The following is a 57,076-nucleotide window of genomic DNA, read 5'->3' on the forward strand; positions in this document are numbered from 1 at the left end:
GATCCTGCCCGAGCTTGAGAGCAAGCTGTAAATGCTTCTGGCATCCACGTATTGGTCGGAACAACCCGTAGCGGGGGTCTTTCGCCATGGCCGGAAAAAAGTTCCCGACATTTCCGGCATTTCCGCCATCCCTGGCGGTCAGATGGCGAAAGTAGCGCCCATGGATGGGTTCACAGCGCCCCCGCGTAGGGTTGTTCCGACCATGCCATTGTAGTGTGACATCTTCTTGAAAGGCTCAGTGGAGCCTTTTGCAGTATTGCCTCACAATAACAACCAGCGAGCTTCCCATGCTAACGCGTCTAACCGCTTCATTAAACCTGCCGGTGATCGGTTCACCCATGTTTATCGTCTCCGGGCCAGAACTGGTGATTGCCCAGTGCCAAGCGGGCATTCTGGGTGCTTTCCCCGCGCTCAACGCCCGACCTGCTGACGTATTACGTGAGTGGTTACAGCAGATCACTCAAACCCTGGCCGACTATGACGCGCAGCACCCCGAACAACCCTCAGCGCCCTTTGCGGTGAACCAAATTGTGCACCCCACCAATGATCGTCTAGAGCACGATGTCGCGTTATGCGCCGAGTTCAAGGTGCCGCTGGTCATCACTAGTCTGCACGCGCCTAATCAAGTGGTGGAAAAGGTGCATGCCTATGGCGGGCTGGTGTTTCACGATGTGACCACGTTGAGGCACGCCAAGAAAGCGATCGATGCGGGAGTTGATGGGCTGATACTGGTCTGCCACGGCGCGGGCGGCCATGCCGGGCGGTTAAACCCCTTTGCGTTTGTGGCGGAGGTGCGCCGCTTTTACAATGGCCCGTTAGTGCTGGCGGGGGCGATTAGCAAAGGTGAACAGATCGTTGCCGCCCAGGCGCTAGGCGTGGACTTGGTGTATATGGGCACGCGCTTTATCGCCACCCAAGAGGCAAACGCTCAAGCGGCCTATAAACTGATGGTGCTGGACGCAGCGGCAGGCGACATTGTCTATACCAACCTGTTTACCGGCGTGCACGGTAACTATCTGCGGCAAAGTATCGAGCAGGCGGGATTGGATCCTGATGCGCTGCCTGAAGGTGATAAAACCGCTATGCGTTATGGCTCAGGGGGGAGCAGTAAGGCAAAAGCGTGGCGGGATATCTGGGGCGCGGGGCAGGGCGTAGGCGCTATTGCCTCTATGCACAGCGTGGCCGAAGAAGTGGCCACGCTGCGCCAGGATTACCAGAAAGCGTTAGATCATTTACGGCGGCTTTGACGAAACGCCGCCACCCGGGTGTGAAAATCTTCCGACGCCTTGCACTGATCTTGAAGCTCGCCCTCTAATTGCATCGTGTCATTTAGCTGGCGTTGGGCAGCTTCCCGTAAGGCGCGTTTGGTAGCGCTTAACGCCTGGGACGATTGACTCACCAGTGCTTGCGCCAACGACCAAGCTTCGTCTAGCACTTGGTTATCTTCGACGACGCGGTTAGCCAATCCGAGTTCGACGCAGCGCTCACCCGAAATGGGGGTTGCCAAGGCGGCCATTTCAAACGCCTGAGCATGCCCAAGCTGGCGCACCAGATGCCAGCAGGCACCGCCGTCAGGGATGAGCCCAATATTGATAAAGGCAAGCTTCAGGTAGGCGGAGTGGCCCATCACCACCATATCGCTGGCGAGCACATAGGAAACACCGATGCCCGCAGCCGCACCGCTAACCGCTGCAATCACCGGCTTATTCATGGCCATTAGGCTACGCAGGGCAGGCAGAAAGAGCGTTTCCAGCCGTTCGCTCGCAGGCTGAGACGTTGCCTTCTCAAACTCTGCCAGGTCAGCGCCGGCGCAAAATGCACTACCTTCACCGCGTAGAATCACACAGCGAACTTGCTCATTGTCCGCCACCGCCGCCAGCGCTTCATTGAGTGCCAGAGCGGTGGCTTCATTCAGAGCGTTGCGTACTTCTGGACGTGCAATGGCGACTTCGACGATACCGTTTTCAATAGCGCTGACAGTCACTAACTTGCCGACGTAATCTGACATGTATCGCTCCCTAATTAACTTTTCTGGCAACGTTCTCAGGCAACCTTTAACAGCTCGCTGACCGTTTCGAGATGGTAGTCGCTGTCGCCCAGGTAGTGATCGAACATCACCAGATGCTTGGCGTAGTTAGCGACATAGCACTCTTCGGTCATACCCATCGCCCCATGCAGCTGGATCGCCTGTTCGGCAATAAAGCGAGCTGATTCACCACAGTAGGCTTTGGCCGCGGCAATTTTGTAATCCCGTTCGCTTGCAGGGAGCGCGAGACTAGTGGCGGCTAAAATCGCCATGGAGCGGGACTGCTCCAGGTGCAAGTGCATATCCACCATACGGTGTTGCAGGGCCTGGAAGGTCGAAAGCGGTGCGCCAAACTGCTTGCGCTCTTTTAAATATGCGAGCGTTTGGTCGCAGGCCTCCTCCATTGCGCCGATGGCTTGGGCGCAGAGCGCTGCCCGGCCAACGGCCAGTACCTCCGCTAGTACATCGCTAATATCTTCACTCAGGCAGTTAGTTAATGGCAGCGTGACGCTGTCCAGGGTCAGATCACCGGCGGGTTGGTCGTCGATAGTGCGGTAGAGGTGCGTAGATGTGCCCGGTGCATCAGCGGGCACAATAAATAGCCCTAGCTTGCCGTTAGCTAATTGAGCGCTGACCAGCGTAGCCGCAGCGGACTCCAGGTTCAGTACCACGTCTTTTCTACCGGTTAACTGCCATTGGCCGCCTTGCTGGGTAGCCTGGGTAGATACCGTAAAGGCGTCGTAGCGGGCGCCAATCTCCTGCCAGGCAAGCGCCAATTGATGCTCACCTTCAAGCAGTGGGGCTAGCCACCGGGTTTGCTGTTCGCTGTTGGCGGTAAGAGCTATCAGTTGGCCGGGCAGCACTAGGCCAGCCAGATAGGGCTCGGGCACTAAGCCTCGTCCCAATGCCTGCATAATAATCATCAGGTCGGTGCCATCGCCGCCTAGTCCGCCAACCTCTTCGCTGAAGGGCATATGCAGCAGCCCCAGCTCGGCAAAGGTGCGCCATAGTGCAGAAGAGCCGTTTGGAGCAGCGGCCAGCATAGTGCGGCGCTGCTCGGGAGAAATCTGGTCGGCCACCAAGCGGGTGAGCGTCTCTTCGAGCATGCGCTGCTCGTCGGTTAAAGCAAAATCCACGGTGACCTCACATATTTAGAATGGTTTTGGCGACGATACTTTTTTGTATTTCATTGGCGCCGCCATAAATCGATAGCTTGCGACGATTGAAGTACTGAGCGCTGGCGGAAGCGTTTTGGGCGCGTTCCTCATCCAGGCTGTCGTCGCCATGCAGGAAGTCGGGGAAGAACGGCAACGCAGCAGGGCCCAGGGCGCGCCGGGTAAGCTCGCTTAGCTCTTGGCGAAGCTCCGAGCCGCGTACTTTTAGCAGCGAGCTTTCTGCGCCGGGTACACCGCCATCTCGGGCAGCGGCAATCACGCGCAGGTTAGTCACTTCCAGCGCCATAAGTTCGAGTTCCGCTTTCACCACCCGCTGACGGAAGCTGGGTAGCTCCAGCAGCGGTTTACCGCGATGTTGAATCCGACTCGCCAGGGACTTCAAGTGGCGCAGCGCCTGCTTGGCGTGACCAAGTCCGGCAATCCCGGTACGCTCATGGGTGAGCAGAAACTTAGCGCATGTCCAGCCCTGGCCCTCTTCACCGACCCGGTTCTCTACGGGTACGCGCACGTTATCTAAAAAGATTTCGTTAACTTCGTGGGCACCATCAAGGGTAATAATTGGCCGTACGGTGATACCCGGTGTCTGCATATCAATCAACAGAAAGCTGATGCCCGCCTGCTTCTTGGCGTCTGGGTCGGTGCGTACCAGGCAGAACAGCATGTTGGCGTGCTGACCCAGGGTAGTCCAGGTTTTCTGACCATTGACGATATAGTGGTCGCCATCGCGAACGGCGCGGGTATTTAGACCCGCTAAATCAGACCCAGCGCCGGGCTCTGAGTAGCCTTGGCACCACCAATCCTGATTGCTCAAAATGCGCGGCAGATAGAGCTGTTGCTGCTCGACACTGCCGAATTTCATGATGACGGGAGCCACCATGTTAACGCCGAAGGGTACGACTGTAGGTGCATGGGCAGCAGCACACTCTTCGTCGAAAATATGCCGCTGTACCGGCCCCCAGCCTGGGCCGCCGAACTCTTTTGGCCAGTTAGACGCCAACCAACCCTGTTCGCTAAGAATATTCTGCCAGCGCAGGTAGTCATCAGCGCGCAGGTGGCGGCCCAAGCGCACGCGCTGGCTGATATCGCTGGGCAGTGCATCGGCTAGAAAGCGGCGTACCTGTTCGCGAAATGCCTGCTCTTCGGGGCTAAAGGTGAGGTTCATGGGCTATACATCCTTAGCAACAGTTGAGAGCGTGGCCTGGCGGTGTGGCCCTCCTAGGTGACGCGGGTAGCCAAACGCTTCCACCGCGAGTAAATCGATGTCACTTTCCCGGTAGCAGAAGCTCTGTTCCGCTATATTGATACTTGCCTGTTCAAGCGCTGACTGCTTTTCACTGGCTGAAGCTTGCTGAATCGCAGCATGCATCGAGCGAAGTATGCTTTTTTGCTGGCTGACCACGATGTTTAGCCGCAACGCTTTAAGCGTGAGTGCGACTCGCTGCTGAGTAAGTGGCTCTGCGCTTACATTGACTAGCTCACCTATTTGGCCATTTTCAGCAATGATCAGGCTTAGTGCCGTATCGCTGTCGATGCCAATTTCTTCCAGTGCGACAACAGGGTAATTCGCGAGGGAATCCTGAGTAGCATTTGGCGCCAGTAGGCAAAGTTCGGGGGCCTCGTGGGACGCGCTGGTTAAGCTTATGCCTGCCTTTTGCGCCGCCTTCTGCAGACGTTCAAAGAGCGGATGCTCACCGACCAGCGCCACGTGTTTAAAAGCACTGGTTTTCTCAATATCGGGCACCAGATGGGGGCTGCGTGCGGCAAAAAACAGATGAATAAGCCCGGCGCGCTGGGGGGAGTCCATACAGGCTAGAAACAGTTCTCTCTCGCGGCGTAATCCAGCCTCAAGTGATTCGGCTTCCACGCAGGCCTGAATCGCTTCGACAATGCGAAACGGCGAGAACAGTTCGGAAGACTGTTGGTTAAGATGTTCCAACGTCTTAGTGATGGCTTGGGGGTTCGCCGTCGGGGCAGGAAGTTGGCCGGTGATGCGGGGCGTTTGGGCGCCTGCCAGCACTTCCTGGGCGGCGGCTAAACCCGCTTCAAGAGGCGTTTGGGCATTGCTGATAGCATCGATAATCCCCGCCTCAAGCGCTTCTTCAGCCTCCACAAAGCGACCGCTGGTAATCATCTCTAACGCGCGCTCAACGCCCACTAAGCGTGGTAAACGCTGGGTGCCACCGGCGCCAGGCAGTAGGCCAAGCTTTACCTCTGGTAGCCCTACGCGGGTTCCTGCCAGCGCGATTCGGTAGTGGCAACCGAGTGCTACTTCCAAACCGCCGCCCAGGGCCGTGCCGTGCAGGGCGGCGATCAGCGGTTTGGGGCAGGCTTCCAGGTGGGTAATCACATCGGGCAGGAGGGGAGCTTGGGGCGGCTTGCCAAACTCACGAATATCCGCCCCGGCAATAAACGTGCGGCCATCGGCCAGCACGACCAGCGCTTTAGCATCGGCGTCGGCAATACCCTCTTTGAGCGCGTTGACTAAGCCGCTGCGCACGGCCTGACCCAGGGCATTAACCGGCGGGTTAGCAATTTGGATAACGCCTATATCACCGTGGCGCTGGTAGTGAACGGACATAATTAGGTTCTCGTATTTCGCATGATAGTGAATTGAAAATAACCTTGGCGTTACACCTATTAAGCAGCAGAGGCGCTTTGCGTACGCCGATGGTGGCGCTGGCTTAAGCGCGCCATCAACACGCCGGGCACTAGTGCAGCAAGCGCAAGGCCGATCAGTTCCCACTGGCTAAGGGGGATCATTCCACCGCCAGGCAGTGCCAGTAATAGTCCCGCAACCAGTACCAGGGCGCGAATAATGATCTCCTGCAGCGCGCCATAGCCCAGTCGCCCAACGCCCATCAAGTAGCCTTGCATGGCGGAGGCAAACAGAATGATGCCGAGCACGGCCTGGATAAACACGGCCACGATCACCAGCGGTGCGCCCTGCATAATCAACGCCGGATTAAGCACAAAGAGGAAGGGGATAAAGTAGATTACGCTACCCAGGCGCATGGCCTGGAGGCCCGTTTCCATGGGTCGGGCACCGGCCACGGTGGCGGCGGCAAAGGCACCGAGTGCGACCGGCGGAGTAATAAAACTCAGCATGCCCCAGTAAAGGATGAACATATGCACCGCCATGGGATCCAGCCCTCCGCCTTGAATCAGCGCGGGGGCTAGCGCAACGGCGAGGAAAATATAGGCGGCAGTCACGGTCATGCCAATGCCGAGCACGAAACTGGTCACGGCGCCCATAATCAGCAGCAACGGCACGCTGCCTCCGGCAATATTGATAAAGTCGTTAGCAATGGTGCCAGAAAGGCCGGTCATCGAAAGCGCACCGACTAGCATGCCCACGCCGGCCAAAATAGCGATCAGCTCGGCAAACAGCTTGGCGGCAGACGACAGCGTATCGGCCACGTCTTTCCAGCCCCAGCGGTTATGCTTGGAAAGCTGGTTCAGCACTAACAGCAGCGCGGTAGCGTAAAAAGGCGCTACGGCTTCGCGCTGCATAATCAGCAGCATCCAGACTAATAACGCGAAGACAAAAATAAAATACCAACCCTCTTTGAGGGTTTGCCAAAGCGAAGGCAATTCAACGGCGGGTAGGCCTTTAATGTCGTGGCGCGCCGCGTAGGCATCAATCTGAATAAACAGACCCAGGAAATACAGAATCGAAGGAATCACGGCGGCCAGCGCCACAGCGGAGTAGGGAATGTCCAAAAACATCGCCATGACAAAAGCGGTGGCACCCATAACAGGGGGCATCAATACACCGCCGGTTGAGGCGCAGGCTTCTACACCGCCCGCAAAGGAGCGGCTCATACCGATACGACGCATGGCGGGAATCGATAGCACGCCGGTGGTCAATACATTACTGATCACGCTGCCGCTCATGGAGCCCATCAGGCCACTGGAGAAAATCGACACCTTAGCAGGGCCGCCGCGTACATGACCCAGCAGCGCAAAGGCCAGATTAATAAAAAACTTACCGCCGCCGCTTTTCTGCAGCACGACACCAAAGACCAAAAAGCCGATCACCAGGCCCGCGAACGCCTGCAGCGGCACCCCCATGATGCTTTCGGTACTCATGGTGTGGTACATGGCGGTTTGTTCAAGGGTGGAAGGAAACGCCTGGATAGGGCCGGGGACGATATCGGCCACCAGCGGATAGAGCGAGAATACCCCGGCAATAATCGCAATGGGTAAACCACCCGCCCGGCGTGCTGCTTCGATAATCAGCAGCCAGTAGGCGTAGCTGGCATAAATGGCGATTTCGGGTGCAGAAAAGGCCCAGCCGCGCTCCAAAATGGGCACTGCGTTGTAAACAAAATAGCCGCCAACGATAAGCGTGATGACGCTCAGCGTGTAGTCATACCAGGGAATGGGCTGCTCTTGTTGGCGACTGCGCATGGGCCAAAGCAAAAACACCAGCGGTAGCAGCAGCGCCACAACGGCGTAGTAGAACTGCGTCTCCAGACCCGTAACGAAAGTCAGTAAGCCAACGTTAAACAGATAATCCAGGGTCATCGCCATCAAAATGACGGTGACTGTGGCGGGAATCCAGCGCAGTGCAGTAGGAAGCTGACGAATTTGGCTGATCTTTTCTTTAACCTGCTGATTATTGGCAGGCGAGGTATCTGTGGTCATGGGGGGGTATCCGTCAATCAGCAGGGGGCGGCAATTGCCGCCCCGTGGCGTATCACTCGAAGATCGGTTCGAAACCGGCATCGCTAAGCGCGGTGGCACGGGCTTCCATCCAGTCGGCAGTAAATGCCTCGTCATCACTGGGCGCGTCTTGCATAAAGCTTTCCCAGGCGGTTAAAAGCACGTTCTGGCGTTCAACGAGCTTGTCCTGATGGGCCTGCATTTCATCGGTCCATACATCGATCTCTTTGTAGTACTCCACGACCGCATCGTGGAACGGCACTACCCACTGAAGGTCTTGCTGCTCCAAGGCGTAGCCAAGAGCCCCTGGGGCGTTATCTTTATAGTCGTCGAAATTTTCCTGCATGGCCTTGATCAGACCATAAGCCACGTTGTCATCCAGGTCTTGGTTGGCGACCACGATAGGGTAAGGGTAGCTAGCGCTGGGCACCGGATTTTCGGCGCTGATGCCGCCTGCCCCGGAAGTGACTTCGTGAGGGCGGAAGTAGGGCGCCACCGCAGCCATACGCTCCCAGCCGGCTTCGTCGTTGGGGTCTAGCACTGGCCAGCTAATGCCGCGAGGGCTACTGGCCAACTGCTGGGCGGGCGGGGTGACCGTTGTGGTAAAGGAGGCATCCACATCGCCAGCGATAATGCCGTCGAACGAGCGGCCGTAGCCGGGGTAATCAACCCGCTCTACGTCATCCCAGGTTAAACCGCCAAAGGCGAGGTACGCCTCTGTGCCTTTATTGAGCGCATCGTCGCCACGGATATAGGCGATGCGTTTGCCCGCCAAGTCAGCGGGCGTTTCAACATCCAGGTCGCCCGCGACCGCAAGGGAGAGACCAAAAGAGGCGGTGGAAGTGGTAATCACGCGCAGCGGCTGAGGGCCCCAGTCACGGTCGGCAAACATCATCACACCTTCCGCTCCGTAGTAGCTGGCGATCCCACAGGCGCAAAGGTCAACGCGCCCCTGCTTGAGCGGCGTCATGCGTGATACATCGTTATCACCCGGCAGAATACGTACAGACGAATCGTATTTGTTCTGCAGCATATTGCCGATGGCGACGGCTTGGGCATACCCACTTGAGTTGGTGCCATAAGCCGTCCAGGCCATGGTGCCGGGCAGTTCAATTTCACTAGCGTGGCTGACTGCTGCGCCGAGTAACGATAGAGGTAAGGCGGCAACAAGTAGGCGGTGAGCGAAGGGGCGCATTGGGATGCTCCTTTATTGTGGTTGTAGTGACGTTGATGGTTATGGCTGGTTGCTATTTAACTTAGAGTGTTTTGCTATGCGGTATTGTATTTTGCTAAATGGTCGAGTGATAGTAGAGAAGCCGCTGGGTGGCTGTCAATGCCGTTGTTAGCAGCGGCGTCCGTTAGTAAACAACCGGCATAAAAAAACCAGGCAATTGCCTGGTTTTCAGAGTAATGGTGAGTGCTATCCAGCTACGAGAATTCTCGCCAAGCGGCGTAGGTGCTTAGAAATACCCGTCCGGTAAGCGCCTCTAGGAAGTCACTTTTCTTCAACTGATCCATCACCGGGCCTTTTACCTCGGATAAATGCAGTTTTACATCGGAGTCTTTTAAGCGCGCATTAATAGCATCCAGGCTCTCTAGGGCCGAGGCATCGATCAGGTTGACCGCCGAACAGATCAGCACAACGTGCTCAAGCTCGGGTTGGCTCGCCACCAGGTTATAAACGGTGTCCTCCAAATAGCGTGCATTGGCAAAGTAGAGGCTCTCATCGATGCGCAAGAGGGCAACGGTATTGACCGTTTCGACATCGTGGCGGGTAGTGTTTCTAAAATGTTCGGTACCGGGCACACGACCTACCAAGGCGCTATGGGGGCGGCTGGTGCGGTACAAAAATAGCGCAATAGAAAGTGTCACACCGCTAATGATGCCGGCTTCAACGCCTTCGCATAGCGTGAGTAGAATTGTCACCGCCATGGCGGCAAAGTCGCTGCGGGAGTAGCGCCAGGTTTGGCGCAGCATGGGGATGTCTACCAGTGTCAAAATTGAGACGGTGATTGTTGCGGCCAGGGTCGCGATGGGCAGATAGTAGAGCCAACCGGTAAACGACATGGTGACCAGCGCAATACCTAGCGCCGCAAAGGCACCGGCGGCAGGTGTTTGCGCACCCGCATCGTAGTTAATAACGGTGCGGGACAGACCACCGGTTACCGGCATACCACTGGAAAACCCGGCGGCTAAATTGCTGGCGCCCAGGCCCACTAGTTCCTGATTGGGAGAGATGCGCTGGCGCCGTTTAGCGGCCAACATCTGGCCCATGGAGACCGACTCCACAAAGCCGACCAGGCTAATCAGCAGCGCTGGGATTAGCAGCGCCCGCCATAGCGAGTAGTCCGCCCAAGGAAAGCTTAACGAGGGTAAACCACCGGGAATTTGCCCTACCACGGAGACGCCTTTATCGGCCAACTGCCAATGCCAGGTCACCAGGGTGGTAATCACGACCGCAAAGACTGGCCCCGCTTTGGCGATCAAGTCCGCCAGAGTGCGTGGCAGACCCAGCGTGAGCAGGGCGGCTTTACCGTGGCGCCGCATGGCAATCAAAAACAGCAGGGTTCCACTGCCAATCAGTAGGGTGGGTAAGTTAAAGGTGGTTAAGTTTGGTACCAGGGTGATAAGACGTTCCACCAGGGTAAAGCCACTGCTCTCAACCCCCAGTAGGCTGCCAAGCTGGCTGGCCGCAATCAAAATACCCGACGCCGTTAAGAAGCCGGAGATAACCGGGTGGCTTAAAAAGTTGCTGAAAAAGCCCATTTTCAGCAGCCCCATCACGACCAGCATGCCACCGGAAAGCAGTGACAGGATCAGCGCTGCCTGTAAGTAGGTCTCCGTACCCGCGGCTGCTACTGAGGAGAGCGCAGCACCGGTCATCAGCGCGATGATTGCCACCGGCCCGACCGCGAGGGTTTTACTGGTGCCAAACAGGGTATAGATCAGTTGAGGCAGGATACTGGCGTAGAGCCCCACTACCGCGGGTAGCCCGGCTAGCAGCGCATAGGCCAGCGATTGGGGAATGACCATCACGGTGACGATCAAGCCCGCCAAAAGGTCTGCCCCCAATAGGCGTTTATGGTAGTGGGGGAGCCATGTCAGGATCGGCAAGTAGCGCTTTAGCATGGGGTCCTGGTGTTGTAGAAGTGGCAGAACCAAGAGAGTAAGGGATATTCCATTTCATTGCAGTGCTTATATTCATTTTTACTGCGGTAACCCAATGATGACCAAGCGCTTATAGGATTTGTGTCTTCTCCAAAAGTGCTACTTCCTTCCCCCAAAGTGCTACTTCTTTCATAAGCGTTACACGCTAAGCTTAGTCGCAAAGGGGGTTGAACCCCTCAGAAGTAGTATTTTCGATACTCAATAACATCAATAAAAGAGTACAGCTCATGCGCTTACTGCGATTGTGTGTTCCGGTGCTGTTTGTAGTGCTGTCGATAGGGCTTGCCATACAAGGAGGGCTCTGGCGTTATCTGGCACTTCTATTCGCCGCGCTAGGCGGTGGCGCTATGCTACTCAGCGTACTGGAAGGCGTCTACCGAGCCGACCAACGTCGCCTGGAACAGCATCGGCTTGGCTTTAAGCCACTGCGTGATTACCGTTCGCTTCGCGCCATGGCCTACAGGTTAATGAACCGCGCTAGCAGCACAGCGATTGCCTCGGCAGAAGTGTCGCACTATGCCGATCTGATGGATCAGCGCCTCTCAAAGCAAGAAACCATGGCTCGTGAAGCTTCATCGAGCATGACGGCCATTAATGCAGCCATTATGCAGGTGAGTGCCAGCGCCAGCCAAGTGGCGGCGCTGGCAGAGAGCGCCCGGGAGGCCAGTCATCACAACCATGATGAACTGGACGATATTATTCAGGACATGAGCGATGTTGCCGACCGCTCAAACCAAGCGCTGGAAATGCTGACCGCGCTGAACGATAAAATTGAGCGTGTACGTAACGTTACTTCCATGATTGAGGATATCGCCGAACAAACCCATCTGCTGTCGCTCAATGCGTCAATTGAAGCGGCCCGAGCGGGTGAACACGGGCGAGGGTTTGCAGTCGTCGCCGGCGAAGTGCGCAACCTGGCACTCAAGACCTCTACCGCAACGCAAAGTGTCGATGAGCTGGTTAAGGATATGCATCAGAGCGGCCAGTCGGTCGTCGCCACTATGGGCCAGTTAATGACCCGTATCAGCAAGCGCTCCAAGGGGCTACAAGTGGTCGGCAACAGTCTGGGTACGATGACTCAAGAATTCGACCAAGTGCAGAGCGAAATTACCCGGGTTGCCGATGCGATGGAGAACACACGCCAGCATAGCCAAACCGTGGCGGACAGCCTGAGCCAGTTGGAAGATGATGTCGATGAAGGCAATCGTAATATGCATGATTTGGCCGAGCAGGCCCGGGCATTGATGGAGGCTGCCGAAGGGGTCGATGGTGAACTGGCTCAACAGCATCTGGAGGGTCGCCACCAGCAGGTATTCCACGCTGCACGATTAACCGCCAATAAATTGGGCAAGTTGCTGGAAAAAGCGATAGCCAGCGGGGAGCTTTCAGATACCCACCTGTTCCAGCCCCAGTATGAACAGATTCCGGGTACGCAGCCGCCACAGTATACAACCGGCTTTGATAGTTTCACCGACAGGTATCTACCTGATCTGCAGGAGCCTTTGCTCACTCAGCTAGGTTTGAGCTACGCCATTGCCTGTGACCGTAAAGGCTATGTGCCTACCCATAACAAGGCAGTTAGCCTCGCGCCAACCGGTGATTACGCCCACGATCTAAAATTCTGCCGCAACAAACGCATTTTCGATGACTCAACTGGCAGCCGCTGTGGTGCTCATGAAAAGCCGTTACTGCTGCAAACCTACAAGCGCGACACCGGCGAGATCATGCACGACCTCTCGGTACCGGTGTATGTCCAGGGTAAGCACTGGGGCGGTTTCCGAGTTGGCTACCAGCCTGAGCGTGATATAGCGGCTCCCCCTGCGTTGCAGTCAGAGACCGCTCCAGTGCCACCGCTTGCACTAACTAGCCGCAGCGTAGCGCGGGCGTGACTGCCACGCCGACCAGGAGTAGAGCGCGAGCCCGATCCAAATAAGCACAAACGTTGCCAACTGAATAAGGCCCAGGGGCTCGCCGAACACGGTTAAGGCAATCAGAAACTGAATGCTGGGGTTGATGTACATCAAAAAGCCCAGGGTTGCCAAACGCAACCGGCGTGCCGCGCCGGCAAAGGCCATTAACGGCAGCGCGGTCAAAGCCCCACTGGCGATCAGCAGGCCAGTCGATGACGTATCTTGAAGAAAATGCGAGCTGCCGTTCCAGCTTAACCAGGTCAAGGCGATCAGGGCGAGGGGGAATAGCAACAGGGTTTCCACAAACAGTCCCGATAATCCGTCCAGTGGCACCTGCTTACGAAACAGGCCGTAACTGCCGAAGCTTAACGCCAGTAGTAGACTAAGCCAGGGCAGTTCACCCAGCATCACAAATTGCGTGGCAATGGCCACGCTGGCCAAGCCCAAGGCGACCAGCTGCAGCTTGGCCATCACTTCCCGAAGTACCAGCATGCCTAGCGCGACGTTCACTAATGGCGTTAAGAAGTAGCCCAGGCTCGCCTGCAATACCTGCTTCGACTCCACTGCATAAATATAGATACCCCAGTTAAACGCAATCAATAGCGCACAGGCCAACACCCGACCAAGCCGCTTGGGTTCCCCCAATGCGGTGACAACGGGCGGCCAGCGGCGCAGAAGGGTAATCAAGCCGACCAGAAATAGACACGCCCAAATGATACGGTGAATCAATATTTCAAAGGCGGGAATGCCGTCAAACAGGGCAAAAAATAGCGGAAAGCAGCCCCACATGGTGTAGGCGGTTAGCCCATACATAACGCCTTTGACGGCATCTGGGTCGCGTGTTGGAGTAGGAAGCATAGCAGCCTCATTATTTAAAGATGCTAATCTAGCATAAACGTTGTCTTGAGACTGACGAATTGGAGGTGTTAAGTGAGTCAACTTAGGAACACGCTAGTGCAGTGTGATCTGCGCTGGGAAGATCCCCAGGCCAACCACGCTCATCTTGAGAAGTTGCTGGGCGAGCTGGATAGCCGCGACACGGATCTTATTGTATTGCCTGAGATGTTTGCCACTGGCTTTACCATGAATTCCCGCGAAATGGCCCAGCCGATGGCGGAAAGTCAAAGCGTTGCCTGGCTACAGGCCCAGGCGAAGGCGCGCAACTGCGTGATGACCGGCAGCGTGGCGATCGAAGAGGACGGTGAGTTTTATAACCGCTTGATTTGGGCAACGCCGGAGGGGGTGTTAACCCACTACGATAAGCGTCACCTATTCCGTATGGCCGGTGAGCATGAGCGCTACGGTATGGGCAGTGAGCGTAAAGTGGTAGAGCTCAATGGCTTTAAGCTGCTGCTGAGCGTTTGCTACGACCTGCGTTTTCCGGTGTGGATGCGTCAGCAACCAGCAGAAGGGGAGCATTTCGAGTATGATGCGCTGCTGTGTATCGCCAACTGGCCAGCACCGCGTCGTCATCCATGGCGTACGCTGCTACAAGCCCGTGCGGTAGAGAACTTAAGCTATGTGATTGGCGTTAATCGCGTTGGAGAAGATGCCAAAGGGCTTGCCTATAGTGGCGATTCCCTGTTGGTGGACTTCAAAGGCGAACCGCTCATTGATCAACCTGCCCATACCCCGTTTATAGAGACGGGCACGCTGGATAAAACTGCCCTTGATGCTTTTCGTGAAAAATTTCCTGCCTGGCAAGATGCCGACCACTTTCAACTGCTGCCAGGAGTGGGTTAATGATGCGCCTTGATCGCTTTTTGAGTGAAACCACGCCATTAACCCGTAGCCTGGCTAAGCGGGCACTCAAAAATGGTGAGGTAACCCTCAACGGCGAGCCGATCAAGCAGTCGGCGACCCAGATCGATACCGATAACGATGTGGTGGTGCTCAACGGCGAGCGGTTGGCGCTGGTTGGCTTGCGCTACATTATGCTGCACAAGCCCGTCGACGTTGAATGCAATGCCCGCCGCGGACTCTATCAGCGCGCGATAGATCTGATAGATCTGCCCAAAGCCGATCGGTTACAGCCGGTAGGGCGGTTGGATGTGGATACCACTGGACTGCTGCTATTAACCGATGATGGCCAGTGGTCGCACCGTGTCACGTCACCGCGCCATCGCTGCGCCAAGGTGTATATCGCCGAGCTAGCGGAACCGATGGAAGGTGCGACGGCGGAGTGGGCGATTGGTCAAGTCGCCGATGGCCTGATGCTGGATGTAGAGGAGACCCCGACACAGCCCGCAACACTCAGGCTGCTTTCGCCCACCCAGGCAGAACTCACCATTACCGAAGGGCGCTATCACCAAGTGAAGCGTATGTTTGCCGCCTTGGGTAATCACGTGAACTCACTGCACCGCAGCTCTATCGGTGATTTGGCTTTGGATGCCAACCTGGCGCCCGGCGAGTGGCGAGAATTAACCGCCGACGAAATCGCGCTTTTCTGAGTCCTTGCTTAAGGTTTCTATTAGCCGCTTCCCAAAAGGGTAAGCGGCTTTATTTTATCTGAATATTTATACCGTTATCTTTGTTCTGACACCAACAATAGCAAGTACCGTGGCTGGTTAAAATTAGTTAGTCAGATGCGCAGCGGCAATCAACGCTTGAGTATAAGCGTGCTGTGGCGCTGAAAGCACCTCTAGGCAGGGGCCTTGTTCGACCACTTCGCCATCCTTGAGCACCATAATACGGTGTGCCATGGCACGCACAACGGCTAAGTCATGGCTTATGAATAAATAACTTAGCTGACGGCGTGCCTGCAAATCGCGCAACAGGGCGACTAGCTGCTTCTGCACGGTACGGTCTAACGCCGAGGTTGGCTCATCCAGCACCAATAGTTCCGGTTCTAAGATAATCGCTCTTGCCACGGCAATGCGCTGGCGCTGACCGCCGGAGAACTCGTGGGGGTAGCGCGCGGCACAGCTCTCGGGCAAACCTACCTCGTGCAGCGTTTGATTAACCCGCTGGGTGACTTCTTCAGTGGTGAGATGGGGGTAGTGAAAGCGCAGCCCCTCGCTGACGATATCAAACACTGGCATACGCGGTGAAAGCGCGCCATAGGGGTCTTGAAACACCATTTGCAAGCGGTGACGTTGGCGGCGTAACGCATCGCCGGTTAGAGAGCTTAGTTTATCGTTGCCAAGGGTAACATCGCCTTGGCTAGTGACCAGCCGCATGACTGCTGAGGCCAGCGTGGTTTTACCCGAGCCGGATTCACCGACAATGCCCAGGGTTTCCCCTGGTGCTATTTGGAAATCTATTGGATGTACCGCTATAAAAGCGGAGGGCTGGCGCTTAAATAAACCAGTTTTAGGACGTTTAAAGCTCACGCTTAATTGACGAGCGGTCAGTAGCGGCGCTGTATGCTCTATAGCTTGGGGCCTACCTTCCGGCTCAGCGGCCAGTAGCGCTTTAGTGTAATCGCTTTGAGGGTGCTGAAAGACCTGCTCCACCGGGCCGATTTCCTGAATGCGCCCCTGGTACATCACGCAAATGCGATCGGCATGACGGCGCACCAGGTTTAAGTCGTGGCTGATAAACAGCATGCCCATGCCATGATGATCGCGTAGTTCACGCAGCAGGGCGAGAATCTCCTGCTGTACCGTGACGTCCAGCGCGGTGGTGGGCTCATCGGCAATCAGCAGTGAGGGATTGTTGGCAATCGCCATGGCAATCATCACCCGCTGGCGCTGCCCACCCGAGAGCTGGTGGGGCCAGGCATCCAACAATTCGTCCGGGCGCGGTAGTTTCACTTGTTCCAACAGTTCTTTGCAGCGTTCCCGGGCCGCCTGGCCCCGCAGTCCTTGATGCAGCCGCAAGGCCTCACCAATCTGCTTGCCCACCCGATGCAGGGGGTTGAGCGAGGTCATCGGCTCCTGGAAGATAAAACCGACGCGATTGCCACGCACCGTGTTCCACTCAGTTTCCGTTAAAGTGGCCAGATTGGTATCACCTAGCCAGCGTTCGCCTTGAACGCTGGCATTACTGGGCAGCAAATTCACCATGCACAGCGCCGATACCGATTTACCCGAGCCGGACTCACCGACAATGGCCAGGGTTTCACCTGCATGGAGGGTGAGTGAGAGTGAGTGAACCACCGGGGTGCTATCAAAAGTGACATCAAGGTGTTCAATGCGCAGCAGGGGATTAGGCATGCTGAGTCTCCTGAGCTGGGCCTGCTTGGCGCTGTTGTACGTGGCGGGGATCAAAGGCGTCGCGCAAGCCCTCGCCGATAAATACCAGCAGTGACAGCATGATCGCCAAGGTCATAAACGCCGTGATGCCCAGCCAAGGGGCGTGTAGATTATTTTTGCCTTGGGCAGCAAGCTCACCCAGCGAGGGAGCACCCGGCGGCAGGCCGAAGCCGAGAAAATCCAGAGCGGTCAAGGTGCCAATGGCGCCGGTAAACAGAAACGGAATAAACGTCAGCGTGGCGACCATGGCATTGGGTAGCACGTGACGCCACATGATTAAACGTGACGGCAAGCCCATGGCTTTGGCCGCGCGCACATACTCCAAATTGCGTGCACGCAGGAACTCGGCACGCACGATATCGACCAGGCCCAGCCACGAAAAGAGCAGCATAATCCCCAGCAGCCACCAAAATCCCGGCTGAACAAAGCTGGCTAAAATAATCAGCAGGAAGAGCACCGGTAAGCCGGACCAAATTTCAGTGAATCGCTGACCGATCAAATCAATTTTGCCGCCAAAGTAGCCCTGCACACCGCCCACTACCACACCGACGACTAGTGATCCTGCGGTGAGTGCCAGTGCAAAGGCTACCGAGAGTCGAAAGCCATAAATCACCCGTGCGGTCACATCCCGCCCTTGGTCATCGGTGCCCAGCCAGTGGCGGCTATCCGGCGGGGCCGGAGAAGGGCGGGTCATATTCATGTCCAGGGTCTGATATGAAAACGGAATAATGGGCCATAGCGCCCAGCCATGATCATCAATTTGTTGCTGAACAAAGGGATCCAGATAGTCCGTTCGGGTCGGTAGAAAGCCGTCAAACTCGGTTTCTGGGTAGTCCACCAGCATGGGAAAGTACCACTGGCCGTCGTACTGCATGATGATCGGTTTGTCGTTGGCAATTAGCTCGGCAAACAGGCTAAGAATAAACAGCGTGGCAAATAACCAAAGTGACACCCGGGCACGGCGATTGGCTTTAAAAGCGGACAGTCGACGGCGAGTGATAGGCGATAAACGTGATGATAAAGAGGCCATTATCACGACTCCCGAGTCGAAAAATCGATACGCGGGTCTACCCACACGTAGGTCAAATCGGAAATCAGCTTGAGGATTAAGCCGATCACGGTATACAGGAATAGGGTGCCGAAAATCACCGGGTAATCCCGCTGCATGACCGCTTCGAAACCGAGCAGGCCCAGCCCATCCAGGGAGAAGATCACTTCGATAAGCAGCGCGCCGGTGAAGAAAATACCGATCATGGCGGCGGGTAGGCCCGCGATAATAATCAGCATGGCATTGCGAAACACATGGCCGTAAAGCACGCGCCGCTCGTCGGCCCCCTTGGCGCGGGCGGTAATTACATACTGCTTGTGAATCTCATCGAGAAAGCTGTTTTTGGTTAGCATCGTCAGCGTGGCAAAACTGCCAATCGAGGCGGCGATAACCGGCAGTGTGATATGCCAGAAGTAGTCTTTGACCTTGCCCCAGGCTGAAAGCTGGTCGAAGTCGGGTGAGGTCAAACCGCGTAAAGGGAATAAGTCCCAGTAGGTGCCCCCGGCAAACAGGACAATGAGCAGGATGGCAAACAGGAAGCCCGGAATGGCATAGCCGACAATCACTAACCCCGACGACCAGACGTCAAACCGGGAGCCGTGGCGTAGCGCTTTTTTAATGCCTAACGGGATAGAGATTAAATAGACCAGCAGTGTCGTCCAGAGCCCCAGTGATATGGAAACCGGCAGCCGCTCGATCATCAGCTCTGTGACCGGGCGGTCGCGGAAGAAACTGGTGCCAAAATCGAGGGTGAGGTAATCCGCCATCATGCCGATAAAGCGTTCGTGGGCGGGTTTGTCAAAACCAAACTGCTGCTCCAGCTGCTCGATAAAGCGTGGGTCAATACCTCGGGCTCCCCGGGAGTCATCGCTGACCTGGACATCGGCGCCCCCCATATCCAAGCGAGTGCTGGCCATGGCGTCGGCGCCTTCAAAACGCGCCAGCATCTGATCAATTGGCCCACCCGGCGCCGCCTGAACAATAATAAAATTGAGTAGCATGATCCCGAAAAGGGTCGGAATCATTAGCAGCAGTCGGCGTAGGGTATAACGGGCCACAGAGCACTCCGAGGTTTATGACGATGAAACCGTTGAGGACAAGCCGTTGCATTTAAGAAGTTGTAATCGGGCCAAAGTTAACGGCCGCGCTGGCGGCGCTGCAGTTCTGCTTCACGGTCAGTGTCTACCCACCACGCATCCAGATCCATGGCGTATTTGGGGAAGGGTTCGGGGTAACCAAACTTATCCCAAATGGCGATGCGGGTCTCCCCAGAGTGGTAGTGGGGAATCACATAGAACCCCCAGCGCAGTACCCGATCCAACGCGCGCGTGGCGGTATCCAACTCTTCACGGCCCTCAGCACTAATGATCTCCTCCACCAGTGCATCGACCGCCGGATGTGCCAGCGCCATCCGGTTACGGCTTTGCGGTGCTTCGGCGGCGGCACTGGTCCAGAAGTCGCGCTGCTCATTGCCCGGATTGTTCGACTGCGGGAAATGGCTGATCACTATGTCATAGTCGTAATTGCGCTGCCGGTTTAAATATTGATTAATATCAACGATCCGCAGCGATGTCTGCACCCCCAAGCGGGCCATGTTGCGAAGCATGGGTTGAACGACCCGTTCAAGGCCTGAGTCATAGAGCAATACTTCGAGGCTTAACGGCCGTCCAGTCTCCTGATTGACTAGCACGCCGTCCTCTACGCGATAACCTGCCTCACGCAGCAGGTCGAGCGCTTTGCGCAGCCTCTCGCGCAAATCAGTGGGCTGCTCAATGGGCAGCGGCTCGGTAAAGAGACGGTCAGAGCCGTGAGAGGCTATTAACGCTTCGTGAAAAGGCTCCAATAGTGTCAGTTCTTCTTCAGAGGGTAAGCCGGTGGCTTCCATTTCAGAGTTTTGGAAAAAACTCTTGGTGCGCTGGTAAGTGCCGTAAAAAATATTGGTGTTGAGCCACGGAAAATCAAAGGTCAGGCTCAGTGCTTCCCGCACCCTCGGATCCTGAAATTTCTCTTTACGCAGGTTGAAGACAAACGCCTGCATCATGGAGGGGTTAACATCAGGCACTGTTAGCCGCTTAACCAAGCCCTCTTCATAGGCTGGAAAATTATAGCCAATCGCCCAGGTGGCGGCGCGTGCATCGGTACGGAAGTCCGTCAGTCCCGCTTTAAAAGCTTCCCAGGCAATATCGCGGTCACGGTAGTAGTCGTAAATGATGCGATCAATATTGTATCGGCCAACGTTGACCGGCAAATCTTTACCCCAATAATCTTCATCGCGCTGATAAACAATTCGCCTACCTGGGTCTACTTCGCTAATGCGATAGGGCCCGGAGCCTGGGTGTGCCGCAAGGGTGGGGGAGTTGAATTCGCGGGGCTCCCAGTAGTGGCGGGGGAGTATGGGTAACTGGGCGACGATTAACGGCAGCTCTCGGGATTGAGTGTCGTTGAAGGTGAACCGTACCTGATGCTCATTGAGGGCGATGGCTTCTTCCACTCCCGCGTAGTAACTGGCGTAAAACGGATTTCCCTCTTCGCGGAGCAGATTAAGCGAGAACACCACATCGTAGGCCGTGACAGGTTCCCCATCTTGAAAACGCGCTTCAGGGCGCAGGTCGAACTCAATCCACTCCCTGTCAGGGTCAAGGCGCACGCCTTCGGCCAGCAAGCCGTAGAGGCTAAAGGGCTCATTGGGGTTGCTGACCATAAGGGTGTCATAAATTTGTGAAATGCCGGTAACTGGCGTGCCGCGAATAATAAACGGATTGGTCGAGTCAAAGCTGCTCCCCACGGCGGTATGGGTAATGGTGCCGCCTTTGGGGGCCTGTGGGTTTACGTGAGGGAAGTAGGGGAAGTCGGCTGGCAGCTCGGGGCTATCGTAAAGCGATAGCCCATGAACTGTTTCAATAGGAACCACGTTGTTTGCGTCGGTGTTCAAATCACCCACCACATTAGTGTTGGTGGCGGTGATAGACGTCGACTCTGACGCTATTGTTTCGGCGTCTGAAGCCAGTATTGAAACGTTGGACAGCAGGCCACTGATGAGTAGAAGCGTTTTCGCAAAAAACAAACCACGCGGCATTTGAGACATCCCATGTGAACAAAGCCAACTAGTTAACCCGGTTTAACGCCCTGAAAGTGTCAGCAGTTGGCCTGGTTGCAGAGTGCTGGGGCGGTCAATCGCATTCCAGCGTATAAGGTCTTGCTGGTCAATATTATACCGGGCCGCAATCGCAGAGAGACTGTCGCCTCTTTCAACGCGGTGGGTATTGCCACGGCTGTTTTGCGCAAGCGCTTGGTTGCTGTCTTGTGTTTGACTGCCGCCTTGAGAAAGCTGCGCTAGCATCTGGGTATCCACTTCTTCAGGTACCAGCAGTGTCTGAGCACTACGGGGGTCAATGCTGCCATTGAGCAAGCCAGGGTTTAATTCGGCTAACGCGGTTTGGCTGACACCCAGCAGTTGAGAGGCTTCTGAGAGCGTCACTGCTTGGGCCAACTTAACTTTAGCGAAGGCCGGATCAACATGTATTTCCGGCAAGCTGACACCGTACTGCTCAGGGTCGTTAATGATGGTCGCGATGGCTTTCAGTTTGGGCACATACTGCATGGTTTCATAGGGCAGCGAGAGATCCCAGTAATCACCGTTTAGGCCTTGGCTTTGGGCCTGGCGTCGAGCGCGGTTAACGGTGCCTGCGCCGGCGTTATAAGCCGCTAATGAAAGCATCAGATCGCCTTCATACCACTGATCGGCCTGCATTTCCAAGTAGTCCAGCGCCGCTTCGGTGGAGGTTAAAACGTCTAACCGGCCATCGTAGTTTCCGTTGCGTACCAAACCCAATGCATCACCAGTGCCGGGCATAAACTGCCATAGCCCAGCAGCGCCGCGATGACTTCGCGCGCCTGGGTCAAAGGAGCTCTCGACGAAGGGTATTAACGCGACTTCACCAGGCAGGCCACGCTCGCTAACTTGCTGGGTAATCCAGGCAAGCCAGGGAGAGGCGCGTTCGGTGATAGTAGCAATGTTTTCGGGGCTGGAACGGTAGTGCTCAATCCATTCGTCTACCCGTGCTTGGGCCTCGTCTGGCAGTGACTTCTCTTGCCACTGAAAGCTTTTACGCAGCGTTGTCCAAGCGTCCTGAGGTTCCAGCTCCAGCGCCTCCCAAAAATGGATTCGGAACGGCGTGGGGCGTGGTTTTGTAGCGTCTACTGATTTACTGGTTGATGCCGTAGATCCTTCATAGGCTGTCGCAGAGGCTTGTGAGCTTGCCGCAGCGGCTAACATTAGGCCCATTATTACGGTACTGCCAGCGCTCAGCATCAAGCGCTGGCGAATCGTTCGATAGGTCATAGTTGCATTCGTTTGGTTTCGATAGCGTTCTTAAAAACGGTTCTTCCACTCGCGTAGAGTGGTGAACGTAGCGAGATCATCATTATTAACACCCTGGGTGCCTGCCGCTTGGCGCACGCTATCAGTGCCCACACGGAGGTAGGGATTAATTTTCAGCTCGCGTCCTATCGTGCTGGGTAAGGTGGGGCGATCCAATGCCCGCGCCTTTTCACACTCCTGCAAGGCGTGTTTGACGTCTTCGTTTTCAGGATCCGCAGCACGGGCAAACGTTAGGTTTGCCTGAGTGTACTCATGGGCTGCAAAGACCAGTGTATCTTCAGGGAGTTCCGCAAATTTTTTCAGCGCGGTGTACATTTGCTCCGGGGTATCCTCGAATAAACGACCGCAACCCGCGCAAAAAAGGGTATCACCGCAGAACAGTAGTGCAGGGATACCCGCTGTGAAGTAGCTGATATGATCCAGCGTATGGCCGGGGGTCGCCATGACGTCAAACAAGCGACCCATAATGCGGACTTCGTCGCCATCACCCACGGTTTCATCGATGCCTTCAATCTTGGGATTGTCGGGGCCGATAACGTGCGGAGAGTAGCGTTTAATTAATTCTGCTAAACCACCGGTATGATCATGATGATGGTGAGTAATCAGAATGCAGCTTAGGGTGAGCGACTCACGCTCAAGAAACTCGATTACCGGGGCAGCTTCACCGGGATCCACCACACAAACGCTTTGACTGGTATCTTGTCTTAATAGCCAAATATAGTTGTCGCTAAGGGCGGGGATCGGTGTCACGCTCATCATCGGCGAGATCCTTTAAGTTACGAAAAAACACATCAAACATTGCGCTTATTAGCGCTAAATCGGTGCGTAAAAGGCGTTAAAAAGCCGTTACTGTGGAGGGAAGCGCTGTTCATGTCAAATTCGACGATGGCCACGACACTGGCTAAGCGCTTACAAAGTAGCCAGCCTTATTGGCAAACAGAGGCGGGGCGTTCGCTGTGGGAAACACAGCGTGCCTGCTTAGGGCCCGTTGTGGAATCGCGTGTGGGCGGCCACAGCTTGGAAATGAGCATGGGGCCGGCACTGATGACCATGTCGGCCATTGCGCACCCCATACGCTGGTTGCCTACGCGTCAGTTAGCCGAAAACGATAGCACCTTGGTATGCCCACCGGATCAGCTTGCGCTGCCGGATCGCTGTTTAGATGTGATGGTCATCCACCACTGGCTTGAGCACTTAACCGATGCCCACTTTACGCTTCAGGAGGCTGCGCGTGTCACTGCTGACAACGGCATTATGGTGCTGTTTGGTTTTAACCCTGTCGGTGTGAGTGGTCTTACCCGGCAGTTGCGAAAGCGCCAACAGACGTTTCCCTTGAGCGGTACCTGGCGCTCGGCTAGCCGCCTGCGGGACTGGTTGGCGTTTGTCGACTTTGAGGTGGAGCGGGTAGACTATTGCTGTTTCAGGGGGCGGATGAACGCCAAGTGCGGTGAGTATTGGGAGTCGTTAGGGCGGCGGCATAACCTGCCGCTGGGCGAAAGTTATATGATTCAAGCACGCCGACAGCAGCGCCAAGCGCCAGTGCAGCGTTTGAAATTTGGTTTGAAGGCGCCAGTGTCCCCGGCGTCGTTGGGAGTTACCCGCTCAGGCTCATCCACCCACTACCAAGCTTATCAAACGCCTCCCGCTAGAACATCGCAAGCCAAAACACGGCAAACGGATAGGCACACAGCTGATTCAAATAAAGCTGATCCACAGAAGCCTGTTTTACATAAATCTGTTTTACATAGACCGGGGGATCAGGAGATTGACTAAAGAGGCGGCGGGAGATCTACCTCGGGTAACGGTGTATACCGATGGGGCTTGTAGGGGCAACCCAGGGCCCGGCGGATGGGGCGTCGTGCTGGCGAGTGGCGAGCATGAGAAAACCTTGAAAGGCTATGAAGCAGATACCACTAATAATCGCATGGAGTTAATGGCTGCGATTATGGCGCTACGCACCCTCAATACCCCTTGTGAAGTGGCGCTTTGGACTGACTCCCAATATGTACGCCAGGGGATTACCCAGTGGATTCATAACTGGATCAAGCGCGGCTGGAAAACCGCTGCCAAGCAGCCGGTCAAAAATGCCGAACTGTGGAAGACCCTGCACGAAGAGACCCAGCGCCACCAAGTCGAGTGGCACTGGGTAAAAGGGCATAGCGGCCACCCTGGCAACGAGCGCGCCGATGCGCTGGCCAATGAAGCGATTGATGAGCACCAAAAGAGGAGAGCATGATGCGTCAGGTGATCTTGGATACTGAAACCACGGGTATTGACCCCAAAGATGGCCATCGCCTAGTCGAAATTGGTGCTATTGAGATGGTCAATCGACGCTTCACTGGTCGCACTTATCACCAATACATCAATCCTGAGCGGCATATCGATGCTGAAGTAGTCGCCGTTCACGGGATTGATGACGCCAAAGTCGCTGACGAGCCGGTCTTCGCGGCAATTGCCGATGAGTTTTGGGCATTTATTGAAGGCGCAGAGCTGGTGATTCATAACGCCCCCTTCGATGTGGGCTTTATTGACCACGAGCTGGGCATGTTGAATCGGCAGCGTAAATCCCCTGTGTTGGGGCCGGTAAGCGATCATTGTGGCGTATTAGATACGCTGACCATGGCGCGGAAGATGCACCCCGGTCAGCGCAACAGTCTTGATGCATTGTGCAAACGCTACGATATCGACAATGGCCACCGGGTACTGCACGGCGCACTGTTAGATTCTGAAATCCTCGCCGAAGTCTACCTGGCGATGACCGGTGGACAGACCGCGCTGACCTTGGACGCGGCCTCCGCAGCGGAACAGGAGCAGGCGGATACCTCCAATGAGGGAATGTCGATTCAGCGGCTTTCTTTAACGCCGGGCCAGTTGCGCGTGGTGCGGCCAACAGACGAAGAGCGAGCGGCCCATCAGGCCAAGTGCGAGGCGCATCAATTGAACTGGTTTGAGGAGGGTGCGGCCAGCGATGCTTAGGCGAGAAATCCCCCATCACGAACAAGCTGGTCGGGTTATTCGGCTGTCGCGTAGCCTATTGGCGCCCGCACCGTTAAACGGTAGTGAAGAGTTGACCCCGCTGCAGCCCTATCAACCCTGGACAGAGCAGATGCAGCCGCTGTGTTACTGGGATGATGAACCGGTGGCGCTGCTTGTGGAATCCCAAGCTGGAAACGATTGGATTGATGGTCGTCAATGGATGAGCGAGCTTTCAACCGTTTGGTTTAGCCTGCTTTCCACGGCGCTGCAGGTAGGTGCTTGGTTAGAGAATCACCGTTTCTGCGGCCGCTGTGGTGCACCGGCCACCAAGCTAACTGCGGAATTTGCTATGCACTGCCACGCCTGTGGGCACCGCAACTATCCGCGTATCTCACCGTGTATTATCACGCTGGTGACCAGCGGGGAGGCGATGCTGCTTGCCCGCAGTCCGCGCTTTCCACCCGGGCGCTACTCCACCTTGGCGGGTTTTATCGAGCCTGGGGAGTCAGCGGAAGAGGCGGTGCATCGTGAAGTGTTTGAGGAAGTGGGCGTGCATATCGATCAACTGCGTTATCACCAAAGTCAGGCGTGGCCATTCCCGCACTCGTTGATGTTTGGTTACTTCGCCGAAGCCACCACCCGGCGCATTCGCATCGATGGGGTGGAAATTAGCGATGCGGCGTGGTTTTCACCTCGTCAGTTGCCCTCTCTGCCGCCGCCTTACTCGATATCCCGCGAACTAATCGAAACCCATTTGGCACGCTGGCGCGAAGAGTAAGCGGCGCCGCGTGCCGATATGACGATTACTCGCTAGGGAATAAGCTAGTCAGCTTAGTGGCCAGCATGACATTACCAGTCGCTTTTAGCTTACCGGTCATAAAGGCCGTCATACCATTGATCTCACCGCTCATAATGCCTTTTAGCGTGTCAGTGGTTAGGCTTAAGCTGACAGAAGGATCGTCGTGCTCACCCTCTTGTACGTCCAGCGTGCCATCTTGGATATTTAAGTAGTAGCTGCCCGCATCGGTAAAGTGAAACTGGAAAACTTCATCCATGCCCTTTGCCGCTTCCGGATTAAAACGCGCTTTTAACTTCTCAAGGGTGTTGTTTGACATAACATATCTCTCGGTTAAGTAGATCAGGCTAAGGCTAGCGACCAGAGCCAAAAGAAACAATCGTAAAGGCAAGCGAGGTTATTTCATACGGGCGTTCCAATCAAGCGCGCTAGTCACTATCAGCATACGCATATACAACGTACGAGCTATAAAGGAATTAATCCTCTAATGGAGAACGTCAATGAGTGAATGGGTAGCAGAGATAGGCACCTTTGTTGTGCAAACCACCATCGTGATGGCGCTGATAGGCTTTGGCCTGCTGCTGATTGCACGAACCAAGCAGGACAAAGAGAGCGAGCTGAAACTCACGATCGAGCCACTTAACGATCAACGACGCCGCCGTGTCCGGCGTTTGCGGCTGGCTGCCACGCTCCCTGGTGCGCGCAAAAAACTGCTGAAACTATTTCGCAGTGAAGATAAAAAGCGTCACAAGGAGCACAAAACGGAGCAAGACGACGCCTCAGCGCCAAGGGTTTGGGTGCTCGACTTCCATGGCGATCTGAAAGCCTCGCAAACCGAGCATTTTGCTCAAGAGGTATCGGCCATCATCGGTGTCGCCGCTAAGGAAGACGAGGTAGTGGTGCGTCTTGAGTCCGCGGGTGGCCTGGTGCATGCCTATGGGTTGGCAGCGGCGCAGTTAGACCGGCTGCGTACGGCGGGGTTAAACACAACCGTCTGTATCGACAAGGTGGCGGCAAGCGGTGGTTACCTGATGGCCTGTACTGCACAGCACATCAAGGCCGCGCCTTTCGCAGTGATTGGTTCCATCGGCGTGGTGGCACAAGTTCCCAATATTCATCGCCTGCTTAAGCGCCATGATGTTGACGTCGAACTGCTTACCGCCGGTAAATACAAACGTACCTTAACCGTGCTGGGTGAAAATACCGAAGAGGGTAAAGCGAAGTTCTTGGAGGATTTAGAGAATACGCACCGCTTGTTTAAAGGCTATGTGGCAGAACGGCGTCCCAGCATGGATATTGACACCCTCGCCACAGGCGAGATTTGGTACGGTAGCGAGGCGCTATCTTTACAGCTTGTCGACAGCGTAGGGACTAGCGAAGCCTATCTGGTAGAACGTATGACCGAGGCGCAAGTATTCACAGTGAAGCTAGAAGCCCCTAAAACCGTCAGTCGTAAACTGGGGTTGGCCATTTCAGAAGGTGTTGAAAAAGCAGCGCTGAAAGCGCTTGGTCTAATCGACGCCGCTGGGTGGCAGCGGCGCTGAGATTAAACCCTGAAGCGTTATGCAGCGTAATGGTGTGCCAAGGTGTCAATCACGGCCTTGGCGCTTTCGCTGCTTAACGAATAATAGATGGTTTGTGACTCCCGTCGGGTATCGACGAGCTCATCACGCCGCAAAATAGCCAGATGTTGCGAAAGTGCCGACTGACTTAACGCAAGCTGTTGATTAATTTGCGTCACTGACAGCTCTTTCTCGGCAAGAAGGCAGAGGATTTGCAGCCGTTTTTCATTGGCCAACGCTTTTAGCAGGTTGGTTCCCGCCTCAATAGCGCGACAGTTATGTTCAAGCAGGCGTGTAGCGGCGCTTGTAGAAGCAGACATAATGATCTCCTTGCCTACACTGTTACATCAGCGTTTTATAAGCATTGTTTTAAAGGCGTCGTTTTAAAGGCATTGCTGTACGTTGTCGAGGCATCGTCGCGTCGCGAGGACCATGTTGTTTAATGATCAGTAATTTAGCGAGTTTTGTCCAAACTTCTGTTTAACGGTTAATCAATGGTAGTCATTCGACATCTTGTCGACAATGTTGGTACCTGTCTACCGCTTTGGTCGCTATTTAGCCCATAGTATGAGGGCGAAATATCGGTTTCCTTTATAAAGTGTCAACAATTCTCCTTGATCGTTACTACAAAAAAGATAGGGGTACCATGAACCGCTACCAACACACCTTCCAACGCTCCATCGAACACCCTGAATCGTTCTGGGCCGAGCAGGCCAAACGTATTCCCTGGTATACGCCGCCCAAAACCATTCTCAGCTACGATGAGCAGAGCCCTGGGAAAGAGCATGCTCGTTGGTTCAGCGACGGTGAAATGAATCTTAGCTACGCTGCGCTGGATTATCATGTCGAAAATGGGCGCGGTGATCAGGCGGCGATTTTCTGGGATTCGCCTGCCGCACAAGCCAAGCTCACCCTTAGCTACCGCGAAATGCGCGATAAAGTGGCGTATTTCGCGGGGGCGCTAACGCAACTAGGCATCACTAAGGGGGATCGCGTGGTGATTTATATGCCGATGATCCCCGAAGCGCTGGTGGCCATGTACGCCTGCGCGCGGCTTGGCGCTATTCACTCGGTGGTATTTGGTGGCTTCGCCCCCCATGAGCTGGCGGCGCGGATTGAAGACGCCGAGCCTAAAGTGGTGGTTGCCGCTTCCTGCGGTATCGAGCTGGGCAAGGTGTTGCCCTATAAGCCAATGGTAGACCAAGCCGTTGAATTAAGCGCCCATAAGCCGGATGCCTGTGTCGTTTATCAGCGTGAAGCGCACCGGGCTGAACTGGAGGAGGGCGATTACGACTGGGAAGAGTTGGTTGCGACGGCGCCGTTTGCTGAATGTGTGCCGGTGAAGGGATCCGACCCGCTGTATATCCTCTATACCTCAGGCACCACCGGAAAACCCAAAGGTGTTATGCGCGATACGGGTGGCTACGCGGTAGCGCTGGCCTATTCGATGCAGGCGATCTACGCCATGGAGCCCGGTGAAGTGTTCTTTACCGCCTCGGATGTGGGCTGGGTCGTTGGGCATTCCTACATTGTTTACGCCCCCTTGCTACTTGGTTGCACCACGGTGGTATACGAAGGGAAGCCGGTAAAAACCCCCGATGCGGGCAGCTTCTGGCGCTTGATCGAGGAGTACCGGGTGAAGAGTTTCTTCACTGCGCCCACGGCTTTCCGTGCGATTAAGAAAGAGGATCCTGATGCTAAACTGTTACTGAACTACGATATCAGCAGCCTAAGGCACCTCTATGTGGCCGGAGAACGCCTCGATCCACCCACGTTTCACTGGCTGGATGACCTTTTGGACGTGCCGGTGATTGATCACTGGTGGCAAACTGAAACCGGCTGGCCCATCGCCGCCAACTTGCCCGGCATAGAGGCCGTGCCCACCAAAGCGGGATCCGCAACGTTCCCCGTTCCTGGCTTCAATGTGCAGGTGCTCAACCGTGATGGTGAACAGGCCAAACCCATGGAGCAGGGCAGTGTAGTGATCAAACAGCCCATGCCGCCAGGTTGTTTGACCGGCGTTTGGCGCGACGAGAAGCGTTTTCATAGCGCTTATATGGCGGCGTTCCCCGGTTATTATTTGACCGGCGATGGCGGTTATTTTGATGAGCAGGGTTATCTGTTCATTATGGGCCGTACCGATGACGTCATTAACGTGGCAGGGCACAGACTCTCGACCGGTGAAATGGAAGAGGTGGTTGGCGCCCATCCCGCGGTGGCCGAGTGCGCGGTGATTGGGATTCATGACGATCTTAAAGGGCAATTGCCGATTGGCCTGGTGATTCCTAAAGATGGTTTTAATGGCGATGAAGCGACACTGGAGGCCGAGCTCATTGCGCGGGTTCGCGAGCATATTGGCCCAATTGCCTGCTTCAAGCAGGTGTTAGTGGTCGACCGCTTACCCAAAACCCGTTCGGGTAAAATTCTGCGCAAGCTACTGCGCACGATTGCCGATGGCAAAGAGTTTGGTATTCCCTCCACCATTGATGACCCCACCAGCCTGACCGATGTTCACGCCGTCATGCGTGAACGCTCGGTAGGTGCCGCTGATAGAGCCACACCGCTGGATTGATGCGGCTACTTTTTATTAGCCAAGTGCGAGGGCATGCAGATTGCCAAGGGGTGGCGGCTTCCATCCCTTGGCTTTTAATATCATGTATAAGCCGTATAATGCGCTCCCCAGAACAGCGCCAGTTTTATCAACGTTGATTTGGCGATGCGCTTACTACCCCGAGGGTTCCCTAACCCCTCTTATCTATTAAAAAAAGGTCTACCAGCATGTTTGCATTGAGTGAGACTCAACACCGCCGTTGCCTAATGGTGATGGTGGCTTTCCATATCGGCATTATTGCCGCCAGTAACTATCTCGTTCAGCTGCCGTTTACGCTGTTTGGCTTTCATACCACCTGGGGCGCGTTTAGCTTCCCGTTTATTTTTCTAGCCACCGACCTAACGGTACGTCTGTTTGGCAAAGGGCCGGCGCGATCGATTATTCTGCGCGTTATGCTTCCCGCACTGCTGGTCTCCTATGTGGTATCCGTGGTATTTCCCCGCGGCAGCTTTGCCGGGATTGAGGCACTTTCGGAGTGGAACCTGTTTGTCGCCCGTATCGCCCTCGCCAGCTTCCTGGCCTATGTGATTGGCCAGTTGCTGGATGTACAAGTGTTTGACCGTTTGCGCCAGTGGGCATGGTGGGTAGCACCCGTTTGCTCAACGGTGTTGGGTAACCTGGCTGACACCTTTGCATTCTTCTCGGCGGCGTTCTATAACAGCCCAGACCCCTTTATGGCCGCCAATTGGATAGAAATCGCCGCCGTCGACTATGCCATTAAGCTCGCTATCAGCCTGCTGTTTTTCCTTCCGCTGTATGGCTTGCTGCTTGCCTGGCTAACGCGCCGCTTGGTGGTTTGGACAGGCCAGGTGGATGCCGAGCCCCGTACGGCGTAATCGCGTAAACACACAGAGTCCGCAAGGCTGAGGAGCTAGCATGACTGACGTTGCCACCGTTGATCTCCACTTTATCGATATGCCCGCCGACGAAGCCGCCGCAGATACACCTCCGCTGGTGGTGATTCATGGTTTGCTGGGGAGTGCCGATAATTGGCGTTCGCACTTAAAAGTGTGGCAGGGCAGCCGCCGGGTGATTGCGCTGGATCTGCGTAACCATGGCCGCTCACCCCATGCAGAGGGAATGCGTTACGCCACCATGGCGGATGACGTGATAGCGCTATTGGACAAGCTCTCGATCGAGCGCGCTCATGTGCTGGGCCACTCCATGGGTGGCAAAGTGGCGATCAGTTTGGCGCGCTTGGCGCCTGAGCGGGTGGCGTCGTTGATTGTGGCGGATATTGCCCCGGTGGCTTATGAGCATGGCCACGATGATGTGTTTGCCGCGCTCGATAATGTGCGGGAAGGTCAACCCAAAAGTCGTCGTGAAGCCGATGATCTGCTGGGCGAGCATGTTGAGTCGCGACCCACACGGCTGTTCTTGGCCACTAATCTGGTGCGCAATGACGATAACGTGATGGCGATACGGGTGGGCTTAGATCAGATCAAGCGTGGTTATAGCGACATTATCGGCGTGCCCGGTGGCGAGCAGCCTTTTGAAGGCCCGGCGTTGGTGCTACGCGGCGGCGATTCTCACTATGTGGCTGACGATATGATCCCCGCGCTGCGTGAAGTGTTACCCCGCGCTCGTGTGGTAACGCTCAAAAATGCCGGCCACTGGCTACACGCCGACCAGCCGGAAGCCTTCCAGCAGGCAGTGACGGCGTTTCTAGACGCGCAGTAGATGCGTGTTCAAATACTTAAGAAGCGCTGTTTTATCACAGTGGCGTGACCGTTAAGCCGTGCTGCTCTGGGTAATGCAGGAAACGGTTCAAAATTTGGTGGCTATCCACATCAAAGCTTGCGGGCGCTGTAGCGCCCGCTGACTGCTCCTCAATAGCAATGCTGCCCGGCCACGGCCAAACATTGACCTGGAGCTGGATGAGCGCTTCCTGTACCCGCTGGGTATGCGCTGCTATCGACTCCTGACCATTGCACGCTCCACGGCACTTGCCCACCTGATTGGCAAAACAACGCCCCTTACCTTTTACAAAAATTAAAGCTACTTCGCTCATGGGCCGCCATGGTAGTGGATGGAGAGCTATTAATACTTGGTTATAAAGTGTGTGGATCTACCGCTAAACGCGATACGGGCAGCGTCTCGTCAGTAAGGCCCATTTTGTGTAGAAAGGTTTCAAAGTCAGCGTAACGGCGGCTATCCAACGCCGCAGGACTCAGCGCCATGCGGCGCAGGATGTCCTCCCAGGCGTTGGCGTTAATGTCATTATCGAGCACAGGGTGCGCGCTAATCAGCAGCTCCCAGGCGGCGTCAGGGTTGTCGATAATCCAGTGGCTCGCTTGCTCAACGGCAAGCACAAAGCGAGACCAGGTATCAGCGCGGCGCGCAAGCGTATCGCTATTGGCCAATACCACCAGGCCGTCATTACGGGGGATATCTAACTCATCGAAGCGAATGACGTGGGTGTTAATACCTTCAGTCGCCAACTGCTGGGGAAGGTAGTGGTAAAAGCCATCGGCGACCGCGTCAATCTGACCCTCCCGCATTGCTCGAATGGGGTCGAAGTGCAGGTTGATGGGCGGGGTGAAATCATCAGTTTGCTGTACCGAGCGGGGGAGTAAACGCGGAATACTCAGGTCGCGGCCTTCTCCGGTGGTATAACCGTAGTGTAACCCTGCCAAGGTATTTTCGGTTTCCGTCTGCTCCTCGCCCGTCACAATGACCGCCGTCAGCGAGGTTTCGATCAGTGTCGCGATGCGGACGATTGGCGCGCCGTTATGAGCCTGCATATGAAGCAGCGGCTGGCGGGTCAGCGCCAAATCGACTTCACCTGCGGTTAGCAGCTTGATAGCGATGGAGGGGTCGGCCGGTGACTGAATCTCCACTTCAAGTCCTTGGGCAGCGTACAGCCCTCGCTCTTTAGCAATCACCAAGGCTGCGTGCTGCGGGCTCAAGTACCAATCCAGCATTAGCGTGATGTGTTTAACCGGAGGTGGTTCGAGCGGCGGTGCCGGGGTTTGCGCCGTGGTGGGCACTTCCTCGACGCTTTCGCTGTCAATGTTTCGCCAAAATGCTTCCGGCACCTCAACATCTGTATCTAGCGTCAGCGGCGCCGTTTCTGAAGGGCTTTCTTCGCGCTCTTCATTTGCGTAAATAACTGAATTAGAAAACAATAAGGTGACGATAAGACTCAACAGGATAGGGTGCCAACAGCGTAAGAGGCAACGCAACATAGTCAGTAACTCCAGGGGTTGTAACGGCGAAGTGTAGCCGCCTGGGAAAGCTTCTGACCAGCCCCTTGAGCATAAGGGGGCGCTGAGAAGAGACAGTAAATTCAACGGTTACATGCAATAATAGCGCTGTATTGATGTAGAGACGGAGAGTCATGGACACAATTTATACGTTCTTTTTGGTAGGCGGTTCTCTTATGGCCCTCAGCATTTTGGCCAGCCGCTTATCGTCGATGATGGGTGTGCCGCTGCTGCTGATCTTCCTTGGGCTAGGCATGCTAGCAGGTGAAGAGGGCGTACTGGGCGTAGTGTTTGACGATTACTCCATGGCCTTTGCCATCGGCCACCTCGCGCTGGCCATGATTTTGTTAGACGGTGGCTTACGTACTCGCCTCAAAACCTTCCGAGTGGGTTTTAAACCCGCGCTTTCCCTCGCGACCTTTGGCGTCTTTATCACCAGCGCCATTGTTGGCGTTATCGCGATGTGGATTTTTGACCTAACGATAGTACAGGGCCTGCTGGTTGGCGCCATCGTAGGTTCAACCGATGCCGCTGCGGTTTTCTCCATGCTTAGCGGTCGCGGCGTTAATCTCAACGAACGGGTAGGGGCGACGCTGGAGATCGAGTCGGGTACCAACGACCCGATGGCAATTTTCCTGACCCTGATGCTGGTTGAGCTGCTTGTTGGTGATATTGGCGGCCCCGTTGAAACCCTGCTGTTTTTCCTTTCCCAGTTTGGTATTGGTTTGGTTGTCGGCCTAGGGGGCGGTTGGCTGAGTGCCAAGCTGCTTCGCTGGCTCGATTTAGCCCCAGGCCTTTATGCCATGCTGGCGCTGGCGCTGGGGTTCAGCGTATTCGGTTTAACCAGTGTGCTGGGCGGTAGCGGATTTTTGGCCATCTACCTTGCTGGTTTGATGATTGGTAACCAGCCTGGGCGCCACCTTAACTTTATTCTGCCGGTGCACGACGGCTTGGCGTGGCTAAGCCAAATCGGCCTGTTCCTGGTACTTGGCCTGCTGGTTACACCCAGTGAGTTATGGGACGTGGCACTGCCCGCGGGTTTGGTGGCACTGGCGCTCATCTTTATTGCCCGCCCGTTGGCGGTGCTGATCACCATCAAACCGTTCTTTAAATTCCGTTGGCGGGAAACCTTCTTCATTGCCTGGGTGGGCTTGAGAGGGGCGGTGCCTATCGTGCTGGCTATTTTCCCGGTTATCGGTGGGGTAGAAAACGCCTCGCTCTACTTTAATGTGGCCTTCGCCGTGGTATTGATGTCGCTACTGATTCAGGGCGGCTCACTGACGCTGATGGCCAAGTGGTTGAAGGTTGAAGTGCCGGTAGGCACCGTGCCTAACCGGCGCGGCCCGCTGGGCATCCTGCCGGAAAACGACTTTGAGCTGTTTGTGTACGGGGTCGAAAACCAGGATTTAGAGGATGTGCCCATCCGGCTGCTGCGTTTTCCATCAGGTGCTTTGATTTCCGCGCTGTTCCGCGACCACGCCATGCTGCACCCCAAGGGCAGCACGCGCTTGAAGCTGGGCGATGTGATTTGTGTGATCGGCCGCTCAGAGGACTTGTACGCGCTTAACCGACTATTCAATGGCGATGCCAAGCTCAAGCAGGAGCGCGCCTTCTTCGGTACCTTTACCCTGGATGGCAGCGCGCAAATGCAGGATATCGCCCAAGCCTATGGCCTAACGCTCAGCCCCGGTGAGCAGGACATGACACTGGCGGAATTTATCGCCCTGCGCGTGGGCGGCCACCCGGTTATCGGGGACGACGTCGATTGGCACGGCATTCATTGGGTGGTCAGCGATATGGAAGGCGGAAAGATTACCCGCGTCGGGTTACGTTTGTACTAAAAGGCGTTGACTTCCAAGGAAAAGCTGTTAGTATACGCACCCATAAGCCGGAGGGATGGCAGAGCGGTTGAATGCACCGGTCTTGAAAACCGGCATAGGTTAATAGCCTATCCAGGGTTCGAATCCCTGTCCCTCCGCCACTTATTCAAGGGAATCAGCTACTTAGCTGGTTCCTTTTTTTATGTCTGGGCATCGGAAAAGGGCGAAAATATAACGAGGGGAACACCTACCGTTATACTGCTCCAGCCAGACCAGTGCATAATAGACTAATGTCTAATTCTTCAGGAACTCTCCCGCCCCTAGCGTGCTTACCGTCAACACTCGCTTAGCACGTAGATAGACCTCCGTCGTTCGCCGGTCGCTGTGCTGCAAATTAGTCATGGCGTCATAGCCTTGGTCATCTGCATCAGTTGCGTGCTTGGCGCGTATATCATGCTCGGTAAACCGTTCGATGTGGCCCTCATGCATTGCCTTACGCATCCCGTACTGCCAGCGACTGTGAAACTTATCCTTGTTGTAAGGCATGCCGTCCCGCTTACAGAACAGCATAGGGCCTTGCTTACTCCGGCCGAGATTGTCGGCCTTTATCTCCTGCACTAAACGCCTCAGCTCATCATCCCAGGGGATAACAGCTTGTTTGCCTGCATTGCTGCTGCGTAAAACGATGCCGTATGGGGTGAGCTGAATAAGGTGAAAAGCGTATGGGATCAAGTCGTTGATGAAAGAAAACGCAACGCTAAGAGCAACAAAACGCAACAGATGCGCAACAACGCAACGAAAACGCAACGGTAGGGGGAAGTGATGCGATATATCTCAGCTCGACAGATGATTTTTGACGCGTATCACGAGCAGCGTGGCAGTGTGATGGCGTACGCGCAGTAGATAGCGCGGATGGGTGCGCAGGTGCAGACGACTCAGCGCAATAACTACGTGACGAATTGTGAATGGACTGGAAGCGGATGCGTGATCAGTGCCGTTGAGAATCAGCCGGTTCACTTAGCAGCGCTGACCCGCTACTGCTTTGGGCCGTTTACCAAGGGCGAGTTAGCGGGGTATAGAGAAATTGTCGAGATAGCGCTGTACCAGCAAATGATTCATGAGGGTGTGAAGCTACCAGGGCAGGATAAAGGTAAGCCGACTGTTCAGCAGCTTGAGGCGCTTAGATACCTGTGCATGGCGGCGCTGTATCATCATAGCGAGGTGACTTGGCCGTATTCGAGGCCGGGTTTGCACTCGCCTAATGCCGTACGTAAGTGGTTTAATGAATACTTAGGTGCTGAGATTGACGTGCGATTTTGGACAAGGAAAGGCAGAACGACTTGGGGGTGTTTATGGGGTCAAGCGTTGCTGATAATTGATCGATGGGAGCAGAGAGTTCTTCAGCGAGTTGCTGTTCTTATTAGAATGGCTGCATAATCTTTTAGAACAAATATTGGTGAGTGTATGAGCTTTAGAGAGAGTTTTTTAGATGAGGTACGTAGTGAAGGAGATTTAGATCCATTTGTTTATGTAAAGATGTCGAATGAATCTATGCCAGAGGAGTTCTACAGATATAGAGCTTTCAGTGATAATAATAAAGATGCTTTGCGTAATGGCTATGAATGGATGTCATATCCTAATGAATACAACGACCCATTTGATGCTAGGCTTTTTTACGATGCTGATGATGTAATCAATTATGTATTGAATAGCTTACTTGTTTCGAGACTTGATAAAGACGAGCTAAAGATATCAAGAAAAATAATAGGAGTTAAAGAGATTGATTTAAACGCAGGTCGCTTCGACAACCAGTTATTGCAAGGTGCTCGGAAAAAAGGTGGAAAGCTTACTTCTAAAGTTAAAGGGCTTGTGAGCAAGGTCGATGAAATAATTAAAGTATTGCCTAAAGATTTAGATAGCGAGTTAGAGAAGCATGTTAGAGAGAGGTCAATGATATGTTCCTTCACAACCACATGTGACAATGAACTTATGTGGGCTCATTATACATACTCTCACCAAGGATATTGCTTAGAATATGGGCAACCAGACATTCACCCTCAAAAAGGTGGCCTCCTTCTTCCTGTAGTATATCGGGAGAAGCCGCTGTTCGTGACGGGGTTTATGAAAGACTCTTTTCCAGACGGTAAAAATGCAAGCAAAGCAGTGATTGGAAGTGCTATCGTAAAGTCAAAGCGATGGGAGTATGAGGATGAATGGCGCTATTGCTTGCTCTGCAACGAGGAGAGCAGACATCTTAAAGCGTTCAAACCGAAGAGGCTACTGTTAGGTTGTAACGCAAATGAAAGCACTAAGAAAGAGCTTATAGAGATATGTCAACAAATTGGTCTACCTATGTATCAAATGGAGAGATCGCCTAGCTCGTTTGCAATCGTCATCGGCAAGCAATTGGTATGATTTGCAACCTGCATCATTTTGGTTTAAAGCAAAAACATCATCTACATCTACGCCCTGGCTTTGAGCTGGGGCGTTTTGCTATAAGGCCCTGCGAGCGCCGCCGTTGCTGCCAGGTTTTTTTAAACCCACATATTCCAAGCGATGTCGCCAATACCCACAATTGGTAGACCATAACCGGTACCGTTGTTGGTACGCTCGTCGGGGCGTTGTTAGGCGATTTTATTTCTCACTGGGTAACCCTCAATACACAATACAAAAATGTCGTTATTTCTAATACTTCTACTTAATACTTGCTTACTCAGGGAGAGGATATATATGCCAAAAATTCGGTTCTACCATAATATTGACACAGAGATGACGAAAAATAGCTTCGAAGAAGCATTTTCAAGCGCAGACACTACATTTGAAATGTCACGAGTACCTATGTTTAAAGAGAATATACGTGTTAAGGAAATAGAGTTTGAAGTAGTGAGGGTTACTCATGTCTTAGATGATGATTATGATGCGGCTGTAGAGGTAAAACTTTACTTATAGTTTTGATCTCTATGCATGAATAGCTAGTATATTCCCACTATCCCATTTTCGCCTCGGCTTTGACAGGGCGTTTTGCTTTATAAGTTGGCTACATCTAATTTGGTGATCTAGGATTAAAATACCCCACCCAGGGGTTCACAGCCAAAAGATGAGGAGCACTATCTATGCCTACTACTGGTGAAAAACCTGGCAAAGGTACATACACTTGCAAGAATTGTAATGAGAAAGTCACTCTAGATGACCACTCTGATACGATGCCTCCTTGCCCTCGATGCCACGGCACTGAATTTAGCTAACAGCAGTATTTTCCAATAGGCCCTGCCAGACTCTGGTGGGGCCTTTTATTTTCTACTGTCGTGAGACAGCAGGTGTCTATGCCCCGTATTACTCCCCAAGCCGCTGGCGGCAGTAACGTCTGCGCGTTTCTCGACGTGTTGGCGTTTGCCGAGATCGGCAAGCCGATGTTGCAAGACCCACGCACCGATGACGGTTACCGCGTCATTGTGGGCTCTATCCCTAGCAAGTTGATCCTGCTCGATGATTACGCCGACCACACCCGCGCCAAAGCGTGAAGGTGCGTAAAGGCCTGCACTCAACAGCCGCAGGCCGGTATCAGTAGCTAAACCGCTTTTGGCCTTATTACCGTGACCAGCTTGGCTTGCCTGATTTCGGGCCAATCAGCCAAGACCGGGGTGCCATTCAGCAAATCCGAGAACAGTGCGCCTTGCTCCTCATTCAAGCGGGCGAGATTGCCGAGGCTATTCATCGGTGCCGAAATATCTGGGCATCGCTGCCAGATGCAGGCTACGGCCAACATGAGCATTCATTAGAGCGCCTGCTGCTGGAGTTTAAGCGCGCCCAAGGTGAGCTGTGTGCTAACGACCAGACCTGGTACGAGCGCGCCAAGTTACGGAGGGCGGCGTAATGCCCCAGGAGCGCGACGTGAAACCATCCGTATTCGAGCGGCATATGCAGACAGGAATCCAAGTGCTGCTGGTGGCACTGATCATTTGGGCGGGTACCGAGCTTGTGAAGCTGGGCCAGCAATTGGTTGTTCTTGAGGAGCGACTGACAACCCCCCATGCATGGAAAGCATTAAACGGGTTCGGGATTTGAATTCGCTAGCAGTATTTCTTGATTCCTGAGTCCATAGAATAATAACTGCAGTAATACGGTAGAGATAGATACTATATCGTCAAGACGGTGATGAACTGAAAGCTTAAAAAGGGAGGTATATTGTTCTTTGCGAGTCGAGAGATCTCTGTAAAAAGGCAATCAATTCATCGCTGTGCTGTGCCAGGCTTGGTGTTAAGTCGTGCCCATGGCACTATGTGTAACACGGCATTAGTAGAAGGAAGAGTGATGGCGTATTGTCGCATCATGAGGCGCGAAGGTACGGTGCATCACTCTATATGAGCCGTTTGACTGGGGTTAGCAAACGCTAATCTTTCACGTGCTGTCATTGGTAAGGTCACTCCTTGTCCTGAAAGCTAATCAAATAGCTCAAGGGATGCAGTATGATAAATGCAATAACACTCGTGGCAGCGGCAGCACCTATCAGCGCTATCCAGTCAAATACTGTTGCTACATAGCCAAGCGTCGAGTGAGTGAGCCAAGGAACCCAGAGTATTGCTGTTAGCCCGATTAATAGGGCTAATAGGTTGGTGAGACGGCTACGGTGGTGAGTGATCTTATAGCCGCGTAGATAAGTGAGCAGGTGCAGGGCGATAATAACGATTAATCCCATTATGAGCAGCCACTTAAAGGGTGCTAAGGCGTACATCAATATGGTCAGCATACCGTCAATGGACATGTCAGCTCTCCTTATGCTTTGCCTTCAAGCACAGCATAGTAAGCGGGTTGAAGCATGCGGTCTTTCATTACCCATACGGCCCAGGACTCTTCAGTGGGATCAATGAAAGGGAATGAAGGCATAAATGCGAAGTTATCGGCGTAACCAAACTCTACCAGCATGGCCTTGCCTATGCCGGTAATCATGGGGCACGAGGTATAACCGCTATGGCTTGCAGGAAGCGCATTCCCTTGCATCACGGCAAGTAGGTTCTCTTCGACTACCGGTGCTTGCGCTTTAACGCTGGCGGCTGTTTTATTAATTGGGGCACCAATCACATCGCCAATCCCAAATACCTCGGGGTAACGGTTGTGCTGCAGCGTGTGGATATCAACATCTAACCACTCGCCCCTAAACGGGCCGTCTTGTGCGATGAGAGCACTCTGTTTGACAAAATCATGGGCACTCATGGGAGGCACGACATGAAGAAAGTCGTAGTCTGCGATGACTGTTGGCTGGTCATCGCGTCTGAATTCAGCTTCTCGAAGTTGGTGGTGGGATGTGAACTCGCTTTCAGGCCCTACAAAAGCAAATTCAGCCTGTTTGGCTTGAGGGTCAATGGCGGAGAGTCGATAGTGGTGACGTCGGTTAACGCCTTGGCTATCAAAGCGCTGTTTAACGAACTCATCGACCCAGGGTTGAGAGAAAAGACTAGCGCCGGGAGCCATATAGTCCACATCAAAAGCGTCACGTCGCCCGGTGTCTTCTAAACGACTTAGTGTTGTGAATGTCATTTTTAGCGGTGCCCCGGCGCACTTTACGGGTGTTGGGGCCGCGGTAAATATCCCTCTTCCATGACCGCTCTGGAGCCACGTTTGAATTGCCTGGTTAGTGCGTGATGCTCCCTCGATACCTGCATACACACTGCCAATCCCGTGCTGCCCAACCAACGCTGGTGTCATACCATCGATCAAGTGGTAATTGAGCTGAATGCCGGAGGCCACAATTAAGAAATCGTATTCCAGCGTTTCGCCACCGACGAGAGTTATACGCTTGCTGTCAGCATCAATGCTGTCTGCGTAGTCACGCAACCATTTGACTCCTCGTGGAAGAAACTGTGCATTAAGGCGCATTGTTTTTTCTGCAGCCCATATCCCAGAAGCTACCATTGTCCAGCCCGGTTGGTAGTGGTGAGTTTCGCGAGGTTCCACGAGTGTGATAGTTCCTCCCTGTAGGCGTCTGGCGAGTCGGTTCACCATTGCCATGCCTGCTGCACCGCCACCAACAATCACGATATGTGCTTGTGTTCGCAGAGTGCTAGCAGATAACCCGCTGAACGGTAGTAAGCTACCCACACTCAGCCCAGAGCCAACTTTCAATAACTCTCTTCGTGTCAATAACGGTGATTTTTGCATGGAAGACTCCTTCAGCGCGTGCTGATATATTTCTTTTGGGAATATCCTTATTCAATTATGTGATTTTTGCGTAAGAAAGCCATAAACATTTTGTCTTACTTAACAGAAATGCCCTTTATAAACAGTCAGAAGTAGATTTTGAAAATGTATCAATGAGCTTCATCACTCATTCGGTAGGAAGCTCTGCAGCAATTCCCACAGAATGATCCATCAGCTCTGAAAAACGATTATCAGCTAAACTCGACTAACCCTTACCGGCAAACCCTGGCGCACGCTGGCCCCGCTGATGGGCTCAAGCCAAGTGCCATCCACGTTCCTCGTGGGGTCTTTAAAGCCTAGATCGTTGATATTGATACCCGCGCGCATCCAAGGCATATCCGGTTGAGATTCACCGTCGATAATATGTGGCGTTGCGCCTAAATCCCGGTGGCCATAGCCGTGCTCAATGCCCAAGGCACCAGGTATTACGCTTTCACTGACTAGCGCCAACCCGACCACGCTTCCGCCAGGGCTTTCTATGCGAATGGTATCGCCGTGCTGGATACCAAAGCGCTCTGCGTCTTGGCGGTGCATCTGTATCGGGTTGTAAGGCTTGATCATACGCAGCCGCTCACTGCCGATAGCGTAAGAGTTCATCAGGTTGGATTTGAACGAGAACGCCAACAGCGGCCACTCTTGCTCCGAAAACACCTCGCGCATGGGTTGCTTGTTCGCCATCTGAGGTAGCTTATGGCAGGGGACGCCGCTATTGGGCAGGCCATTAGTGGTATCAATGCTGGTGCCGACTGATTCGTTGTAAACACATAGCGTTTGCTTCCACTGGTATTTCAATTTTTCACCTATGAAGTGCTCGCTGGCATCTTCAAAGCGTCCACCCCGGGCATAGAGATAGGCTACTCGAGCGCGTTCATCAGTTTTTAGCGTTCGTGCGATTTTAGGCACCAGTGGGGCAATGCCTCCATGGGCAACATCAGCATCGTCGGCTTCTGGCAAGGGTTCTTCTTGAAAAGCGATATTGGCCGCGGCCCGCAGATAATAATCCTCTGCGCGATTGAGCGGGTGCAGATTGCCCTGGGCATCGGGAATTGCGTTGTCGCCAAAGCCGGGCAGGCCAAGCCGTTTGGCCACAGCGATAAAAAAGCTGTCCATAGACACCGGTTCGCCCTCAGCGGTTTTTTGCTGGCGCGGCTCCACCACGGGCCAGCAGGCGGTGGTCAGCTTGCCCAGGGTGCCTTTCCACGCGCCCGTAAAGCCCCACACCTCATACATCACAGAATCAGGGACGATGTAGTCGGCGTAGCGGTTGGTTTCATTGATAAAGCCATCCACGGCAACAAAGAGTCCCAGCCGTTTGGGGTCTTTCAGCTTATCGACAATGACGCCTTTTAGGCCAGCCTGACCATAAATCGGGTTAGCCATACAGCCAATCACCGCTTTGATGGGGTAAGGATAGCCATCTAGTGCCGAGGGTAGGTGCTCTGTGAGCGTCGGCGGCGCCAACGAGCGCCACGGCGCTCTAGCCGGGTAAGGGTTTTCGCCTGCGGCGACTTTGCGCTGATACTCGGAAGACTTTTCGTAGGGGAAGCGCGAGCGGGATAGAAATACCCCCTGCGGCGCGCGCTTACCAGGAAAGTTGGCTAAATCGTAGCGTGGGCCCTCGCCGGTACCGCTGTAAGTGCCGCCGCCCACGGCGCTGCCACCCTTCATGTTGTAGTTGCCCGCCAGTAGGTTCAGCATTTGCACGCTAAACGCGGCGTAGAAACCGTTACCCGACATCATGCCGCCGTGACAGTTAACAGCGGCTTTTCTGCCATGGCTGGCATAGCGGCTGGCCAATTCAATAATCGTCGCCTTTGGAATGCCACAATGTTCTGCGTAGGTATCTAGGTCGTACTCGTGGGCAGATTCGCTTAGCAACGTCAGACTGCTTTTGACGGTCACGGTGGTGCCATCGGCAAGCTCAACCGGACGTTCGGCTAAGAGCTCGGCGGTCATCACCTCTTCGCTTAGCGCGAGTTCGCCATTGGCCACTACCACCGGCGAGTCAGCATCGCTACCCGCTTCCGCTAGGCCCAGGTCGCTGGCGCGAAGAAAATAACCTCTGCGCGGGTGTTCATAAGTGTCAATTACCAAATGAGTGGCGTTGGAGTGGGTGGTTTCGCCCGCTGCATCGGCGGCGGCTTTGCCGGGCAGGGCTAGGAAGTCGCTAGCATACCCCTGGTTGTCAAGTAGCCACTGAATGATTGCCATGGCAAAAGCGCTGTCTGTCCCAGGACGAATAGGCACCCAGCGGTTGTTGTCAGCTGCGTGGGAGGTGGCAGCATTGAGCGCTGGGTCGACCACCACGTAATCCAATGTACCGGCTGCACGGGCTTGGGCAATCAAGCGGCCTTGGCGCTTAAACGGGTTGCCCGCTTGGCTGGGCGCACAGCCGATATACATGATGAAACGTGCGTTTTGGATATCTGGCTTAACGTGGGCGTTGGTGACGATATTGTTCATCACCGCGCCAGATCCCATGCGGAAAGCCAACCCGCAGTAAGCGCCATGGTGACCATAATTGCGGGTAGCAAAGGCATTGAGGGTAAAGCGCTTGAGTAGATCTGAGCGCCCGTAGTCAGTGGCTTCCATCACCATTAATTGGTTGGCCTTGGGGCCATATTCAGGATTGTCAGGGTCGATCAGTGTGTCGTGATCGCGAATATCGCGCAGTCCATCAACGTGGCCTTCGCTAAACAGGTCGCCACCTTCGCAGATTTCTTCAATGAGTTTCTCAAAGGAGATTTTCTGCCATTGACGGCTGCCACGTTTGCCTACTCGTTTTAAACAGTGGTCGACACGGAAAGGGTTGGTAATTTGGCTCATCATGGCATTGCCACGGGCGCAGGCGGTGGAGCGGTTTATCTGGCCCTGTCCGCCATAGGCGCTAACACTGCGCAGTGCATCCGCCACCGGTGTACGCATGGGTAAATGGTCGTCGGCGGACAGCGGGTGGTAGGGATTGCCTGATACCCGCAGTACTTCGCCAAGGGTGTCATCGACCCTTACTCTCACGCCGCATCGGGTCGTACAACCGTAGCAAATAGTGAAGGCGACCCGCTGGTCGGGGGTCAAAGTGAGTTCGCCAGTGTCTAAATCGACTCGGTATTCTGGGGTCAGCGAGTTGCCATGAATATTGTGTCTGGGTTTTTCACCCGCGCTACCAGTAATGCCCTTAGCCATTTTTGCCAATGGGTCGGCATAGCCCACGGCAAAGGTGGCTGCACCACCAGCGGCGGCAGCGCCTTTTAGAAAACGGCGGCGTGACGGATCTTGAGTAGACTTAGGCATGACTAGACGCTCCTTTTTTCGCGGTGAGAGAATGAGTAGAAGCATCTTGGGTAGCGTGAGTGGGCGTTGCTATAAGGCCGCCCTGTTGGGCCTGCCGCCAGGGAATAAACAGTTCAATCAGTAGAATAGCGGCGAGCCAGAGGCCGAAGGTGCCAACAATGCCTAAAATACCGGAAGAGCCCGCGGGAATGCCGTAGTGATGAAAGCCTGCGCTGTTGCGGGCCACATGCTGAACATCCATCAGCACCACCCAGCGGAACATCCAGCCCATGTGTATGGCTACGAGGCCTAGCAACCATGCCCAGGCAAACAGTGCTGGCTGGCTAGAGGTTAGGACAACGCGCGCGTGCTTCTGGCGCAGGGTAGGGCGAGTCAGTAAAAACAACACGGCGGCAAATAGCGCTAAGCCAGTAATCCCTCCCCATAGGGCGGTATTGCGCCACGAGTCGCTATGGCTCACGGATTCCAATGCGGCGGCAACTGAGCCTACGTGTGCATTCACGCCATCCAAAAACCAGCTAATCGCAATCAAGCCTGCTAGCGCACAGGTCACTAGCAGCACATACAGCATCTGTCGTATAGCGGTTTGCGAGCAAAGCCTACTAACCCGGTTCAGCACTAATACCAGCCCGGAGGCAGCGATAAACCCGGTGGTCGCTAGCATAGGCGGTAGCCATACGGTGTTCCAAAGCGGGCGAGCTTTTACAATTGCCAGCTCCGCACCGGTGTAAAGCATAATGCCGCTGGAAAGCCCCAGCGCAGCCAGACCTACCACGGCGACCAGTGCTCGTGGCGTAATGCCACTGCCCAGTGAAAGCCAAGTAGCTATCATGCCGCTGAGTCCTGGTGTGCTGCGCTGCGCCTGCAGCGCGGGTCGCCATGCCAGCCAAGCAAGGCCAAGCACACTAACCAAATAAAGCGGCAGAACAACGCTGCCAATCGACATCCACGAGTGGCTATTGGCGTAAGCGTAGAAGTGCCAGAACCGCAGCGGCTGGTGCAAATCCGCGAGTAGCGCAACGGGCGCGACCAGCGTAGTGCTAACGCAAGCGATTAGCGCCAGACGCGCGGTAGGCAGCCAGGCTTTTTTGCCGAGTACCAGTGCTGGGGCGGCTAGCCACAGGCTGGCGTAGGAAACCGCAATCATAAAAAAGTACTGCACCGCCCACGGGTACCAGGCGATGTCATAGCGCGGTGCCAGTAGCTCAATGGTGGAATTCATAGCCCATCTCCTGACCGTGGGGATCGAGTACTTCGAGCGCGACGGGTTCTGCCGTAGGACGCGTGGTGAAGCGCTCATCCATGCCTAGGTAGAACACCTGAGGAAGGGTGTGTTTTTCGGGTTGTAGCACCATCAATGCATCGCGATGTTCGTGAATCATGCGGCTGATTTGGCTTTGAGGATCGCGCATATCTCCAATCACGCGGGCACCACCTACGCAGCTCTCAACGCAAGCGGGCAATAGACCGGCTTCTAGACGATGGGCACAGAAGGTGCACTTGTCGGCGGTTTGAGTGCGTTGGTTAATAAAGCGAGCATCGTAGGGGCAGGCGTTAACGCAATAGGCACATCCCACACAGCGGTCACTATCGACCACCACAATGCCATCCCGCTGCTGGTAAGTGGCTTCTACGGGGCAGACCGGGACGCAGGGCGGGTTTTCACAGTGGTTACACAGCCGTGGCAGCATAAAGGTGGCTAGCTCGCCGCTTTCCTGGTGCTGTACTTCATACTGGGAAACCGTGGTGCGGAATTGGCCCAGCGGTGCAGCGTTTTCGATATGACACGACACCGTACAGGCCTGGCAGCCAATGCACTGGCGTAAATCGACAAGCATGCCGTAGCGTTTAGTGGGGTCGCCTTCATGGCGGGCAGGCTGCTGATTGATGCCAGCTTGGGCAAGGCTTGAAAACGGTATCAGCGCAGCGCCGGCGCTTAAACGTACCATTTGACCCAAGAGCGAACGGCGTATTGCGTCCATAGTGCCTCCTTGGCGAATTAAACGGCATTCGCATGGGCGAATGGTCGGAATACGCTTAGGTTACGCCTTTTGTTAAAGGAAAAAATTGATACGTATCAATTGGTTAGGGTGTATCTCTTAATGCTCCCTTAATGTTAAATGGCTAAGTGTTTGTTCTGTATGCGGAGTTTCATTTAGCATTAAACAATTGAATGGCGACAAGGGTAATTTTTAGCGCACATATATAAAAAAGCGCTTGCTCTAATAAACATGGCAAGCGCTATTTCTATGGTCTTGTTTGCTTAATAGGCACTATTTGGTTTTGCAGGTATTGAAGCCTATTAATCTATAAGCTGGGCAGAAGTTAAATAGCCCGGTGGCTAGCGGCAATACGCCGATCCAGCCCCACACCCCGATAGTGCCTGTTAGGGCCAGTACGATCAGTGCAATCCCAATCAGGATGCGTAAGATTTTATCGATACCACCGACATTGCGACTCATAATTGACTCCTTAATTTCAATTTGGGTACTCAAAAACTGTAAACAGGAATGGACGGATCGCGCATCATTTCCGCTATGGGGCCAGGTGCCGCCACACCCACGCCTTCAAGAAGGTCGTCTTCTTCGTTTTCGCTGTTGGGCAGGTAAATGGCACATACATCCACCGTTGCGCCACTCTCTAAAAGCATATTAAGCATGTCTTCCGGCTTGACTTGGCCTGCCGGGTTGCTCGGTGGCGTGTTGATAGCTTCCGCACTTGCGTATCCCCCGACGGCCAAATCACCAGCAGCATCACAAAGCAGTATATGCAGGTGGGTACCTTGCTGCTGCATGGCGTTGGATAGAATCATGGCCATGCTTTGGGTCTGCAGTGAATCGCTAGTAAGGATAACTAAGGCCTGATCTTCAGCTCCGTTGCTACCATGGCTGTCAGCCATTGAGAAACTAGAGAAACCGATAGCAGCAGTAGCAGCTGCCAGTACCAAGATCGTATTGCTGGTCTTATGTGTTGTAGTCATGCGGCCACCTCGTTGGGTTTGATCAATATCTTGGCCCTGCTGGTTATCAAGCAGTGGCCCATTTATCTGAATCTTAGTGGGCAGGGCGCCATGCCACATCAGGGTTAATGTCATAGCTCCATGGAAGGCCCGAGTTGCGCCAACCATCCTGCGCTCTTACGCCCTGGGAATTACCCTCCTTGAGCTTTTCACCCTCGAAACCGTCGGTCATGGAATAGACTTCGCTGTATCCCATCTCGGCGATCACATCGGCAGCGGGAGCGCTGCGGGTGGCACCGGAGCGACACATGACAATGATCGGATCTTCTTTGTTTACGCCTAGAGCGTCTATTTTTGCTCTTACTTGCTCTTCGAAGTCAGCATTTTTGACCATTGGCCAAGTCTTCGCTTCTTCATCGAAATTATCGCGCTCGGCTAGCACCCAGGGCACATGGATATCGGTGGGCTCGGCGAAGCCAGTAAACTTGATCTCAATGGGGTCGCGTACGTCGATGAGTACAGCACGATCGTTATCTTGCATGAGGTTATGAGCCTCAATGGCCGTGGCATAGAGACCTAATGTTGTTTCCCGGTAGGCCTCGACTTCGTCTGCAATAGAGGGTGTGGCTCCTAAGGCCATCTTGATTCCGATGACGGTAGCCATTGGGACTAAAGAACTTTTCATAACTATTTCCTCTAACGTAATAACTTAAGTATCATCGTTTGAGGATAGCCCTCTTTCTGCTTAAAAACACGAGGCATATGGCCACAGCTTGATCCATATCAAGCTCATATGATTTTGGCTCTTCGTCATTCGGTATGGAATTATTTCTGACAGTTGACCTGTGGGAGGTAGCTTTAGCTCGCGACCGTTTAGGCTGCCAGCCTGACAACACCGGGGTACCTTCGGTACCCTTCGCTGAAGTGTCGGACCACCGCTGGAAGCGGGCTCCCACAACAGACAGTTGGCTTGGTGGTTTCTGTCTGAACCGTGAAGCACAAAATGTGCCGGTTACTATTAAATCCACATGAGATGACGAATAACCATGATTTTTCGGGGTCGTAAAATGACGTCACTATGAGGGAGTCTTTTTTCTCAATGACAAGGACAAGCATTGCCCCATTGCCTAGACCCCAGAGAAAACAGTTAGGCTTGGTGGATTCAGAAGGAGAAAACTTAAAACAAGATGACAACTCGGATATCTTAAGGCGTTACTGGCTCACAGTACCCAAATCAAGCGCCGCTGTAGGCTGACTTTATGCGGCTACTGGTGAGGGGAATAGCCAGGCTTTGGCTAATCACCTTTTTCATATGGGTATTCGTGGGTTTAGCGTTAAATTGCATCAAACGAGCGCGCCACTATCAATAAGTTTCTCAACTAGGTCTTATTGTTGTTAGCTAATGGTAAGGTGCCATACTCTTTCACGGGCTGGATAGCAAAGTTACTGCGAATATCACTCACCCCAGGTAGGCGAAGCAGTGTCCCCGTTAGAAACGCCTCATAAGCCGCCAAACTAGGTACCACCACCTGCAGTAAAAAATCAGACTCCCCAGAGACTAAGTGCGCAGTGACGACTTCTGGCAGATTGACTACTGCCTCACGGAAGGCATTAGCCTGCTCTTCATGGTGACGTTCAACCTTGATACCCACAAACACCGTTAGCTCAAGCCCGACCCCTCGCCGATCAAGCTCAGCATGGTAACCACGGATAATACCGCTAGCTTCTAAGCGTCGCACTCGGCGTAAACAGGGAGATGGCGACAAGTTTACTTTCTCCGCGAGCTCCACATTCGTTAAACGGGCATCACCTTGGAGCAATGCAAGAATGCGGCGGTCGATAGCGTCTAACTGACCAATTGGCATGAGTGATTATTTTCCTGTTAAAAATTGACACAAAATACCAATAAATATCATTTTTAAAGTCAAAATGGCAAGAAAACGCTCATCTCTTTAAAGGTACCATAGCGCTTGCGAAGACACTATTTGTGACCTTAAGGAAGCAGCGATGGAAATTGGTCTTTTTATTAGTGCATTAGCCATTGTTTACCTAATTCCTGGTCCCGATATGTTGCTTGTGTTGCATACCAGTAGCTCTCAGGGGCGTGGTCATGGGCTAGCCACAGCGTTAGGGCTAGGCATAGCCCGAGGGCTGCATGTGGCATTAGCAGGGTTGGGTCTAGCGGCGCTATTTACCGCCGCCCCGTGGCTATTTGATGTGGTTCGTTACTTGGGCGCAGCTTACCTGGTTTGGGTAGGTGTGCAACTTATCCGTAGTCGGCATAGCTCTGATAGTAATCATCACCAAGCATCACTCAAAGGCAGCTATTATCTAGCTTGGCGTCGAGGGCTTCTAACTAATTTGCTGAACCCGAAATCGCTGCTTTTTTGTTCGGTGTTACTGCCCCAATTTATACATACCCAGCAAGGTGCCGTCGCACTTCAGTTCACTTTACTGGGGGCGGTGCTAGTGGGGGTGGGGCTGCTCTATGATGTGCTATATGCTTGCCTGGGAGCGCAGATGCAACGCTGGTTTGCCAGCCAGCAGAAACGGCAAATATTTCAGCGATGGGTGTTTGGAACGCTGCTTATTGGCTTTGCGCTGCGGTTAGCCGCTTAAAATTGCTATCCTAGTGTAATAAAGCCCCGCAAGCAGACGCAGGACTTGGCCGCCAAGATGAATGAGGCTGATTAGTGAGGGAGGTTAGTTATTTTAGTCATTTCCTTAATCGCCTGGGCCACACTCCATACAGTGCTCAGTAATGGCAGGCCCTTGTTGGAGATTTGCCTGTAAATCGCGCAACCCTGACCTTAAACCCTCTTCAAGTACCGGATGGTAAAAGGGCATAGCGAGCATCTGGCTGACGGTTAGCTTTTGCTCCAGTGCCCAGGCAAGCAAATGGGCTATGTGCTCAACCTGGGGCCCGAATAGCTCCGCGCCTAAAAACTGTCCGCTGCCGTGCTCCGCATATAGCTCGAAATAACCTTTATGTTCCCCCATGACTAGTGCACGGCCTTGATCAGCAAAGGAAACTCCGCCTTCAGCTATGCAGCCGCAGCCGCCATAACGAGTGTCTAACGTAGCGCGACTCTCACCCACAATTGCCATCTGGGGTTCGGTAAATACAATCGCCAGGGGGACGTTACGCTGACCCACTTGCACATCATCCAAATGAGCGGCATTTCGTCCTGCGATTTTGCCTTCTGTGATGGCTTCGTGCAGTAGCGGTACCGACTGATTTGCATCACCTGCGATAAAAATATGGCTTGGTGTGTTTTGTGTACTTAGGCATTGCAAAGTAAAGCGATTAAATTCAGGTACGCCGTGTTTATTCAGCTTGAGTCCGGCCTGCTCGATGGCTAGCTGATCCACGTTGGGCCGACGCCCTGTTGCGGCCAGGACATACTCGAATGTTTCGGTGAGTTTTTGCCCCCGGTCACGTTCGAAAAACGTAATGGCAACGGCGTTATCGGTATGTTCAATCTTGTCGAGATTGGCATCAGGATCCAGATACAGCTCGCGATTGAATGTCTCGTCCGCCAGTTGGCGGAGTTTTTCAGATTGAAAAGGCCCAATCGCACCCCCCACGCCAAACGTACGAGTTCTCACACCTAATCGGCTAAGCGCTTGACCAAGCTCCATGCCAATAACGCCAGGACCGATCACAGCGACTGATGCAGGCAACGTTTCCCAGTTGAACACGTCATCATTAATGATTAACCGATCGCCAGCGCCTTCCAGCAGCTTTGGCCATGTGGGCCGCGAACCCGTGGCAATGATGATGGCCTCGGCGGTAAGCCGGGTATGCTCATCTATGACCAATGTATGTGGATCAATAAAACGCGCGTGGCCACTCAGCAGGTTGGATTCAGGAATCGTTTTCATCGATTTCAGTACATTACTGACGAAGCGATCGCGCTCATGTTTGACTCTTGCCATAACAGCTTCGCCATCGATCACTACCTGATTGGCAGTGACACCAAACATCTCCGCTTTGCGCGCATTGTGTGCTGCATTGGCAGCGGCGATGAGTAGCTTAGAGGGCATGCAACCCACTCGGGCGCAGGTCGTGCCATAGGTTCCTGCTTCTATTAGTACTACCTCGTCGGTATGCTTGCGTGCAGCGTGCCACGCGCTAAGGCCAGCGCTACCTGCACCAATAATGGCTATCTTGGCGTGTCGCTGTTGCATGACGTTGTCTCCTCTCGTTGTGTTGGCAAGAGTGGTGAGTTGGCTTCGGCGGGATGGGCCAGTGCCTGCCAAGCATCAAAAGTCGTAAAAAACACCTGCCCGGTTAGCTCGCGACAGAAGTCAGTGTGTTGTAACCGATCCATCACTGGCCCTTTTACTTCCGCTAGGTGCAGCTTGGCACCTGAATCGTTTAGTCGCGCGTTGATCGCCTCTAGGCTTTCGAGCGCAGACGCATCAATCACGTTAACTGCTTGGCAAGTCAGCACAATATGCTTAAGCGAGGGTGAGCGGGCGGCCAAGGCCATGACGGTGTCTTCCAAATAACGGGCATTGGCGAAGTATAGGCTTTCATCGATGCGCAGCATCGCAACGTTCTCATCGGTTTCGACCTGATGGCGCTTGACGTTACGAAAGTGCTCGGTGCCCGGCACGCGGCCAATCACCGCGCTGTGGGGCTGGCTGGTACGGTATAGATGCAGCCCAAGCGAGAGCACTACGCCGCTTATAATGCCTAGCTCCACGCTGTGCAGCAGAGTGAGCAGTAGGGTGGCCACCATGGCCAAGCCATCGCTACGGGAGTATTGCCAAGTACGTTTCACCGCCGGTAGGTCAATCAGCGTGCCGACCGCCACAATAATGGTAGCTGCCAGGGTCGCTGTGGGTAAGAATGCCAGTAGGTCGGTTAGCAGTAGTGTGGAAAGCATAATGCCCAGCGCCGTGAATGCTCCGGCCAGCGGTGTTGCCGCGCCTGCTTCAAAGTTGACTACCGAGCGGGAAAAACCGCCAGACACCGGCGAGCCGCCGCTGATACCAGCGCCCAGATTAGCCATGCCTAGTGCCATTAACTCTTGATTAGGATCTATACGCTGGCGGCGCTTGGCAGCCAGTGTTTGCGCCACCGATACCGATTCCACAAAGCCCACCAGGCTAATCAGCAGTGCTGCGGGTAATAGGCTAAGCCACAGCGATTGATCCAGGTTGGGCAGTGCAAGGGCAGGTAGACCGCTGGGTACCGCACCAACTAGTGCTACTCCACGCTGCTCTAGGTTTAGCCCCCAGGCCAGAAATGTGGTGACAATCACCGCCGAGATCGGAGCGGCTTTCACGATGAGCCCGGCAATGCTGGCAGAAACGCCGATAGCCGTCAGCCACGTATTTAACCGCTTGCGGCACATTAGCAGAAAGCTCCACACTCCTAGTCCGATCAGCAGTGTCGTTATATTGACCTGCTGCCACTGGCTCAGTAGCGCCCCTATAAGGTCAATGACGTTATGGCCAGATGCTTCTACGCCGAGTATATGTCTAAGCTGGCTAATCGCAATCAGTATGCCCGAAGCCGTTATAAATCCCGAAATTACCGGATGGCTCAAGAAATTAACTAAAAAACCCAGCCGCAGCACACCCATGGCGATCAATATCAGACCTGAAAGCGCCGCCAACACCAACGCTGCCCCAATGTATTCCGGGCTGCCAGGGGAAGCAAAATTACTCAGCGCCGAAGCGGTCATTAGCGCCGCTACGGCGACAGGCCCCACCGCTAAGCTAGCGCTGGTACCAAAAATGGTATACAGAACCAGTGGCAGCATGCTGGCATAGAGGCCCATTTCCGGCGGTAGCCCCGCCAAAAGAGCGTAGGCCAGCGCCTGCGGCACCAGCATTAGCGTAACAATTATCGCAGCCAGAGCATCCCGAGAGAGTAGCTTCCGGTTATAGCTGCGTAGCCAGCCGAACAGTGGCACCCAACGCTCAATGCTCATGTGACGTACTCGCCTGCTGATATGGCGTAATCACGACTAATGTCGTCGCACTGTTAGGTTTGTTGATCTTCGAGCCCTTGTCGGTGCTCTTCCAAATCGAAGCCTGCTGCTTTTGCAGCGTCAAATAGTTCAGCCAGGTCGCACTGCTCCGTTTGACGCTTAGCGTAGGCCCATAGATGGGTAGCCCGCTTACCGGTGCGGCAGAAAGCCAAAATAGGCCGGGGAAGTTGCTGTAACGCCTCAGCAAAGGCGGCAATATCCGCTTGGCTATAGTCACCGGGTGTGACAGGAATGTGCACCCACTGAAGGCCAATGTCTGCTGCTTTTCGACGGTAGGCGTCTTCACCCGTAAACTCAGCGCTTTCTCCAGGCTTGCAGTTACAAATAACCGTCTTGAAGCCTTTTGCTTTTACTTGCTCAAGCTCTTCTACCGTTAGCGCCGAGGTAATCTCGACATCGGTCTCTAAAGGCTGCGTTTGCATGGTCATGCTCCTTCTATCGTAGAGGTTCTGAAAATTAGTGGCTTATTAATCCCAAGCGGCGCCTTCAAGGGCATCCAGAGGAATTTTTAGGTAGCGCTTACCATTAGCTTCAGGCTCCGGCAGTCTTCCACCACGCGTGTTGACCTGTAGGGCGTGCAAAATCAGTTTGGGCATGGGCAATTCACTATCGCGCTTGTGGCGTAGAGAGAGGTAACCCGTTTCACTCATGTTGACTAAGTGTGGGTTATGTTTACGCTGCTCAGCGACCGTGCTTTCCCACTGGGGCTCGCGGTCATCGGGCATATAGTCGTGCCCGGTAAACAGCCGGGTGTTAGCGGGCAGCGATAGAATCTGTTGAATGGAGTGCCACAGTTCTTTGGCATCTCCACCGGGGAAATCCGCCCGAGCGGTACCAAAGTCTGGCTGGAATAGAGTGTCGTGCACGAAGGCCGTATCGCCAATCACATAGGTAATCGAGGCCAGCGTATGGCCGGGCGAGTAAAGTACGCGAGCATTAAGTTCACCGATGTTAAAGGTGGCGCCTTCACTAAACAGTGTGTCCCACTGGCTGCCATCGGTAGGCATTTCTGGCCAGTGATAGATCTCCTTCCAAAGTGTCTGCACTTTGGTGACATGCTGCCCAATAGCCGTGGGAGCACCTGTTTTTTCTTTCAAATAGTGTGCTGCAGAGAAGTGGTCGGCGTGTGGGTGGGTATCGAGAATCCACACCACCGACAGCCCCTCTTTTTCGATATAGGTCAGCAGTTCATCGGCGCAGTGGGTCGCGGTTGCGCCGGACTTTTCGTCAAAATCCAATACGGGGTCGATAATCGCACACTGCTTGGTAGCGGGGTCGCTCACCACGTACTGGATGCTAAAGGTACGTGGGTCAAAAAAACCGGCGACATCGGGCTTGCCTGTTCCAGTGTGCTTTGAAAGCTTAAAGGTATTCATGCGTAGTCCTCCTAAGAATTGAGGGATATCAGGGTGAGGAGCTTTCAGCATTCAAGTGTCTTTTTGCAGAAGTACCAGTCGGTGTATTCATAGCCTTCTGATTGACGGGCTTCCGCATCTTGCGAGGTGTGGGGCGGTGGAACGATGACTGGCTGGCCGGGCAACCAAGCTTCTGGTGTCGCCACCCCATGCTCATCGCTTGTTTGTAAGGACTTAACCAGGCGAAGCACTTCTTCCACCGAGCGGCCGTTGGTCATCGGGTAGTACAACATGGCACGCAGTACACCCTCTGGGTCAATCACAAAAGTAGCGCGAACCGCAGCGGTGTCGCTGGCACCTGGCTGAATCATTCCGTAGGCATTTGCCACTTTCATGTTGAGATCAGCAATAATCGGGAAGGTAATTTCAACCCCGAAGTTATCTTTAATGCTGCGTGTCCAGGCGATGTGTGAGTGGATGCTATCGATGGAAAGGCCCAGCAACTCCGTGTTGACCTCTTTGAACTGTTCTTCGTAATTCGCAAATGCCGAAAATTCCGTGGTGCATACAGGGGTAAAGTCCGACGGGTGGGCGAATAAAACCAGCCATTTACCTAAATAGTCAGTGAGCGACTTGTCACCATGAGTGGTTTTCGCGGTAAAAGCCGGTGCTGGACGGTTAATTTGTGGCATTACTGGTTGGGAAGTTTCGTTGTACATGTCGAGCTCCTGAGAAGTTAGTTTTTATTTCAGGAATAAGAATAGATTATTTTGTTATTAATAGGTAATAGTACAGCATTATGGCGGTGATAGGGTGAGTGGTACTCATATTTACGTTAATCGCCGCTGAGAAAGTGAGTCGCGCCGATTGTCGAAGTCAGCTTGGGGGTACTTGCACGGCTGAACCGCATTTACCGCTGAACCATTCCTGGGCCGTGGTGGGTCGTTGACTTAATGATCCGCTGGATCTGATCCGCCTGATAAGGGCGCTACTAGCTTGATAAACGCTTTGGTATGGATTTTACGATTATCTTCCTACCCCTAGGTGGCGAAATTTAGTATTGCGCGGAGTCTCTCGCGAGGGATATCTAAAGGCAGCCTGAGGCAAAACGCTGACTCAACGAGGACCTAGCCGAACAGGAAGCGGATAGGCGTCGGCATGGCGGGGATAAATCATCAGACGTTAACAGAGGCCATATCTGCCAGTGACTTAGCAACAAGTAGGGCGAGCCTCATTGGGCGTGAGGGTGATTTTTTGGTTTTTTTAACAGCAGCTAAATTTCAACTGTTTATATAGATGAACCAGGCTTAGGTGTAAGGCTTTCCTGCTTCATTAAGGGAGGTCAGTCAGCGCTTCAGGATGATTTTCAGCTACTTGTAGCAGTGTACGTACATTTCCAGCAGGCACACAGTGGTTCTCAGCCGCGAAGCCTACTGGGGCTTACGTCCAGCGCTTAGCAAATTCTCCTTGGGAGAGCCCCATGCGATGGCGAATTTCTGCGGCCTTGAGTACTTCTACTTGTGTCTCTCGAGCTGGTTTGCCTTGTTTCATTTGGCGTATGGATGTCAGCAGCGTATTGCCAAGCTCTTCACCGGTCATAAAGTCATCACTCTGCACCTTCAATCTCCTCCTCATTAATCTGTTTTAGGTCGGCAGGGGTGAGAATAGATATTTTGGGAGGCGATTGAGCGCTCCTGAACAGTTGAGCGCGTCACCTCTGCTGACGTG

Annotated in this window: 55 protein-coding genes and 1 tRNA gene; 22 read left to right on the plus strand and 34 right to left on the minus strand. The window is 54.0% G+C overall.

Features of this window, described 5'->3' with window-relative positions; all coding sequences use genetic code 11:
* The first annotated feature begins 287 nt into the window (after positions 1 to 287).
* Positions 288 to 1,247, plus strand: coding sequence for an NAD(P)H-dependent flavin oxidoreductase (locus K7H09_RS19900; RefSeq protein WP_230805674.1), 960 nt, complete (start codon positions 288 to 290; stop codon positions 1,245 to 1,247).
* On the opposite strand, the gene K7H09_RS19905 is transcribed toward K7H09_RS19900, so the two are convergent.
* From K7H09_RS19905 to K7H09_RS19935, 7 genes are all read right to left on the minus strand, one after another.
* Complete coding sequence (locus K7H09_RS19905; RefSeq protein ID WP_027959564.1) at positions 1,229 to 2,008, minus strand: enoyl-CoA hydratase/isomerase family protein; 780 nt, start codon at positions 2,006 to 2,008, stop codon at positions 1,229 to 1,231. The genes K7H09_RS19900 and K7H09_RS19905 overlap by 19 nt on opposite strands.
* 35 nt (positions 2,009 to 2,043) lie before the next feature.
* Positions 2,044 to 3,162, minus strand: coding sequence for an acyl-CoA dehydrogenase family protein (locus K7H09_RS19910; RefSeq protein ID WP_230805676.1), 1,119 nt, complete (start codon positions 3,160 to 3,162; stop codon positions 2,044 to 2,046).
* 7 nt (positions 3,163 to 3,169) lie between these two features.
* Complete coding sequence (locus tag K7H09_RS19915) at positions 3,170 to 4,363, minus strand: acyl-CoA dehydrogenase family protein (RefSeq protein WP_230805678.1); 1,194 nt, start codon at positions 4,361 to 4,363, stop codon at positions 3,170 to 3,172.
* A 3-nt stretch (positions 4,364 to 4,366) separates the two neighbouring features.
* Complete coding sequence (locus tag K7H09_RS19920) at positions 4,367 to 5,779, minus strand: enoyl-CoA hydratase/isomerase family protein (protein WP_230805682.1); 1,413 nt, start codon at positions 5,777 to 5,779, stop codon at positions 4,367 to 4,369.
* Between the two features lie 59 nt (positions 5,780 to 5,838).
* A complete protein-coding gene (locus tag K7H09_RS19925) occupies positions 5,839 to 7,848 on the minus strand; it encodes a TRAP transporter permease (protein ID WP_230805684.1) in 2,010 nt (669 codons plus the stop codon).
* A 52-nt stretch (positions 7,849 to 7,900) separates the two neighbouring features.
* Positions 7,901 to 9,061 (minus strand): TAXI family TRAP transporter solute-binding subunit, encoded by a 1,161-nt coding sequence (locus K7H09_RS19930; protein WP_230805685.1) that lies wholly within the window; start codon positions 9,059 to 9,061, stop codon positions 7,901 to 7,903.
* Positions 9,062 to 9,294: 233 nt separating this feature from the next.
* Entirely contained in the window at positions 9,295 to 10,995 is a 1,701-nt protein-coding gene (locus tag K7H09_RS19935) for a SulP family inorganic anion transporter (RefSeq protein ID WP_022523338.1), read from the minus strand.
* 266 nt (positions 10,996 to 11,261) lie between these two features.
* Here K7H09_RS19935 and K7H09_RS19940 point away from each other — a divergent pair, with 266 nt between their 5' ends.
* Positions 11,262 to 12,923: a methyl-accepting chemotaxis protein gene (locus tag K7H09_RS19940; protein WP_230805687.1), complete on the plus strand. Its 1,662-nt coding sequence runs from the start codon at positions 11,262 to 11,264 to the stop codon at positions 12,921 to 12,923.
* Here K7H09_RS19940 and rarD read toward each other — a convergent pair.
* Positions 12,894 to 13,802 (minus strand): EamA family transporter RarD, encoded by a 909-nt coding sequence (gene rarD / locus K7H09_RS19945; protein ID WP_141441058.1) that lies wholly within the window; start codon positions 13,800 to 13,802, stop codon positions 12,894 to 12,896. The genes K7H09_RS19940 and rarD overlap by 30 nt on opposite strands.
* A gap of 72 nt (positions 13,803 to 13,874) precedes the next feature.
* Between rarD and K7H09_RS19950 the strand changes: the two genes are divergently transcribed.
* Complete coding sequence (locus tag K7H09_RS19950) at positions 13,875 to 14,687, plus strand: amidohydrolase (protein WP_027959555.1); 813 nt, start codon at positions 13,875 to 13,877, stop codon at positions 14,685 to 14,687.
* Positions 14,688 to 14,689: 2 nt separating this feature from the next.
* Positions 14,690 to 15,394, plus strand: coding sequence for a pseudouridine synthase (locus K7H09_RS19955; RefSeq protein ID WP_230805743.1), 705 nt, complete (start codon positions 14,690 to 14,692; stop codon positions 15,392 to 15,394).
* 123 nt (positions 15,395 to 15,517) lie between these two features.
* Here K7H09_RS19955 and K7H09_RS19960 read toward each other — a convergent pair whose 3' ends face one another.
* The 6 genes from K7H09_RS19960 to gloB form a co-directional block, all read right to left on the minus strand.
* Positions 15,518 to 17,101 (minus strand): ABC transporter ATP-binding protein, encoded by a 1,584-nt coding sequence (locus K7H09_RS19960; protein WP_230805689.1) that lies wholly within the window; start codon positions 17,099 to 17,101, stop codon positions 15,518 to 15,520.
* Positions 17,094 to 18,170 (minus strand): ABC transporter permease, encoded by a 1,077-nt coding sequence (locus tag K7H09_RS19965; RefSeq protein ID WP_027959552.1) that lies wholly within the window; start codon positions 18,168 to 18,170, stop codon positions 17,094 to 17,096. Before K7H09_RS19965 ends, K7H09_RS19960 begins: the two co-directional genes overlap by 8 nt.
* Before the next feature lie 2 nt (positions 18,171 to 18,172).
* Complete coding sequence (locus tag K7H09_RS19970; protein WP_007114307.1) at positions 18,173 to 19,246, minus strand: microcin C ABC transporter permease YejB; 1,074 nt, start codon at positions 19,244 to 19,246, stop codon at positions 18,173 to 18,175.
* Between the two features lie 77 nt (positions 19,247 to 19,323).
* On the minus strand, positions 19,324 to 21,264 hold the full coding sequence (locus K7H09_RS19975) for an extracellular solute-binding protein (RefSeq protein ID WP_138801555.1): 1,941 nt from the start codon (positions 21,262 to 21,264) through the stop codon (positions 19,324 to 19,326).
* A 42-nt stretch (positions 21,265 to 21,306) separates the two neighbouring features.
* Positions 21,307 to 22,530 (minus strand): transglycosylase SLT domain-containing protein, encoded by a 1,224-nt coding sequence (locus K7H09_RS19980; protein ID WP_027959550.1) that lies wholly within the window; start codon positions 22,528 to 22,530, stop codon positions 21,307 to 21,309.
* A 30-nt stretch (positions 22,531 to 22,560) separates the two neighbouring features.
* The gene (gene gloB, locus K7H09_RS19985) at positions 22,561 to 23,328 is read right to left on the minus strand and encodes a hydroxyacylglutathione hydrolase (protein WP_230805691.1); all 768 of its coding nucleotides are present in this window, start codon (positions 23,326 to 23,328) and stop codon (positions 22,561 to 22,563) included.
* A gap of 111 nt (positions 23,329 to 23,439) precedes the next feature.
* Here gloB and K7H09_RS19990 point away from each other — a divergent pair, with 111 nt between their 5' ends.
* Genes K7H09_RS19990 through nudC form a run of 4 tightly spaced genes read left to right on the plus strand, consistent with a single transcriptional unit; the run spans position 23,440 to position 26,323 of the window.
* Positions 23,440 to 24,342 (plus strand): class I SAM-dependent methyltransferase, encoded by a 903-nt coding sequence (locus K7H09_RS19990; protein ID WP_138801556.1) that lies wholly within the window; start codon positions 23,440 to 23,442, stop codon positions 24,340 to 24,342.
* Entirely contained in the window at positions 24,335 to 24,805 is a 471-nt protein-coding gene (gene rnhA / locus K7H09_RS19995) for a ribonuclease HI (RefSeq protein WP_022523349.1), read from the plus strand. Before K7H09_RS19990 ends, rnhA begins: the two co-directional genes overlap by 8 nt.
* Positions 24,805 to 25,545 carry a DNA polymerase III subunit epsilon gene (dnaQ, locus tag K7H09_RS20000; protein WP_138801557.1) on the plus strand — a complete coding sequence of 247 codons (741 nt, stop codon included), beginning with the start codon at positions 24,805 to 24,807 and terminating at the stop codon, positions 25,543 to 25,545. Before rnhA ends, dnaQ begins: the two co-directional genes overlap by 1 nt.
* Positions 25,538 to 26,323, plus strand: coding sequence for an NAD(+) diphosphatase (nudC, locus tag K7H09_RS20005; protein ID WP_022523351.1), 786 nt, complete (start codon positions 25,538 to 25,540; stop codon positions 26,321 to 26,323). The genes dnaQ and nudC overlap by 8 nt, the downstream gene beginning before the upstream one ends.
* Positions 26,324 to 26,348: 25 nt before the next feature.
* On the opposite strand, the gene K7H09_RS20010 is transcribed toward nudC, so the two are convergent.
* Entirely contained in the window at positions 26,349 to 26,660 is a 312-nt protein-coding gene (locus K7H09_RS20010; RefSeq protein ID WP_022523352.1) for an SCP2 sterol-binding domain-containing protein, read from the minus strand.
* A gap of 181 nt (positions 26,661 to 26,841) precedes the next feature.
* Between K7H09_RS20010 and sohB the strand changes: the two genes are divergently transcribed.
* Positions 26,842 to 27,885, plus strand: a complete 1,044-nt coding sequence (gene sohB, locus K7H09_RS20015; protein WP_230805693.1) for a protease SohB — start codon at positions 26,842 to 26,844, stop codon at positions 27,883 to 27,885.
* Between the two features lie 17 nt (positions 27,886 to 27,902).
* Here sohB and K7H09_RS20020 read toward each other — a convergent pair whose 3' ends face one another.
* Positions 27,903 to 28,223 carry an ArsR/SmtB family transcription factor gene (locus K7H09_RS20020; protein WP_022523354.1) on the minus strand — a complete coding sequence of 107 codons (321 nt, stop codon included), beginning with the start codon at positions 28,221 to 28,223 and terminating at the stop codon, positions 27,903 to 27,905.
* A gap of 278 nt (positions 28,224 to 28,501) precedes the next feature.
* On the opposite strand from K7H09_RS20020, the gene K7H09_RS20025 reads away from it, so the two are divergent.
* From K7H09_RS20025 to K7H09_RS20035, 3 genes are all read left to right on the plus strand, one after another.
* Positions 28,502 to 30,475: a propionyl-CoA synthetase gene (locus K7H09_RS20025; protein ID WP_330165625.1), complete on the plus strand. Its 1,974-nt coding sequence runs from the start codon at positions 28,502 to 28,504 to the stop codon at positions 30,473 to 30,475.
* A gap of 206 nt (positions 30,476 to 30,681) precedes the next feature.
* A complete protein-coding gene (locus K7H09_RS20030; protein ID WP_009287831.1) occupies positions 30,682 to 31,350 on the plus strand; it encodes a 7-cyano-7-deazaguanine/7-aminomethyl-7-deazaguanine transporter in 669 nt (222 codons plus the stop codon).
* A gap of 40 nt (positions 31,351 to 31,390) precedes the next feature.
* Positions 31,391 to 32,194 (plus strand): alpha/beta fold hydrolase, encoded by an 804-nt coding sequence (locus K7H09_RS20035; RefSeq protein ID WP_230805697.1) that lies wholly within the window; start codon positions 31,391 to 31,393, stop codon positions 32,192 to 32,194.
* 34 nt (positions 32,195 to 32,228) lie between these two features.
* Here the strand turns inward: K7H09_RS20035 and K7H09_RS20040 are convergent, their stop codons facing one another.
* Both K7H09_RS20040 and K7H09_RS20045 read right to left on the minus strand, forming a co-directional pair.
* The gene (locus tag K7H09_RS20040) at positions 32,229 to 32,525 is read right to left on the minus strand and encodes a hypothetical protein (RefSeq protein ID WP_230805698.1); all 297 of its coding nucleotides are present in this window, start codon (positions 32,523 to 32,525) and stop codon (positions 32,229 to 32,231) included.
* Positions 32,526 to 32,565: 40 nt separating this feature from the next.
* Complete coding sequence (locus K7H09_RS20045; protein ID WP_230805700.1) at positions 32,566 to 33,702, minus strand: ABC transporter substrate-binding protein; 1,137 nt, start codon at positions 33,700 to 33,702, stop codon at positions 32,566 to 32,568.
* A 152-nt stretch (positions 33,703 to 33,854) separates the two neighbouring features.
* Here K7H09_RS20045 and K7H09_RS20050 point away from each other — a divergent pair, with 152 nt between their 5' ends.
* On the plus strand, positions 33,855 to 35,561 hold the full coding sequence (locus tag K7H09_RS20050; RefSeq protein ID WP_027959543.1) for a potassium/proton antiporter: 1,707 nt from the start codon (positions 33,855 to 33,857) through the stop codon (positions 35,559 to 35,561).
* A gap of 49 nt (positions 35,562 to 35,610) precedes the next feature.
* Positions 35,611 to 35,701 (plus strand) — tRNA-Ser (locus K7H09_RS20055).
* Positions 35,702 to 35,834: 133 nt separating this feature from the next.
* On the opposite strand, the gene K7H09_RS20060 is transcribed toward K7H09_RS20055, so the two are convergent.
* The gene (locus K7H09_RS20060) at positions 35,835 to 36,317 is read right to left on the minus strand and encodes a tyrosine-type recombinase/integrase (protein ID WP_230805702.1); all 483 of its coding nucleotides are present in this window, start codon (positions 36,315 to 36,317) and stop codon (positions 35,835 to 35,837) included.
* 207 nt (positions 36,318 to 36,524) lie between these two features.
* Between K7H09_RS20060 and K7H09_RS20065 the strand changes: the two genes are divergently transcribed.
* The 7 genes from K7H09_RS20065 (at position 36,525) to K7H09_RS20090 (ending at position 39,605) form a co-directional block, all read left to right on the plus strand.
* Complete coding sequence (locus K7H09_RS20065) at positions 36,525 to 36,977, plus strand: hypothetical protein (protein ID WP_230805704.1); 453 nt, start codon at positions 36,525 to 36,527, stop codon at positions 36,975 to 36,977.
* A gap of 27 nt (positions 36,978 to 37,004) precedes the next feature.
* A complete protein-coding gene (locus tag K7H09_RS20070; protein WP_230805706.1) occupies positions 37,005 to 37,955 on the plus strand; it encodes a DUF2971 domain-containing protein in 951 nt (316 codons plus the stop codon).
* 315 nt (positions 37,956 to 38,270) lie between these two features.
* The gene (locus K7H09_RS20075; protein ID WP_039859845.1) at positions 38,271 to 38,489 is read left to right on the plus strand and encodes a hypothetical protein; all 219 of its coding nucleotides are present in this window, start codon (positions 38,271 to 38,273) and stop codon (positions 38,487 to 38,489) included.
* Between the two features lie 164 nt (positions 38,490 to 38,653).
* A complete protein-coding gene (locus K7H09_RS24640; RefSeq protein WP_083868822.1) occupies positions 38,654 to 38,785 on the plus strand; it encodes a zinc ribbon-containing protein in 132 nt (43 codons plus the stop codon).
* Between the two features lie 78 nt (positions 38,786 to 38,863).
* Entirely contained in the window at positions 38,864 to 39,061 is a 198-nt protein-coding gene (locus K7H09_RS20080) for a hypothetical protein (RefSeq protein ID WP_230805708.1), read from the plus strand.
* Positions 39,062 to 39,147: 86 nt separating this feature from the next.
* The gene (locus tag K7H09_RS20085) at positions 39,148 to 39,414 is read left to right on the plus strand and encodes a hypothetical protein (protein ID WP_230805711.1); all 267 of its coding nucleotides are present in this window, start codon (positions 39,148 to 39,150) and stop codon (positions 39,412 to 39,414) included.
* A gap of 17 nt (positions 39,415 to 39,431) precedes the next feature.
* On the plus strand, positions 39,432 to 39,605 hold the full coding sequence (locus K7H09_RS20090) for a hypothetical protein (protein WP_230805713.1): 174 nt from the start codon (positions 39,432 to 39,434) through the stop codon (positions 39,603 to 39,605).
* Between the two features lie 355 nt (positions 39,606 to 39,960).
* On the opposite strand, the gene K7H09_RS20095 is transcribed toward K7H09_RS20090, so the two are convergent.
* The 9 genes from K7H09_RS20095 to K7H09_RS20135 all read right to left on the minus strand — a co-directional run bounded on the left by K7H09_RS20095 (position 39,961) and on the right by K7H09_RS20135 (position 49,850).
* Positions 39,961 to 40,302: a DUF5368 family protein gene (locus K7H09_RS20095; protein WP_027959492.1), complete on the minus strand. Its 342-nt coding sequence runs from the start codon at positions 40,300 to 40,302 to the stop codon at positions 39,961 to 39,963.
* 11 nt (positions 40,303 to 40,313) lie between these two features.
* Positions 40,314 to 41,696: an NAD(P)/FAD-dependent oxidoreductase gene (locus K7H09_RS20100; RefSeq protein ID WP_269064058.1), complete on the minus strand. Its 1,383-nt coding sequence runs from the start codon at positions 41,694 to 41,696 to the stop codon at positions 40,314 to 40,316.
* Between the two features lie 234 nt (positions 41,697 to 41,930).
* Positions 41,931 to 45,026: a molybdopterin dinucleotide binding domain-containing protein gene (locus K7H09_RS20105; RefSeq protein WP_230805715.1), complete on the minus strand. Its 3,096-nt coding sequence runs from the start codon at positions 45,024 to 45,026 to the stop codon at positions 41,931 to 41,933.
* Positions 45,019 to 46,248, minus strand: coding sequence for an NrfD/PsrC family molybdoenzyme membrane anchor subunit (gene nrfD, locus K7H09_RS20110; protein ID WP_039859853.1), 1,230 nt, complete (start codon positions 46,246 to 46,248; stop codon positions 45,019 to 45,021). The genes K7H09_RS20105 and nrfD overlap by 8 nt, the downstream gene beginning before the upstream one ends.
* Complete coding sequence (gene dsrO / locus K7H09_RS20115; protein WP_039859855.1) at positions 46,232 to 47,008, minus strand: sulfate reduction electron transfer complex DsrMKJOP subunit DsrO; 777 nt, start codon at positions 47,006 to 47,008, stop codon at positions 46,232 to 46,234. The genes nrfD and dsrO overlap by 17 nt, the downstream gene beginning before the upstream one ends.
* Positions 47,009 to 47,299: 291 nt before the next feature.
* Positions 47,300 to 47,488, minus strand: a complete 189-nt coding sequence (locus K7H09_RS20120) for a YgaP family membrane protein (RefSeq protein WP_039859856.1) — start codon at positions 47,486 to 47,488, stop codon at positions 47,300 to 47,302.
* 29 nt (positions 47,489 to 47,517) lie between these two features.
* Complete coding sequence (locus K7H09_RS20125; RefSeq protein WP_230805717.1) at positions 47,518 to 48,120, minus strand: hypothetical protein; 603 nt, start codon at positions 48,118 to 48,120, stop codon at positions 47,518 to 47,520.
* Positions 48,080 to 48,670, minus strand: a complete 591-nt coding sequence (locus K7H09_RS20130) for a rhodanese-like domain-containing protein (protein ID WP_230805719.1) — start codon at positions 48,668 to 48,670, stop codon at positions 48,080 to 48,082. The genes K7H09_RS20125 and K7H09_RS20130 overlap by 41 nt, the downstream gene beginning before the upstream one ends.
* 694 nt (positions 48,671 to 49,364) lie before the next feature.
* Positions 49,365 to 49,850: an Lrp/AsnC family transcriptional regulator gene (locus tag K7H09_RS20135; RefSeq protein WP_022523400.1), complete on the minus strand. Its 486-nt coding sequence runs from the start codon at positions 49,848 to 49,850 to the stop codon at positions 49,365 to 49,367.
* A gap of 142 nt (positions 49,851 to 49,992) precedes the next feature.
* On the opposite strand from K7H09_RS20135, the gene K7H09_RS20140 reads away from it, so the two are divergent.
* Positions 49,993 to 50,604, plus strand: a complete 612-nt coding sequence (locus tag K7H09_RS20140; protein WP_022523401.1) for a LysE family translocator — start codon at positions 49,993 to 49,995, stop codon at positions 50,602 to 50,604.
* A gap of 105 nt (positions 50,605 to 50,709) precedes the next feature.
* On the opposite strand, the gene K7H09_RS20145 is transcribed toward K7H09_RS20140, so the two are convergent.
* From K7H09_RS20145 to K7H09_RS20170, 6 genes are all read right to left on the minus strand, one after another.
* Positions 50,710 to 52,176 (minus strand): dihydrolipoyl dehydrogenase, encoded by a 1,467-nt coding sequence (locus K7H09_RS20145; RefSeq protein WP_039859860.1) that lies wholly within the window; start codon positions 52,174 to 52,176, stop codon positions 50,710 to 50,712.
* Positions 52,152 to 53,933 carry a SulP family inorganic anion transporter gene (locus K7H09_RS20150; protein ID WP_230805721.1) on the minus strand — a complete coding sequence of 594 codons (1,782 nt, stop codon included), beginning with the start codon at positions 53,931 to 53,933 and terminating at the stop codon, positions 52,152 to 52,154. Before K7H09_RS20150 ends, K7H09_RS20145 begins: the two co-directional genes overlap by 25 nt.
* Positions 53,934 to 53,986: 53 nt before the next feature.
* Positions 53,987 to 54,415: a TIGR01244 family sulfur transferase gene (locus K7H09_RS20155; RefSeq protein WP_039859863.1), complete on the minus strand. Its 429-nt coding sequence runs from the start codon at positions 54,413 to 54,415 to the stop codon at positions 53,987 to 53,989.
* Between the two features lie 45 nt (positions 54,416 to 54,460).
* Entirely contained in the window at positions 54,461 to 55,369 is a 909-nt protein-coding gene (locus tag K7H09_RS20160; RefSeq protein WP_022523405.1) for an MBL fold metallo-hydrolase, read from the minus strand.
* 44 nt (positions 55,370 to 55,413) lie between these two features.
* Entirely contained in the window at positions 55,414 to 56,067 is a 654-nt protein-coding gene (locus tag K7H09_RS20165; protein WP_230805723.1) for a peroxiredoxin, read from the minus strand.
* Between the two features lie 721 nt (positions 56,068 to 56,788).
* On the minus strand, positions 56,789 to 56,965 hold the full coding sequence (locus tag K7H09_RS20170) for a hypothetical protein (protein WP_230805725.1): 177 nt from the start codon (positions 56,963 to 56,965) through the stop codon (positions 56,789 to 56,791).
* Positions 56,966 to 57,076: the final 111 nt, after the last annotated feature.

Origin of the sequence: Halomonas sp. IOP_14 (genome assembly GCF_021021315.1) — a bacterium.
GTDB lineage: Bacteria > Pseudomonadota > Gammaproteobacteria > Pseudomonadales > Halomonadaceae > Vreelandella > Vreelandella titanicae.

Coding starts and splice junctions, on each gene's coding strand:
- K7H09_RS19900 (WP_230805674.1), top strand. CDS start 288: ATGCTAACGCGTCTAACCGCTTCATTAAACCTGCCGGTGATCGGTTCA.
- K7H09_RS19905 (WP_027959564.1), bottom strand. CDS start 2,008: ATGTCAGATTACGTCGGCAAGTTAGTGACTGTCAGCGCTATTGAAAAC.
- K7H09_RS19915 (WP_230805678.1), bottom strand. CDS start 4,363: ATGAACCTCACCTTTAGCCCCGAAGAGCAGGCATTTCGCGAACAGGTA.
- K7H09_RS19920 (WP_230805682.1), bottom strand. CDS start 5,779: ATGTCCGTTCACTACCAGCGCCACGGTGATATAGGCGTTATCCAAATT.
- K7H09_RS19925 (WP_230805684.1), bottom strand. CDS start 7,848: ATGACCACAGATACCTCGCCTGCCAATAATCAGCAGGTTAAAGAAAAG.
- K7H09_RS19930 (WP_230805685.1), bottom strand. CDS start 9,061: ATGCGCCCCTTCGCTCACCGCCTACTTGTTGCCGCCTTACCTCTATCG.
- K7H09_RS19935 (WP_022523338.1), bottom strand. CDS start 10,995: ATGCTAAAGCGCTACTTGCCGATCCTGACATGGCTCCCCCACTACCAT.
- K7H09_RS19940 (WP_230805687.1), top strand. CDS start 11,262: ATGCGCTTACTGCGATTGTGTGTTCCGGTGCTGTTTGTAGTGCTGTCG.
- rarD (WP_141441058.1), bottom strand. CDS start 13,802: ATGCTTCCTACTCCAACACGCGACCCAGATGCCGTCAAAGGCGTTATG.
- K7H09_RS19955 (WP_230805743.1), top strand. CDS start 14,690: ATGCGCCTTGATCGCTTTTTGAGTGAAACCACGCCATTAACCCGTAGC.
- K7H09_RS19960 (WP_230805689.1), bottom strand. CDS start 17,101: ATGCCTAATCCCCTGCTGCGCATTGAACACCTTGATGTCACTTTTGAT.
- K7H09_RS19965 (WP_027959552.1), bottom strand. CDS start 18,170: ATGGCCTCTTTATCATCACGTTTATCGCCTATCACTCGCCGTCGACTG.
- K7H09_RS19975 (WP_138801555.1), bottom strand. CDS start 21,264: ATGCCGCGTGGTTTGTTTTTTGCGAAAACGCTTCTACTCATCAGTGGC.
- K7H09_RS19980 (WP_027959550.1), bottom strand. CDS start 22,530: ATGACCTATCGAACGATTCGCCAGCGCTTGATGCTGAGCGCTGGCAGT.
- gloB (WP_230805691.1), bottom strand. CDS start 23,328: ATGATGAGCGTGACACCGATCCCCGCCCTTAGCGACAACTATATTTGG.
- K7H09_RS19990 (WP_138801556.1), top strand. CDS start 23,440: ATGTCAAATTCGACGATGGCCACGACACTGGCTAAGCGCTTACAAAGT.
- dnaQ (WP_138801557.1), top strand. CDS start 24,805: ATGCGTCAGGTGATCTTGGATACTGAAACCACGGGTATTGACCCCAAA.
- nudC (WP_022523351.1), top strand. CDS start 25,538: ATGCTTAGGCGAGAAATCCCCCATCACGAACAAGCTGGTCGGGTTATT.
- K7H09_RS20010 (WP_022523352.1), bottom strand. CDS start 26,660: ATGTCAAACAACACCCTTGAGAAGTTAAAAGCGCGTTTTAATCCGGAA.
- sohB (WP_230805693.1), top strand. CDS start 26,842: ATGAGTGAATGGGTAGCAGAGATAGGCACCTTTGTTGTGCAAACCACC.
- K7H09_RS20020 (WP_022523354.1), bottom strand. CDS start 28,223: ATGTCTGCTTCTACAAGCGCCGCTACACGCCTGCTTGAACATAACTGT.
- K7H09_RS20030 (WP_009287831.1), top strand. CDS start 30,682: ATGTTTGCATTGAGTGAGACTCAACACCGCCGTTGCCTAATGGTGATG.
- K7H09_RS20035 (WP_230805697.1), top strand. CDS start 31,391: ATGACTGACGTTGCCACCGTTGATCTCCACTTTATCGATATGCCCGCC.
- K7H09_RS20040 (WP_230805698.1), bottom strand. CDS start 32,525: ATGAGCGAAGTAGCTTTAATTTTTGTAAAAGGTAAGGGGCGTTGTTTT.
- K7H09_RS20045 (WP_230805700.1), bottom strand. CDS start 33,702: ATGTTGCGTTGCCTCTTACGCTGTTGGCACCCTATCCTGTTGAGTCTT.
- K7H09_RS20050 (WP_027959543.1), top strand. CDS start 33,855: ATGGACACAATTTATACGTTCTTTTTGGTAGGCGGTTCTCTTATGGCC.
- K7H09_RS20070 (WP_230805706.1), top strand. CDS start 37,005: ATGAGCTTTAGAGAGAGTTTTTTAGATGAGGTACGTAGTGAAGGAGAT.
- K7H09_RS20075 (WP_039859845.1), top strand. CDS start 38,271: ATGCCAAAAATTCGGTTCTACCATAATATTGACACAGAGATGACGAAA.
- K7H09_RS24640 (WP_083868822.1), top strand. CDS start 38,654: ATGCCTACTACTGGTGAAAAACCTGGCAAAGGTACATACACTTGCAAG.
- K7H09_RS20080 (WP_230805708.1), top strand. CDS start 38,864: ATGCCCCGTATTACTCCCCAAGCCGCTGGCGGCAGTAACGTCTGCGCG.
- K7H09_RS20095 (WP_027959492.1), bottom strand. CDS start 40,302: ATGTCCATTGACGGTATGCTGACCATATTGATGTACGCCTTAGCACCC.
- K7H09_RS20100 (WP_269064058.1), bottom strand. CDS start 41,696: ATGCAAAAATCACCGTTATTGACACGAAGAGAGTTATTGAAAGTTGGC.
- K7H09_RS20105 (WP_230805715.1), bottom strand. CDS start 45,026: ATGCCTAAGTCTACTCAAGATCCGTCACGCCGCCGTTTTCTAAAAGGC.
- nrfD (WP_039859853.1), bottom strand. CDS start 46,248: ATGAATTCCACCATTGAGCTACTGGCACCGCGCTATGACATCGCCTGG.
- dsrO (WP_039859855.1), bottom strand. CDS start 47,008: ATGGACGCAATACGCCGTTCGCTCTTGGGTCAAATGGTACGTTTAAGC.
- K7H09_RS20120 (WP_039859856.1), bottom strand. CDS start 47,488: ATGAGTCGCAATGTCGGTGGTATCGATAAAATCTTACGCATCCTGATT.
- K7H09_RS20125 (WP_230805717.1), bottom strand. CDS start 48,120: ATGACATTAACCCTGATGTGGCATGGCGCCCTGCCCACTAAGATTCAG.
- K7H09_RS20130 (WP_230805719.1), bottom strand. CDS start 48,670: ATGAAAAGTTCTTTAGTCCCAATGGCTACCGTCATCGGAATCAAGATG.
- K7H09_RS20135 (WP_022523400.1), bottom strand. CDS start 49,850: ATGCCAATTGGTCAGTTAGACGCTATCGACCGCCGCATTCTTGCATTG.
- K7H09_RS20140 (WP_022523401.1), top strand. CDS start 49,993: ATGGAAATTGGTCTTTTTATTAGTGCATTAGCCATTGTTTACCTAATT.
- K7H09_RS20145 (WP_039859860.1), bottom strand. CDS start 52,176: ATGCAACAGCGACACGCCAAGATAGCCATTATTGGTGCAGGTAGCGCT.
- K7H09_RS20150 (WP_230805721.1), bottom strand. CDS start 53,933: ATGAGCATTGAGCGTTGGGTGCCACTGTTCGGCTGGCTACGCAGCTAT.
- K7H09_RS20155 (WP_039859863.1), bottom strand. CDS start 54,415: ATGCAAACGCAGCCTTTAGAGACCGATGTCGAGATTACCTCGGCGCTA.
- K7H09_RS20160 (WP_022523405.1), bottom strand. CDS start 55,369: ATGAATACCTTTAAGCTTTCAAAGCACACTGGAACAGGCAAGCCCGAT.
- K7H09_RS20165 (WP_230805723.1), bottom strand. CDS start 56,067: ATGTACAACGAAACTTCCCAACCAGTAATGCCACAAATTAACCGTCCA.